This window comes from Ruegeria sp. HKCCD7628 (assembly GCF_057221005.1).
The window spans coordinates 57672-113157 of sequence record NZ_JBWVBA010000010.1; the positions used below are offsets into that span (position 1 = coordinate 57672).

The 55486-nt window shown below is 58.6% G+C and carries 61 protein-coding genes and 1 tRNA gene (2 of these 62 only partly in view); 15 read left to right on the forward strand and 47 right to left on the reverse strand.

Going from position 1 to position 55486, the window contains the following annotated elements; translation table 11 throughout:
* The 3 genes in view from terL to AC2TAD_RS18005 are tightly spaced (each overlapping or abutting the next) and all read right to left on the reverse strand, a layout consistent with a single transcriptional unit that may run on beyond the window.
* On the reverse strand, positions 1-1285 hold the 5' portion of the coding sequence (gene terL / locus AC2TAD_RS17995) for a phage terminase large subunit (RefSeq protein ID WP_480869264.1). 194 nt of this gene lie to the left of the window's left edge; 1285 of the gene's 1479 nt are visible here — the first part of the coding sequence; its start codon is at positions 1283-1285; its stop codon lies beyond the left edge, outside the window.
* Entirely contained in the window at positions 1272-1703 is a 432-nt protein-coding gene (locus AC2TAD_RS18000; RefSeq protein WP_170752099.1) for a DUF5681 domain-containing protein, read from the reverse strand. The genes terL and AC2TAD_RS18000 overlap by 14 nt, the downstream gene beginning before the upstream one ends.
* Positions 1696-3090, reverse strand: coding sequence for a site-specific DNA-methyltransferase (locus tag AC2TAD_RS18005; RefSeq protein WP_480869266.1), 1395 nt, complete (start codon positions 3088-3090; stop codon positions 1696-1698). Before AC2TAD_RS18005 ends, AC2TAD_RS18000 begins: the two co-directional genes overlap by 8 nt.
* Before the next feature lie 457 nt (positions 3091-3547).
* Between AC2TAD_RS18005 and AC2TAD_RS18010 the strand changes: the two genes are divergently transcribed.
* The 3 genes from AC2TAD_RS18010 to AC2TAD_RS18020 are packed head-to-tail and all read left to right on the forward strand — an operon-like array spanning position 3548 to position 5867.
* On the forward strand, positions 3548-3778 hold the full coding sequence (locus AC2TAD_RS18010; RefSeq protein WP_480869268.1) for a DUF3489 domain-containing protein: 231 nt from the start codon (positions 3548-3550) through the stop codon (positions 3776-3778).
* Complete coding sequence (locus AC2TAD_RS18015) at positions 3775-4191, forward strand: DUF2924 domain-containing protein (RefSeq protein ID WP_480869270.1); 417 nt, start codon at positions 3775-3777, stop codon at positions 4189-4191. The genes AC2TAD_RS18010 and AC2TAD_RS18015 overlap by 4 nt, the downstream gene beginning before the upstream one ends.
* Complete coding sequence (locus tag AC2TAD_RS18020; RefSeq protein WP_480869272.1) at positions 4188-5867, forward strand: recombinase family protein; 1680 nt, start codon at positions 4188-4190, stop codon at positions 5865-5867. Before AC2TAD_RS18015 ends, AC2TAD_RS18020 begins: the two co-directional genes overlap by 4 nt.
* 375 nt (positions 5868-6242) lie before the next feature.
* Here the strand turns inward: AC2TAD_RS18020 and AC2TAD_RS18025 are convergent.
* Positions 6243-6332: transfer RNA gene (locus AC2TAD_RS18025), tRNA-Ser, on the reverse strand.
* Positions 6333-6533: 201 nt separating this feature from the next.
* Here AC2TAD_RS18025 and AC2TAD_RS18030 point away from each other — a divergent pair.
* The 8 genes from AC2TAD_RS18030 to AC2TAD_RS18065 all read left to right on the forward strand — a co-directional run bounded on the left by AC2TAD_RS18030 (position 6534) and on the right by AC2TAD_RS18065 (position 13954).
* Positions 6534-7676: an SPOR domain-containing protein gene (locus AC2TAD_RS18030; protein ID WP_480869274.1), complete on the forward strand. Its 1143-nt coding sequence runs from the start codon at positions 6534-6536 to the stop codon at positions 7674-7676.
* A 49-nt stretch (positions 7677-7725) separates the two neighbouring features.
* Positions 7726-8859 (forward strand): D-alanyl-D-alanine carboxypeptidase family protein, encoded by a 1134-nt coding sequence (locus tag AC2TAD_RS18035; protein WP_480869363.1) that lies wholly within the window; start codon positions 7726-7728, stop codon positions 8857-8859.
* Between the two features lie 12 nt (positions 8860-8871).
* Complete coding sequence (gene tmk / locus AC2TAD_RS18040; protein WP_480869276.1) at positions 8872-9480, forward strand: dTMP kinase; 609 nt, start codon at positions 8872-8874, stop codon at positions 9478-9480.
* 10 nt (positions 9481-9490) lie between these two features.
* A complete protein-coding gene (locus AC2TAD_RS18045) occupies positions 9491-10612 on the forward strand; it encodes a DNA polymerase III subunit delta' (RefSeq protein WP_480869278.1) in 1122 nt (373 codons plus the stop codon).
* Complete coding sequence (locus AC2TAD_RS18050; protein WP_480869280.1) at positions 10609-11415, forward strand: TatD family hydrolase; 807 nt, start codon at positions 10609-10611, stop codon at positions 11413-11415. Before AC2TAD_RS18045 ends, AC2TAD_RS18050 begins: the two co-directional genes overlap by 4 nt.
* Positions 11412-12209, forward strand: a complete 798-nt coding sequence (locus AC2TAD_RS18055) for an MBL fold metallo-hydrolase (protein WP_480869282.1) — start codon at positions 11412-11414, stop codon at positions 12207-12209. Before AC2TAD_RS18050 ends, AC2TAD_RS18055 begins: the two co-directional genes overlap by 4 nt.
* 42 nt (positions 12210-12251) lie before the next feature.
* Positions 12252-13184, forward strand: a complete 933-nt coding sequence (locus AC2TAD_RS18060; RefSeq protein ID WP_480869284.1) for an AEC family transporter — start codon at positions 12252-12254, stop codon at positions 13182-13184.
* A gap of 71 nt (positions 13185-13255) precedes the next feature.
* Positions 13256-13954 carry a CbiX/SirB N-terminal domain-containing protein gene (locus AC2TAD_RS18065; RefSeq protein WP_480869286.1) on the forward strand — a complete coding sequence of 233 codons (699 nt, stop codon included), beginning with the start codon at positions 13256-13258 and terminating at the stop codon, positions 13952-13954.
* Between the two features lie 11 nt (positions 13955-13965).
* On the opposite strand, the gene AC2TAD_RS18070 is transcribed toward AC2TAD_RS18065, so the two are convergent.
* The 5 genes from AC2TAD_RS18070 to AC2TAD_RS18090 form a co-directional block, all read right to left on the reverse strand.
* Positions 13966-14988: a GGDEF domain-containing protein gene (locus AC2TAD_RS18070; protein ID WP_480869288.1), complete on the reverse strand. Its 1023-nt coding sequence runs from the start codon at positions 14986-14988 to the stop codon at positions 13966-13968.
* Positions 14985-15572: a heme NO-binding domain-containing protein gene (locus tag AC2TAD_RS18075; RefSeq protein WP_170724230.1), complete on the reverse strand. Its 588-nt coding sequence runs from the start codon at positions 15570-15572 to the stop codon at positions 14985-14987. Before AC2TAD_RS18075 ends, AC2TAD_RS18070 begins: the two co-directional genes overlap by 4 nt.
* A gap of 121 nt (positions 15573-15693) precedes the next feature.
* A complete protein-coding gene (locus AC2TAD_RS18080; RefSeq protein WP_170352636.1) occupies positions 15694-17253 on the reverse strand; it encodes a trimethylamine methyltransferase family protein in 1560 nt (519 codons plus the stop codon).
* A 121-nt stretch (positions 17254-17374) separates the two neighbouring features.
* Positions 17375-18067 (reverse strand): HAD family hydrolase, encoded by a 693-nt coding sequence (locus AC2TAD_RS18085; RefSeq protein ID WP_480869365.1) that lies wholly within the window; start codon positions 18065-18067, stop codon positions 17375-17377.
* A gap of 23 nt (positions 18068-18090) precedes the next feature.
* Positions 18091-18375 carry a DUF3572 domain-containing protein gene (locus AC2TAD_RS18090; RefSeq protein WP_480869291.1) on the reverse strand — a complete coding sequence of 95 codons (285 nt, stop codon included), beginning with the start codon at positions 18373-18375 and terminating at the stop codon, positions 18091-18093.
* An 87-nt stretch (positions 18376-18462) separates the two neighbouring features.
* On the opposite strand from AC2TAD_RS18090, the gene AC2TAD_RS18095 reads away from it, so the two are divergent.
* Entirely contained in the window at positions 18463-19851 is a 1389-nt protein-coding gene (locus AC2TAD_RS18095) for a diguanylate cyclase (RefSeq protein ID WP_480869293.1), read from the forward strand.
* A gap of 4 nt (positions 19852-19855) precedes the next feature.
* Here the strand turns inward: AC2TAD_RS18095 and AC2TAD_RS18100 are convergent, their stop codons facing one another.
* Genes AC2TAD_RS18100 through AC2TAD_RS18115 form a run of 4 tightly spaced genes read right to left on the reverse strand, consistent with a single transcriptional unit; the run spans position 19856 to position 21754 of the window.
* Positions 19856-20329, reverse strand: coding sequence for a periplasmic heavy metal sensor (locus tag AC2TAD_RS18100; RefSeq protein WP_170352634.1), 474 nt, complete (start codon positions 20327-20329; stop codon positions 19856-19858).
* Complete coding sequence (locus AC2TAD_RS18105) at positions 20326-20679, reverse strand: hypothetical protein (protein ID WP_234899558.1); 354 nt, start codon at positions 20677-20679, stop codon at positions 20326-20328. Before AC2TAD_RS18105 ends, AC2TAD_RS18100 begins: the two co-directional genes overlap by 4 nt.
* Positions 20660-21280, reverse strand: coding sequence for an RNA polymerase sigma factor (locus AC2TAD_RS18110; RefSeq protein ID WP_480869296.1), 621 nt, complete (start codon positions 21278-21280; stop codon positions 20660-20662). Before AC2TAD_RS18110 ends, AC2TAD_RS18105 begins: the two co-directional genes overlap by 20 nt.
* A gap of 6 nt (positions 21281-21286) precedes the next feature.
* Positions 21287-21754, reverse strand: a complete 468-nt coding sequence (locus tag AC2TAD_RS18115; RefSeq protein ID WP_480869297.1) for an EF-hand domain-containing protein — start codon at positions 21752-21754, stop codon at positions 21287-21289.
* A 189-nt stretch (positions 21755-21943) separates the two neighbouring features.
* On the opposite strand from AC2TAD_RS18115, the gene AC2TAD_RS18120 reads away from it, so the two are divergent.
* A complete protein-coding gene (locus AC2TAD_RS18120; protein ID WP_170352630.1) occupies positions 21944-22339 on the forward strand; it encodes a DUF983 domain-containing protein in 396 nt (131 codons plus the stop codon).
* A gap of 28 nt (positions 22340-22367) precedes the next feature.
* Positions 22368-23069, forward strand: a complete 702-nt coding sequence (locus tag AC2TAD_RS18125) for an NUDIX hydrolase (RefSeq protein ID WP_480869299.1) — start codon at positions 22368-22370, stop codon at positions 23067-23069.
* 8 nt (positions 23070-23077) lie between these two features.
* Here AC2TAD_RS18125 and AC2TAD_RS18130 read toward each other — a convergent pair whose 3' ends face one another.
* The 31 genes from AC2TAD_RS18130 to AC2TAD_RS18280 form a co-directional block, all read right to left on the reverse strand.
* Entirely contained in the window at positions 23078-24745 is a 1668-nt protein-coding gene (locus AC2TAD_RS18130; RefSeq protein ID WP_480869301.1) for a ribonuclease J, read from the reverse strand.
* A complete protein-coding gene (locus AC2TAD_RS18135; RefSeq protein ID WP_170352627.1) occupies positions 24742-25521 on the reverse strand; it encodes a type III pantothenate kinase in 780 nt (259 codons plus the stop codon). Before AC2TAD_RS18135 ends, AC2TAD_RS18130 begins: the two co-directional genes overlap by 4 nt.
* Before the next feature lie 11 nt (positions 25522-25532).
* On the reverse strand, positions 25533-26282 hold the full coding sequence (locus AC2TAD_RS18140) for a biotin--[acetyl-CoA-carboxylase] ligase (RefSeq protein WP_480869303.1): 750 nt from the start codon (positions 26280-26282) through the stop codon (positions 25533-25535).
* A gap of 54 nt (positions 26283-26336) precedes the next feature.
* Positions 26337-27779: an NADH-quinone oxidoreductase subunit NuoN gene (gene nuoN / locus AC2TAD_RS18145; RefSeq protein ID WP_480869305.1), complete on the reverse strand. Its 1443-nt coding sequence runs from the start codon at positions 27777-27779 to the stop codon at positions 26337-26339.
* A 13-nt stretch (positions 27780-27792) separates the two neighbouring features.
* On the reverse strand, positions 27793-29337 hold the full coding sequence (locus AC2TAD_RS18150) for an NADH-quinone oxidoreductase subunit M (RefSeq protein WP_170352624.1): 1545 nt from the start codon (positions 29335-29337) through the stop codon (positions 27793-27795).
* Positions 29337-31478: an NADH-quinone oxidoreductase subunit L gene (gene nuoL, locus AC2TAD_RS18155; RefSeq protein WP_480869307.1), complete on the reverse strand. Its 2142-nt coding sequence runs from the start codon at positions 31476-31478 to the stop codon at positions 29337-29339. The genes AC2TAD_RS18150 and nuoL overlap by 1 nt, the downstream gene beginning before the upstream one ends.
* A 7-nt stretch (positions 31479-31485) precedes the next feature.
* The gene (gene nuoK, locus AC2TAD_RS18160) at positions 31486-31791 is read right to left on the reverse strand and encodes an NADH-quinone oxidoreductase subunit NuoK (protein ID WP_005984024.1); all 306 of its coding nucleotides are present in this window, start codon (positions 31789-31791) and stop codon (positions 31486-31488) included.
* A 123-nt stretch (positions 31792-31914) separates the two neighbouring features.
* Positions 31915-32517 (reverse strand): NADH-quinone oxidoreductase subunit J, encoded by a 603-nt coding sequence (locus AC2TAD_RS18165; protein WP_170752153.1) that lies wholly within the window; start codon positions 32515-32517, stop codon positions 31915-31917.
* The gene (locus AC2TAD_RS18170; RefSeq protein WP_170752155.1) at positions 32514-32924 is read right to left on the reverse strand and encodes a carboxymuconolactone decarboxylase family protein; all 411 of its coding nucleotides are present in this window, start codon (positions 32922-32924) and stop codon (positions 32514-32516) included. The genes AC2TAD_RS18165 and AC2TAD_RS18170 overlap by 4 nt, the downstream gene beginning before the upstream one ends.
* Complete coding sequence (gene nuoI / locus AC2TAD_RS18175; RefSeq protein ID WP_039524264.1) at positions 32921-33415, reverse strand: NADH-quinone oxidoreductase subunit NuoI; 495 nt, start codon at positions 33413-33415, stop codon at positions 32921-32923. The genes AC2TAD_RS18170 and nuoI overlap by 4 nt, the downstream gene beginning before the upstream one ends.
* Before the next feature lies 1 nt (position 33416).
* Positions 33417-34454 (reverse strand): NADH-quinone oxidoreductase subunit NuoH, encoded by a 1038-nt coding sequence (gene nuoH / locus AC2TAD_RS18180; RefSeq protein WP_170352620.1) that lies wholly within the window; start codon positions 34452-34454, stop codon positions 33417-33419.
* 204 nt (positions 34455-34658) lie between these two features.
* On the reverse strand, positions 34659-36680 hold the full coding sequence (gene nuoG, locus AC2TAD_RS18185) for an NADH-quinone oxidoreductase subunit NuoG (RefSeq protein WP_170352619.1): 2022 nt from the start codon (positions 36678-36680) through the stop codon (positions 34659-34661).
* Positions 36681-36685: 5 nt separating this feature from the next.
* Positions 36686-37192: a DUF5333 domain-containing protein gene (locus tag AC2TAD_RS18190; RefSeq protein WP_480869310.1), complete on the reverse strand. Its 507-nt coding sequence runs from the start codon at positions 37190-37192 to the stop codon at positions 36686-36688.
* Positions 37189-37560, reverse strand: coding sequence for a hypothetical protein (locus AC2TAD_RS18195; RefSeq protein WP_480869312.1), 372 nt, complete (start codon positions 37558-37560; stop codon positions 37189-37191). The genes AC2TAD_RS18190 and AC2TAD_RS18195 overlap by 4 nt, the downstream gene beginning before the upstream one ends.
* 14 nt (positions 37561-37574) lie before the next feature.
* Entirely contained in the window at positions 37575-37991 is a 417-nt protein-coding gene (locus AC2TAD_RS18200; protein WP_480869314.1) for an MAPEG family protein, read from the reverse strand.
* A gap of 6 nt (positions 37992-37997) precedes the next feature.
* A complete protein-coding gene (nuoF, locus tag AC2TAD_RS18205) occupies positions 37998-39296 on the reverse strand; it encodes an NADH-quinone oxidoreductase subunit NuoF (protein ID WP_480869316.1) in 1299 nt (432 codons plus the stop codon).
* A gap of 12 nt (positions 39297-39308) precedes the next feature.
* Positions 39309-39530 (reverse strand): DUF5337 domain-containing protein, encoded by a 222-nt coding sequence (locus tag AC2TAD_RS18210; RefSeq protein WP_170752163.1) that lies wholly within the window; start codon positions 39528-39530, stop codon positions 39309-39311.
* Positions 39531-39561: 31 nt separating this feature from the next.
* Positions 39562-40674, reverse strand: a complete 1113-nt coding sequence (gene nuoE, locus AC2TAD_RS18215; RefSeq protein ID WP_480869318.1) for an NADH-quinone oxidoreductase subunit NuoE — start codon at positions 40672-40674, stop codon at positions 39562-39564.
* Positions 40674-41897, reverse strand: coding sequence for an NADH-quinone oxidoreductase subunit D (locus AC2TAD_RS18220; protein WP_480869320.1), 1224 nt, complete (start codon positions 41895-41897; stop codon positions 40674-40676). Before AC2TAD_RS18220 ends, nuoE begins: the two co-directional genes overlap by 1 nt.
* Positions 41897-42019, reverse strand: a complete 123-nt coding sequence (locus AC2TAD_RS18225) for a hypothetical protein (protein WP_257599041.1) — start codon at positions 42017-42019, stop codon at positions 41897-41899. The genes AC2TAD_RS18220 and AC2TAD_RS18225 overlap by 1 nt, the downstream gene beginning before the upstream one ends.
* A 1-nt stretch (position 42020) precedes the next feature.
* Positions 42021-42197 carry a hypothetical protein gene (locus AC2TAD_RS18230; protein ID WP_480869323.1) on the reverse strand — a complete coding sequence of 59 codons (177 nt, stop codon included), beginning with the start codon at positions 42195-42197 and terminating at the stop codon, positions 42021-42023.
* A 5-nt stretch (positions 42198-42202) separates the two neighbouring features.
* The gene (locus tag AC2TAD_RS18235) at positions 42203-42802 is read right to left on the reverse strand and encodes an NADH-quinone oxidoreductase subunit C (protein ID WP_353393407.1); all 600 of its coding nucleotides are present in this window, start codon (positions 42800-42802) and stop codon (positions 42203-42205) included.
* A gap of 12 nt (positions 42803-42814) precedes the next feature.
* The gene (locus AC2TAD_RS18240) at positions 42815-43348 is read right to left on the reverse strand and encodes a NuoB/complex I 20 kDa subunit family protein (protein ID WP_037307875.1); all 534 of its coding nucleotides are present in this window, start codon (positions 43346-43348) and stop codon (positions 42815-42817) included.
* Positions 43339-43704 carry an NADH-quinone oxidoreductase subunit A gene (locus AC2TAD_RS18245; RefSeq protein WP_050602775.1) on the reverse strand — a complete coding sequence of 122 codons (366 nt, stop codon included), beginning with the start codon at positions 43702-43704 and terminating at the stop codon, positions 43339-43341. Before AC2TAD_RS18245 ends, AC2TAD_RS18240 begins: the two co-directional genes overlap by 10 nt.
* A gap of 188 nt (positions 43705-43892) precedes the next feature.
* The gene (locus AC2TAD_RS18250) at positions 43893-44681 is read right to left on the reverse strand and encodes a crotonase/enoyl-CoA hydratase family protein (protein WP_480869325.1); all 789 of its coding nucleotides are present in this window, start codon (positions 44679-44681) and stop codon (positions 43893-43895) included.
* Between the two features lie 3 nt (positions 44682-44684).
* Positions 44685-45539 (reverse strand): hydroxymethylglutaryl-CoA lyase, encoded by an 855-nt coding sequence (locus AC2TAD_RS18255; RefSeq protein ID WP_480869327.1) that lies wholly within the window; start codon positions 45537-45539, stop codon positions 44685-44687.
* 59 nt (positions 45540-45598) lie between these two features.
* Positions 45599-47527, reverse strand: a complete 1929-nt coding sequence (locus AC2TAD_RS18260; protein WP_480869329.1) for an acetyl/propionyl/methylcrotonyl-CoA carboxylase subunit alpha — start codon at positions 47525-47527, stop codon at positions 45599-45601.
* 3 nt (positions 47528-47530) lie between these two features.
* On the reverse strand, positions 47531-47953 hold the full coding sequence (locus tag AC2TAD_RS18265) for an ASCH domain-containing protein (RefSeq protein ID WP_480869331.1): 423 nt from the start codon (positions 47951-47953) through the stop codon (positions 47531-47533).
* 1 nt (position 47954) lies between these two features.
* Positions 47955-49559, reverse strand: a complete 1605-nt coding sequence (locus tag AC2TAD_RS18270; protein ID WP_480869333.1) for a carboxyl transferase domain-containing protein — start codon at positions 49557-49559, stop codon at positions 47955-47957.
* A gap of 106 nt (positions 49560-49665) precedes the next feature.
* Positions 49666-50091, reverse strand: a complete 426-nt coding sequence (locus AC2TAD_RS18275; RefSeq protein WP_480869336.1) for a hypothetical protein — start codon at positions 50089-50091, stop codon at positions 49666-49668.
* Positions 50081-51613: an AMP-binding protein gene (locus AC2TAD_RS18280; RefSeq protein WP_480869338.1), complete on the reverse strand. Its 1533-nt coding sequence runs from the start codon at positions 51611-51613 to the stop codon at positions 50081-50083. The genes AC2TAD_RS18275 and AC2TAD_RS18280 overlap by 11 nt, the downstream gene beginning before the upstream one ends.
* A 136-nt stretch (positions 51614-51749) precedes the next feature.
* Between AC2TAD_RS18280 and AC2TAD_RS18285 the strand changes: the two genes are divergently transcribed.
* Positions 51750-52358 (forward strand): OmpW/AlkL family protein, encoded by a 609-nt coding sequence (locus AC2TAD_RS18285; RefSeq protein ID WP_353393421.1) that lies wholly within the window; start codon positions 51750-51752, stop codon positions 52356-52358.
* A gap of 51 nt (positions 52359-52409) precedes the next feature.
* Here AC2TAD_RS18285 and AC2TAD_RS18290 read toward each other — a convergent pair whose 3' ends face one another.
* The 3 genes from AC2TAD_RS18290 to AC2TAD_RS18300 form a co-directional block, all read right to left on the reverse strand.
* Positions 52410-53573 (reverse strand): isovaleryl-CoA dehydrogenase, encoded by a 1164-nt coding sequence (locus tag AC2TAD_RS18290; protein WP_480869340.1) that lies wholly within the window; start codon positions 53571-53573, stop codon positions 52410-52412.
* Between the two features lie 156 nt (positions 53574-53729).
* Entirely contained in the window at positions 53730-54920 is a 1191-nt protein-coding gene (locus AC2TAD_RS18295) for a DegT/DnrJ/EryC1/StrS family aminotransferase (RefSeq protein ID WP_480869342.1), read from the reverse strand.
* Between the two features lie 39 nt (positions 54921-54959).
* A protein-coding gene (locus AC2TAD_RS18300; protein ID WP_170352600.1) for an HAD-IA family hydrolase crosses the window boundary here: on the reverse strand, positions 54960-55486 show its 3' portion. 145 nt of this gene lie beyond the right edge of the window; the window shows 527 of its 672 coding nt (coding positions 146-672); its start codon lies beyond the right edge, outside the window — the gene reads right to left on this strand; the stop codon is at positions 54960-54962.

Genomic DNA, 55486 nt, shown 5'->3' on the forward strand with positions numbered 1-55486 from the left:
CTGCAGGCAGATACACCTTGCCCTCTTCGACAGGACCGCAAGCGGACTGGAACCGGGTTTCCTTGTCCTTGTCGGGTTTAATGCGTTCGTAGCGCCGACGGTCATCACGAAACAGCTCGTCCAAAAGAGGTTTGCCTGAGGCAGCATCTTCGATCAGAACGCGATCCGGTTCCCAACGGTGAACAAGCTGCAGTGCCTTGGCTTTTAGGTCTGGGTAGTCTACCTGCCCGCGCCAGGCGTCGATAAGATACCACGCATTTTCGCGGAACCCCCAGGTTGTACAGGCCGAGAAGTCGGATCGGGGATCCGCTGACATGCCCGTATCCCAGCTCTGAACGACCAGCTGGAACCAACGACGATCTTCGATGGTCTCGTAGGTGCCAAACCACTCCCAGCGCAAGGGTGATCCGTCTGGCGCAATGGGGTTCTGCTGATACTGGCAATTGAACACGGCTGCGCCCATTTCACGACGCTTGGTATCCAGCGTGTTCTGATCCAGGCGCGACGGGCACAGAAGATCACCCGGCTTGCGGCGCATGACCCTTCCACGCCCAAGAGGAACCGTTTCATGGTCTTCGGCGATGGCAGGCAGATCCAGATGCCGATAGGTGCCGCGTTCGAGCAGATAACCCGGCGGATCCATCTCGTGCAGCTGCTGTGCAACCATAACCACACGCCCTTCGGCCGGGTTGTCGAAGCGCGACAGCAAGGTCCCCTCAATGAACTCCTGTGCCTTGACCAGCTCGGCCTCGGAACCCGCATCACCAGCTTTCAGCAGGTCATCGATGATGATGTAATCGGCGCCATGGCCAGTAACAGAACTGCCGATGGAGACAGCCTTGCGACTGCCTCCCTTTGTGGTGCGGATTTCTTCTGAGGTGTTGCCCTTTTTAGCCAAGACAGTTTCAGGGAACATTTCCCGGTACCAGCGCGCAGACATGATCCGACGACAATCTTCGGAATGCTTGCGCGCCAGATCCAGCCCGTAGCTGGCAACAATAATCTTGGCGCTCGGTGAGTGCCCAAGAAGATAAGCGACATATGCAACGGCCACGGTGACCGATTTCAGGCAACGCGGCGGAATGTTGATGATCAACCGCTTGTTCTCGCCGACGCGAACGTTGTCCAACTCATGGCACATGGCCCGCACATGCCAGGCCGGATCAAAGCTGCGGTCACTCCCCTGGTGCAGCGTGTCAAACACACGCCACACGAAGGGAAAGAAATTGTCCCGGCAAACCTCGCGCGCGGCTTGCTGGACCATTCTGGGATCAGGAGCCGTCATCTTCCGCCTCCTCATCTTCAGGACCGCCGTCACTGCCCAGTTGGCCGGAAAAGAAATCCCGGAGGATATCAAAGTCAACACTGTCCGGCTCAACCGCACAGGCGCTTTCTTGCGGCTCCATGTCACTCGTGTTGAACAGATCTGTGTCCAGCTTCAGCAGCGCCATCAGCATTTTCGTGTCACCCTTCAATGCGCTGGCCGTGACCCGCTTGGCAATTGCCTCCGCCTTGGAAATCCGGACTTCCCGGTTGCCTTCGCGGACGGTGATCTTGGCTTCCAATTCGCGTTTCAGGCTGGCATTAACCCCTTTAGCACCTTTCGGGCGCCCTTTTGGATTGCCGGAGCGGCCTTTCTTGAACTGGGTTGCTTTGGGCGGTTTGCCGTAACCCACCTCATAGTCCTTCGTATCGTCAGACATGATCCGCCTCCAGCTCTGAGGTGGCATTGGTTGCCGCAGAACGCGCATCGAACGTCTCGCCTGTCACCGCGTGCACGGCGTTCTCACCGGTCATCTTCTGCCAACGGCGGATCGCGACATCGACATAAGCCGGATCGAGCTCAATCAATCGCGCCCAGCGTCCGGTCTTCTCAGCCGCCAGCAAGGTTGCACCGGACCCTCCAAAGGCGTCCAGCACGAGATCGCCACGATGGCTCACATCCATGATGGCATCTGCAACCAGTGCCGTTGGCTTTACTGTGGGATGATCTGAAAGATCGGCCTCGCGCTCTGCCCCAAAGCTGTTCACTCCGGCATAATCCCATATATTGGTGCGGTTGCGCCCGTGTTTGCCCAATTCGACATTGTTGATATGCGCAGCACCGGGCTTCTTAAAGATTGCGACCAGCTCGTGCTTGGAGCGGTAAAGGCTGCCCATGCCTCCGTTTGTCTTGTTCCAGACGCAGAGGTTGATGAGGTCCAATCCACCTGCCTTGCCCGCCGCAATCAACTCTTCAATGTGACGCCAGTCCATGCAGATCATCGCAATGCCCCCGTCTGGCAGACGGCCAAACAAATGGGTAATCATGCCTGAAAGAAAGCCGCGGAACTCGCTATCCGACATTTCTCCCGACGCCATGGCAAATTCGCGATGAGCGCCATCGGTGCCACAGCGGACATGCCCATTGACCGGTACGTTGTAAGGCGGATCAGTGAAGATCATCTGTGGTGTCTCGCCTTCCAGCAAGGTGTCGTAGCTCTGGGCGTGCAAGGCATCTCCGCAGAAGATGCGGTGATCTCCGAGAAGCCAGAGGTCGCCCGGCTGCGTGATGACAGGTGCCGCAGGGTCCGGGGTGTCTACAGTTTCAGCTTCGGTCTCCGCAGCCTCGCTCGCAGCGTCGATGATGATGTCGATCTCCGGCGTTTCGAACCCGGTGATATCCAGATCAAAATCGAGCTCGCCATCAAGGCTGAGATCCATCAGCTCGGCAAACTCGATCTGCAGAGCAGCTTCGTTCCAATCCGACAGTTCCGCCAGCTTGTTATCCGCGATCCGCAGGGCGCGCACTTCCGCTTTTGACAAGTGATCCGCGACAACAGTCGGCACGGACATCAACCCCAGGGCCTTAGCGGCCTCATAGCGGCCATGACCCGCAATGATTGTGCCCGAACCATCCAAAAGGATCGGAGTGACAAATCCAAACTGAGCCACCGACGCCTTCAGCTTGTCAATACTCTTGGCCGCGTGCACGCGGTTGTTGTTGGCGTATGGCTTGATCTGGCTGATCTGAGATTGGACGACTTTGTCCGCCATCCAGATCGGTGTGTTGGACGCCTTGGCGTCGCTCTGTGTTTTTTTGGCAGACATAGCCGCCTCCTTTCGTTTGACGCTCGTTAGCGTCGACAAGAAAGGATCGTGTTGGGAATTCGGAGAGAGCACGATTAACAACTCTCCGGACCAATCGATCCGGTTCGTTGCCCCTTCGAATGCTCTCTGCGGAAACCTGTGTTTCCAATGAGTGCTGCCTGCGGGAGCAGTTTCCCGCCCTGATAGTCCGGGCGATTGAGCCAAATGTAGGTGTCATCAATACGAGACGCAACCCCCAAACCAAAAGTAACTAAATCGTAACCAATTAAGATTGTTGACGAAAAATCGGGGGTACAACAGCAGCGCCCTGCAAAACACACCCCTTCTGAGGCTGCTCCAGAAAGGGCTGGACTGTTGCTATAAACCACGCACCAATGGTTCTACGCCCGAGCCAATCGGGCGCTCCTCGGTACCGGGGTTCGGCATCTCGCTGACCCAAGATCAGAGGAGACAGTTCATGGCCAAGCGGAAGCAAACCAAAATTGACAAGGTAAAAGCCTTGTTGCGCCGCCCGAGTGGCGCCAGCCTTGAGGCGCTCTGCAAAACAATAAGGTGGCAGCCTCATTCGGTCCGAGCGGCATTAAGTGGGTTACGGAAGAAAGGTGTCACAATTGAACGGCGCGCATCCGACAAGCCACATGGTTTTTCCACATATCACCTCACAGCAAACAAGGGCGGCGAGTCATGACCAAGACGAGCGATGTCGCCGATCTCGCCGCCATGGGTCGATCGGATCTGGTCACGCTTTGGCAGCAACTGTTTGATCAACCCGCCCCCACCATGCTCAGCCAACCCTTCCTGCGCCGTTTTATCGCCTTTGAGATGCAGTCCCGCCGTCATGGCGGGCTACCCCGGCAGGTCAAAGCCACGCTGGAAAAGGGCTCTAAGAAGAAGCCCCGGCCTATATGCCCTGCTCTTAAGCCCGGCGGGCGCCTGCTGCGCGAGTGGAATGGCGTAACCCATATGGTCGATGTGACAGGGGATGGTTTTACCTGGAACGGTCGGTCCTATCGCTCGCTCTCCGCCATCGCCCGAGAGATTACCGGCGCGCATTGGTCAGGGCCGCGTTTCTTCGGACTCACCGGAAAGATCGCCAAATGAGCCCGCGCCGTAAAATCCGATGCGCCATCTATACGCGCAAGTCCTCAGAAGATGGTCTGGACCAGGACTTCAATTCCCTGGACGCGCAATATGAGGCCTGCGCGGCTTATGTCGCCAGTCAACGACACGAAGGTTGGACCACTTTGCCAGACCGCTACGATGATGGCGGGCTGTCCGGCGGCACACTCGAACGCCCCGCCCTTCGACGGCTGCTTGAAGAGATCGATGCAGGGCGTATAGACATGGTGGTGGTTTACAAGATCGACCGGCTGACCCGGTCGCTTGCCGACTTCTCGAAGCTGGTCGAACGGCTGGAACAGGCAAACTGTTCCTTTGTTTCGGTTACACAGGCGTTCAATACCTCATCTTCCATGGGCCGGTTGACCCTGAACGTACTGTTGTCCTTCGCTCAGTTTGAGCGGGAAGTCACCGCCGAACGTATTCGCGACAAAATAGCGGCGTCGAAGAAAAAGGGGCTCTGGATGGGTGGCAACCTGCCCCTGGGCTATGATCGCCACCCCGATCCGAAGGCAAGAACGCTGGTGGTGAATGAGGAGGAGGCCAGAACGGTCCGGCATCTCTTTCGGGTTTATGGCGAACTGGGTTGCCTGCGCCAAGTAGAAGAACGGGCAACGGCAGCAGACCTGCGGTCAAAACGCGTTGTTCGGACGGATGGAAGCGTGAAGGGGAATTGCCCACTTTCACGCGGCCAAATCTATTACCTACTGCGCAACCCGGTCTATCTCGGAAAAATCCGCCACAAGGATAAGATCTGGAACGGACAACACCCGGCGATCATCGACCAGGGCGTTTGGGACCGGGTGCAGGAGAAAATGCGCCAAGCGTCGCGGCGATCCCGTGCAGTCCCTACACCCAATGAGCGCCAACACTCCACTGACCCCGGGGCTTGGCTCACCGGTCTGCTGCAGGACGAAACTGGTGATCGGTTGACGCCAACCCACACCACGCGCACAGGCCGACGGTTGCGCTACTACATCTCCAATCGGCTGATCTCGGGCGGCAAGGATACCTCCGGCTGGCGACTGCCCGGCCCGGCGCTGGAACACGCAGTCATTGATGTCATCGCCAGACATCTGCAAGACGCCGCCGCCGCGCATCAGGTACTGGCGCAGCCGGAGGCCGGGTCAGCGGAGGCGGTACAGACTTCAGTTGCGGATTTAGTAACCCGGCTTCAACGCCAAGCCGGTCAGGTCGGCGCTGCTCTTCTGACCAAAGGCAAGATTGCACGAGGACACATTGATCTCGAACTAAACCCCAAAACTCTGGCAAGCGCAATTTGCATTGCTGCCGACCATCTGCACCCAGATCTCACCCACATCACAGCATCCTTCGATCTGCGCCGCCGCGGCGTCGAGACCAAGGTCATCGCTGGAGACATGGCACCCCAACCTGATCCCCACCTCCGGTCCATGCTGATCCGAGCCCATGGCTGGGCGCGCGATCTGAAAGCCGGAGTTCAACTGATGGAGATTGCACGCCGCGAACGCGTCCCCGGCGCCTTCATCCGCACCCGTGCTCAGCTCGCGTTTCTTTCACCGAAGATTCAAGCCGCGATTCTCGACGGCACACAGCCGCCCGAACTCACACTCAAGCGCCTGGTCAGCGTGGCTCACCCACTTGACTGGGCCGAGCAAGAGCGCCTGTTCGGCTTCTAACACCTCCAGATCCGGCGTCCCTGATACGGGGTTCGCTCTCCCTGATCCGTCGGCACAATTCTCTGTTCCCGCAAGAAAATTCCCTGTTTAACGTTTTAGGGAATTTGCAGCATAAACCTCTGTAAAATATGCAGTTCTGACCCGAGAAATGACGGAACTCAGAGCCTTTTCGCGAAATTCCCCTGTAAATTGCCGGGTATCAGGGAAATTCGCCCCAAAGCGACCCCGCCAAAATGCACCACTGAGACCAGGGCCGGAATTGCGCCCTGAGTGTACGGTCTGCTCTGTCTCTGATTGAAAGCACATGCGCCAACGCACGGGAATTGCGGCACAATTCCGGGTCAGAAAACACAGCTGAAGTGAACCAGGTATGAGTGGCGGGGAGACAGGGATTCGAACCCTGGGAACGCTCTCACGTTCAACGGTTTTCAAGACCGCCGCATTCGACCACTCTGCCACCTCCCCGCGTGATGCTGGGTCTAAGGCGAACGCAAACCGGTGGCAAGACCAAATAGGGAATTCTTGCCGAAGCTATGGCAGCGGTCTTTCCTTGATACCTTGCTCACGCTATGATCGGGCCACAAACCGTATCAGACCGGCGTTGCAGAACCGGCGAAACGCGGTGGGGTTCAGGAAACCGACCCCTTACAGGCAAGGGATAAAACGATGGATCGAGCGACCGAAACACGCGCAAAGCCGCTGGCGTTGGCGGTTCTGGCCGTGATGTCTTTGGTTCTGGCCGGATGCGAAGAAGCACTTGAAACCGGCAACGAAGCGACCGAGGCGTCTTCGGACAGCACCCAGAACTCAGCAAAACGAGAGATTTTCCCCGAAGCGACCGGAAACCCCCGTGACGATGTCGAGGCACCCGAGGTGTTTGCATTGACCGAGGCCGGGTTGTGGGATGGCCGTCCGTCTCTTGGTGGAATCTGGATCGCACATCCTGACGTCACCCAGCCAGAGCGCGTTCGCATCAAGAACACCGCAAACAACAAGACAGTCACAGGCGCTTTGTTCCGGCGGGAACGCAACTTACCGGGCCCTGCATTGCAGCTGTCGTCTGACGCAGCAGTAAAGCTTGGCATTCTCGCCGGTTCTCCAACACGGGTCGAGGTCGTCGCCCTGCGGCGTAAACCCGTCGAGCCTGCGCCAAAAGCAGAACCCGAAACCTCTCCGGAACCCGAGGTCGCAGAACCGGTTACAGGCGACGCTCCGACCGAAGATCAAACCGCCGAGGCCGAAGATAAACCCAAGCGGAAGTGGTGGCAGAAAAAGGAAACCGCTGCTGCTGCGGGCACTGCCGCTGTGGCAGCGGATGCCGCCGCCGAGACCACGACCGAAGTTGCCGAGACTGCCGTGGAAGCTGCGCCTGAGGTGGCGACTTCCACTCTGTCTGATCCCGAAGTCACCCCGCCTGCGGACGCGTCCACCAAGAAGAAATGGTGGCAAAAGAAATCTTCTGACGAAATCACCCAGACATCGCTCGACCCGATTGAAGGGGCTGCGGCGGCGATCGAGGCGTCTGAACCAACCCCGCCCACCGCTGCGGCATCGGCAGAATCCGATACTGCTTCGGTATCCAAACCATATGTTCAGGTTGGCACATTCAGCGTCGAAGAAAATGCTGAAAGCGCTGCTCGGAAAATTCGCCGCAATGGCCTGACAACCGAAGTACGCGAGTTAAAAACCGGCGAGAAATCAGTCTGGAGAGTTCTTGTCGGCCCTGCCAAAACCCGGGGCGAACGCACCGCTTTGCAGCGCGACGTCAAGGATCTGGGCTTTACCGACGCTTTCGTCGTCAAGAACTGAAAAGCAGGAGGTTACTGTGCTGTCCACTTTGCGATCATCCGTTCTGGCAATGGGGTTGGCGCTGACCGCTCTGCCCGCCTTCGCCTTTGATACATCCGCCCGCGCAGCCTATGTGATGGACCAGACAACAGGCACTGTGCTTTTGTCGAAAGACGCCGAACAACCCTTGCCCCCGGCCTCAATGTCGAAGCTCATGACCCTATATGTCGCGTTCGAGGCGTTGCGGGATGGACGTCTTACTCTGAACGAAACCCTACCCGTGTCTGAACACGCCATGAGCTATGGCGGCTCGACGATGTTCCTGAACACACAAGACCGCGTGTCAGTCGAGGACTTGCTGCGCGGCATCATCGTTCTGTCCGGCAATGACGCCTGTGTTGTCATCGCCGAGGCGCTCAGCCCCGACGGAACCGAGGCGGGTTTCGCTCGGTATATGACACAGCGCGCGGAACAGTTGGGCATGGACAATTCCACTTTTGCCAACTCGAACGGCTGGCCTGCAGCCGGGCACATGATGTCGGTTCACGATCTTGCCATACTGGCCGATCGGTTGATCACAGATTTCCCAGAATATTATCCCCTGTTCGCCGAGGAAGAGTTTGAATTCGATGGCCGCGCGCCTTCGAACAAGCGCAACCGCAACCCGTTGTTGAAGCTGGGGATCGGTGCGGATGGTTTGAAAACCGGCCACACGCAAGAGGCCGGCTATGGACTTGTGGGCTCGGCCAAGCAGGGTGATCGCAGGGTGATCTTTGTGCTCACCGGCCTGGACAGTACCGGCGCCCGGGCAGAGGAGGCCGAGGCCGTGGTTAACTGGTCGTTTCGAAATTTTGTCGAGAGGACAATTGCCAACAAAGACGCGCCGATAGCCGAAGCCGAGGTTTGGATGGGGGCGCAAAAGACGGTTGGCCTTGTACCCGAAGACGATCTGAACATCCTGCTGCCGGTTCTGGGCGACGAAAACGTAGCTGCCGAGGTCGTCTATGACGGCCCGATCAACGCTCCGATTGCCAAGGGTCAGAAACTGGCCGAACTGGTCATCAAGCCTGAAGGTCTGCCCGAAATTCGGCGCCCTCTGGTCGCGGTACAGGATGTGGCCGCGGGTGGTTTTCTGGTTCGGATGATGACCGTTGGAGGGATCGTTCTGACCGATGTGATCGGCAACCCTCTGGACGCTTTTTGACAAGGGCACCGCGTGTTTCTGACTTTTGAAGGCATTGATGGGTCGGGCAAGTCCTCGCAGGCGCGTATGCTGGCCGATCACTTGCGCGGATTGGGTCGCGACGTTGTTCTGACCCGCGAACCCGGCGGTTCAGCCGGGGCCGAGGAAATCCGCCGGCTGGTACTGGAAGGTGATCCGGACCGTTGGTCAGCCGAGACCGAGCTGCTGCTGTTCACCGCCGCCCGCCGCGACCATATGGAACGCACTATTGAACCAGCGCTGGCGGCTGGAAAGGTCGTAATTTGCGACCGCTTCGCCGACAGCACCCGCATGTATCAGGGCATGTCGCGCGGCAATCTGCGCCCTCTGGTCGATCAGTTGCACAAGCTGATGATCGGGCGCGAACCCGACCTGACCGTCCTGATCGACATGGACCCGGAAATCGGCCTGTCCCGCGCCAAAGGGCGGCAAGGCACAGAAGAACGGTTCGAGGATTTCGGACTGGAATTACAACAGAAAATGCGCTCCGGGTTTCTGGCGCTGGCCGATGAGTTCTCGGACCGCTTTCGCGTGATTGATGGCAACCGAGACATGGACAGTGTAGCCCGCGATGTGACAGATATCGTCCTGCAATCCTTGTGACGGACGACCCATGAGCGACGACACCCCCACCCCGGATCAGGCCCCCGGTGCCCCGCACCCGCGCGAAACTGCGACCTTGTTCGGGCAGTCCGAGGCTGAACAGGCGTTTCTGAACGCTTATAACTCGGACCGCTTGCATCATGGTTGGCTGCTGACCGGACCCCGCGGGGTGGGTAAAGCGACCCTGGCTTGGCAGATCGCAAGGTTCCTGCTGGCGACCCCTCCGGCCGAGGATGACGGGCTGTTCGGTGCCCCCCCGCCCCCTGAGACGCTCGCGATCGACCCCGACCACCCCGTCGCCCACCGCATTCAGGCCGGGGCCGAGCCCGGCCTTGCCGCTATCACCCGGTCATTGAACGATCAGGGACGGTTGCGGACCGAAATCGTAGTGGATGACATCCGCAAGCTGGGCAAATTCTTCGGCCTGTCTTCGGCCGATGGCGGGCGGCGCGTGGTGATCGTGGATTCAGCCGATGAGATGAATGTTAGTGCAGCCAACGCCCTTTTGAAAATGCTGGAAGAACCGCCCGCGCGCACGACTCTGCTGTTGATCTCGCACCAGCCCTCACGCCTTCTACCAACAATCCGGTCGCGCTGCCGAACCCTGCGCCTATCCCCGTTAAGGGCCGAAGACATGCAGTCCGCACTGGCGCAGACCGGGGCCGAATTGCCCGCGCAGCCGGATCATCTGGCCGCCCTCGCCGCTGGCTCTGTCGGGGACGCGGTGCGCCTGATCAACCTCGGCGGGCTCGAAATCTACGCCGAATTCATCGCCATCCTCGGCACCCTGCCCCGCATGGACCGTCAACGCGCCCTGAAACTGGCCGAGGTCGCCGCCCAGCGCGGCGCAGCTGAGCGGTTCGAGTTGCTGCTGACCCTGATCGACGTGGCCTTGTCCCGTCTTGCCCTGACCGGCGCGACTGGAGCAGCACCCCTGCCCGAAGCCGCTCCACATGAGGCCGAAATCCTGTCGCGCCTGTCCCAATCCCCCCATCAGGCCCGCAAATGGGCTGAGGTGGCTGCAACAATCACCGCCCGCGCACGACATGGTCAGGCGGTGAACCTTGACCCTGCCGCTCTGGTCCTAGATACGGTGTTCAAGATACAGGAAACCGCCGGTCAGAGCAGATGAGCGACACCCCTCAGATCACCGACAGCCATTGCCATCTGGACTTCCCCGATTTCGAAGGCCAGTTGGACCAGATAGTTGCCAATGCGATTGGCGCGGGCGTAACCCGTATGGTCACAATCTGCACCAAACTGCGCAACGAACCCAGCGTCCGCGCGATAGCCGACACCCACGCTCCCGTCTTCTACGCCGCGGGCACCCACCCCATGAGCGCTGCGGATGAGCCGATGGCCACCGTAGGCGAACTGGTCGCTCTGGCGCAGCATCCAAAATTCGTTGGTATTGGTGAAACCGGGCTGGATTACCACTACACCGCCGACAGCGCCGAAGTGCAAAAACAATCTCTGCGTGTCCATATCGAGGCGGCCCAGCGCACCGGCCTACCCCTGATTATCCACGCCCGTGCAGCGGACGAGGACATGGCCCGCATTCTGGCCGAGGAACATCGCAACGCGCCTTATTCCTGTGTGATGCACTGCTTTTCGTCGTCGGCGGAACTGGCCAAAGCCGCGCTGGATCTGGGTTTTTACCTGTCCATGTCCGGCATCGCGGCCTTCCCCAAAAGCCAGGAGCTGCGCGATATCTTCGCCACCGCCCCGGTCGACCGCGTTCTGGTTGAAACCGATGCGCCCTATCTGGCCCCGCCCCCGTTTCGCGGCAAACGCAACGAGCCCGCCTATACCGCCCACACCGCCCGAAAGGGGGCCGAGGTGTTCGGCATGGACTATGCCGATTTCGCCGCGCAGACCCAGTTGAACTTCGAGCGGCTGTTTACCAAAGCCGCGACCTACAAGGCGGCTGCATGACCCAGCTGCGCTGCACCATTTTGGGCTGCGGATCTTCCGGCGGCGTGCCTCGGCTGGGCGGGCACTGGGGCGAGTGTGATCCCGAGAACCCAAAGAACATCCGCCGTCGCTGCTCGATGCTGGTGGAACGGGACGGGCCCAAGGGCACAACCTCAGTCCTGATCGACACTACACCGGATATGCGCAGTCAGTTACTGGATACGGGTACTGGGCGGCTGGACGGGGTGGTCTACACCCACAGCCATGCCGACCACGTCCACGGCATCGACGACCTGCGTATGATCGTGTTCAACATGCGCACCCGTGTGCCCGTCTGGGCCGATGGCGACACTCAGAACGACCTGCTCGGGCGGTTCGGATATGCGTTCATCCAGCCTGACAGCTCGCCCTACCCGCCGATCCTTGATCTGAAAACCATCAGTGGCCCGTTCGAGATCGACGGCCCCGGCGGCCCGATCCCGTTGCAGCCGTTCAAGGTTAATCACGGCTCGATCGACGCGTTGGGCTTTCGGATTGGCGGACTGGTCTATCTGCCTGACGTGGCCGAGATCTATGACGACGCATGGCCTGCACTGCAAGGGCTGGACTGTTTGGTCATCGACGCGCTGCGCCGCACGCCGCATCCAACTCACGCGCATCTGGAAAAGACGCTCGGTTGGATCGAACAGCTCCAGCCCAAGCGCGCGGTGTTGACCAATATGCACATCGATTTGGACTACGCCACGGTCGAGGCTGAAACCGCCGACCACATCACCCCTGCCTATGATGGCATGGTGATCCATCAGGCCCTTTAAATAGCCCATGGTGCCTGCCGTAATACTCCACAGGATGGCACCATGCTGCAAAGCCTGATCGACGTTATCCTGCCAGTATTTCTGGTGATCGGTGCCGGGTACACAGCCACCGCGTTAGGCTATTTCAAAGAGGCCCATATCGACGGGCTAATGAAGTTCACTCAGGGGTTCGCCATCCCGTGCCTGCTGTTTCTGGCTATCGCCAATCTGGACCTCAGCGCCAGTTTCGACCCACGCCTACTGTTCAGTTTCTACACCGCTGCGGGTCTATGTTTCTGCGCAGGTCTGTTCGGTGCGCGCCTGATTTTCCGGCGCGAGTGGGAAGATTGCGTCGCCATCGGCTTCTGCTGCCTGTTCTCGAACTCGGTCCTGCTGGGGCTGCCAATTACCGAACGCGCTTATGGTCCGGAAAACCTGGCCGGGAACTACGCGATCATCGCCTTCCATGCGCCATTTTGCTATGGCATCGGCATCACAGTGATGGAGGTCATTCGTAGTCGCGGCCACGGTGGCACGCGGATGGTGCGCTCGGTCTTGTCTGCTATGTTCCGCAATGCACTGATCCTGGGGATAGCGTTGGGGTTTATCGTAAACCTATCCGGGATCGGTGTGCCCGGAGTGGTCAATGACGCTCTTGGCTTGATCACCCGTGCGGCCCTGCCCGGCGCATTGTTTGCCTTGGGCGGCGTACTGGTCAAATATCGACCCGAGGGTGATTTACGCACCATTGCCTATGTCTGCGGCGTTTCGCTTATGCTGCACCCCAGCCTTGTCTGGTTGTTCGGCTCGACTGTTGGATTGCCGCAAGACTTGTTCCGCTCAGGGGTGCTGAACGCTGCCATGGCACCCGGCTTTAACGCCTACATATTCGCGAACATGTATGGCCGCGCCAAACGGGTCGCGGCCTCCTCCGTTTTAGTCGGCACCGGCGCCTCGATCCTGACGGTCTGGCTGTGGCTTACGTTGTTGGGTTGATACGTTCGCAAGGCGCATTGACTTCGCCAAAACACACGCCACCTTTGGCAGAACCAAACAGGATCGCACCTATGCCAAACGCTGTAATTGTCGCCCACGGTCAACCGTCTGACCCCGAGCCAGCCGAAGCGGCCCTGGCGGCTTATGCGGCCGAGGTGAATGAAATGTGCAGTGGGGTGAATGTCACTTCTGCAACGCTCGCTGCACCAAGCAGGCTAGAACATTGCCTGGACGACTTACCTGATGACACGGTAATTTACCCATTGTTCATGGCCAAAGGTTGGTTTGTCACTAGCGCTTTGCCAAAACGGCTGGGGGGAAGAGAATTGCGCATCCTCGATCCTCTTGGCGTTGATAAAGCCCTTCCAGCCATCGCTGCCGAGGCGATTGGATCGACCATTCAATCAAACACATGGTCAACAGACCAGTGCAACTTGATCCTCGCTGCACATGGATCGGGTCGCAGCCGCAATCCTTCGGCTGTCGCCAATCAGTTCGCGGAACTCGTGAGTGAGAGGATCAAGCTGAAGTCCATCCGGGTAGGATTCGTTGAAGAGGCCCCTTCGATTTCTGAGGCGGCGGCAAACTCTGGGCAAATCGCGCTTTGCCTGCCTTTCTTCGCGTGCCGCGGCGGTCATGTGTTGGAAGACGTACCTCAGGCATTGGAACAAGCTGGATTTCAAGGGAAGGTCATGCCTGTAATAGGCGAACTCGCCGGAGTAAAACGCCACATCTCGGCTGTTCTGGCACAGGCTTTCGAAAAAGTTTAAGTCGTGAAAGCTTAGTGCGGCGAGGCTTGCGACTGCGCAGTTTGTACGCGCTGACCCAAAAATGACGAATACAGGCAATGCCTTGATCGCCCCATTCGCTTGGCCTCATAGAGGGCCTGATCTGCCGCATTCAAAATCTCGGCTGCTTTCGGCGCCTGAAACTGCGTCGACAACGCAGTGCCAATACTAGCTGATATCTGACACACGGCCCCCTCAAAGATCATGGGTTGTCGCAACCTGTCAATCAGGCGGGACGCAATTGCGGACAGAACAGATTCGTCGATCAGGTGTTTGAAGATGATGACAAATTCATCGCCACCAACCCTTGCGACAGTATCGTCGTTTCGGGTTTCTTCGATCATAATACAAGCCGCCTGTTGCAGGACATAGTCGCCCGCCGCGTGACCGTATCTGTCGTTCACTGACTTAAAAAAATCCAGGTCCAGATGCATCAAGGCAAATGGCGTGTCACCAGAAGCCAAATGCCCAAGCAACACATCCATGGCCCTGCGGTTTTTCAACCCGGTCAGCATATCCGTGTATGCCTGTTCCTCGGCCGCCAGCATCGCGCCCTGCAGGCGCAGGTTCAAAGATCGCGACGCCTCCATCGCGGCAGACTTAGCCTCGACCAGATAAAGTAGCTCGATCGCGAGATCCGTTCCTGAGAAATCCGCACTGGTCAGCGCATAGTCACGAACCGCATCCAAAATAGAAATTCCGAAGGACAGGTTTATCACCGCCCCCTGCCCGTTTGGCAAAGGAGCGATCAACCCCTTGAGCGCTGTGTGTGGCTCACCCTTTATTCTCAGGTGCAACTTCGCTCCGGCCAAGGACGAGAGCGCTGCGAGCGTCGTCACTTTGCGAGGTCTGACAAGCTCGAATACTTCCAAAAAGTCTTTTCCAGGCATTGGCTGATCTGGACGCAACTTCTGCAGGGTCGGACCGACCTGCGCGATTCTACCCCCACCATCCACAAGAACAAACATCGGACACAAAGTCCCAAGCATACCTGCAAGATCATCGATTTCGATCATGGCTTCCTGGCCCCCAGATCGAAATTCCGCCCGGCGGAAAATGCGCTTTCAACGAGTGCAATCGTGATGACCTCGACCTCGCCTTGCTGTCCTTCATGGGTTAGGAAGGCAAGCGCCCCGTAGTCGTCGGCCACAGCGCGCAATACCCCAACCATGACACTGGCATACCCTGGCAAACCCGAATAGCAGTGCAAGTGATACTCTGACGAAGAGACCTCTCGCAGCTCCAGAAGAGGCAACCGCAAATCGGACACCGCCAATCTAACCCGATCCGAAAGATCATCCAAAGAATGCAGGAACTCTACATACGTATCGCCGCCAAATCGGAGTAGACGACGCAAATCCTCCATATTGGGGTGCGAAACCAAATAGGTTCCCAGATCTTCCAGAATCTCTGCTCGTGGGCGCTTTAGTTCGGCGCAAAGCGCATCCAGAACCCGCGTGGTCATCGCGTCATCGTAAACCAGCATTGCCTCGAACTCGGTAAAACCAAGATCTGCGGCATCAGTCACCCGCATCCAGCAAGATTGCCCGTATGTCGCGCTCACAAAGGACTGTACTGCCCGGTTTATCAGACCATGCATGGGAAGCCTCGGTTTGGTTTCCGATGCACTGTGACTCAGAAATCCTTAACAAAACGCGAAAATGCAAGTTCCGAGATGCAAAACACGCACAAGTCTCAAAGTGGAAGCCATTGGCTTTGCACTAAAAATCAGTCGGAGCACCTCCTTCGGCTTTACGGCGCTCGACAAAGTCTGCAAGTTCTTCGCGAATGCCCTCATCTATTGCCGGGGGCTCAAAACTGGTAATGATTTCCTTGAACATGTGATGGGCCCGTTCAGCGGTCCAGATTCCGCCCGCAACGTCCCAGCCTTCATAATTCTTCCAGTCACTCAGAAACGGTTGGTAGAACGCTGTGGTATAGCGATCCTGAGTGTGCTGAATGCCAAAGAAATGACCGTCATTCCCGACCGCACGGATCGCGTCCAAAGCAATCTCATCCGGTCCCGTCGCCGTGATCTCGGGCTGCATATAGCGTTGGATTTGCTGTAAAATTTCGCAATCCATGATAAACTTTTCGGGGCTGGCGATCAGCCCCCCTTCCAGCCACCCGGCCGCGTGATAAACCATATTCGTCCCCGATTGCACAGCCGCCCAAAGCGAGTTCGAGGTTTCCCAAACCGACTGACCGTCGGGTACGTTGGCCGCGCAGACCCCAGATGACCGCATGGGTAGGCCATAAAACCGCGCCATTTGCCCGGTCATCTGCGTCGAACGCATGTACTCGGGCGTTCCAAACGCGGGCGCACCGGATTTCATGTCTACATTCGATGTGAACGTCCCGATCACGCAGGGTATGCCCGGCCGGACGTACTGGAACAGAGCAATCGCACACAGAGCCTCGGCCAGCGATTGCGCCACCGCACCCGCCATTGTTACCGGGGCCATAGCTCCGGCCAGCGTGAAGGGAGTTACAACAATCGCTTGCCCACGTCGCGCCAGCCTCAAACACCCGTCGATCATCGGGTGGTCATGTTTTAGCGGCGAGGTCGAGTTGATGTTGGTGTACATCCGGGGTTCTGCCTCGAATTCTTCGTGGCTGTGCCCACCAGCGATCCGCACCATTTCCATGACGTCTTCGACACGTTCCTTACCCAGCGAATACGCGTGCATCGCTTTGTCAGTGAGGGTCAACTTGTCATAGAGTACATCTAGATGCCGGACACTTGCGTGGATATCAACGGGCTCGACCGGGTATCCGCCTGCGAAATGAATACAGTTGAAATACTGAGTCAGTTTCAGCAGATTACGGCACATTTCACGGTTCCCCGGAACCTTGGTACCGATCTCCATATCCCAATAATTCGGAGGCGATGACACATTACCAAACAACAGGTTGCGACCACCGATTTCGATCCGGCGATCCGGATTGCGCGGCGTGATCGTGAAAGATGATGGTGCCTTGCCCACCATCTCCATAACAAAATCCCGCCCCATACGGACGTTATCCCCTTCGATGGTGCAACCGGCCTTACGCAGGATATCGATAGCTTCTTCATTGTAAAATTCGACACCAATCTCTTCGAGAATGCGCATTGCGCCCTCGTGGATCGCTTGAATTCCCGCCTCGTCCAGAGGCTCGGTCGGCTTGTCGATATTGATCGGTGGGCTCCACGGCATCTGGTCAATAACCGCGCTGCCCCTGCGTTCGGCTGCTCCTGCCCGCCCGCCACTGCGACGTTTGCGTGTTTTCGCCTCTGCCATTGAATCCTCCGCGAGCTTGTCTTTTGTCAAGCAAGCCTCGAAGCAAGGCATGTGGCCGCTCTGTCTGCGACACCTCTTGTCGGTTTTGAGGTCCGATGCGCCGATTCTGGAGCTTAGGCGATCAGTTTCGTGTCAACCATTCCGGTATGTGGCCGATATTTGGTAAGACGACATCCGCCATTGGCTGCAGAACTTCAGCCGGAGCCAAGCCCGTCAGCACACCGATCGTCGTCATACCCGCTGCCCGGCCCGCCTGAAGATCATGGAGGCTGTCACCAACCATAGCGACGCGTTCAGGCGGAAGATTCACATGCGCGGCAAAGGCCAGCAACTGGCCCGGACCCGGCTTGAACCCATGGCCGCTGTCATAACCAGCAACAAAATCGAAATGATCCCGAATACCGGCTGATGCCAAATGCTCCAGCGCTGGCGCTTCGCCGTCATTTGTTGCAACACCCAGCTTAAGTCCCGCCTCCCGCAACCCGTCGAGAAATGGGGTCAACGGCACAGCTTGCGCCTGTGGGGCCGAGGCGGATTCTGCGTTCAACAGGTCGATCAGGGCGTCTCGTGGCATCTCCGCCAAGTGTGGTGCCAACGTCTCGGCCACTTCTTCGACTGTTCCCGCAATCACGATGCTGTCTTCCGAGTATGTGACTCGATCCAGATCGAAGCCAATCACACGACCCAGCACCCTTGCCCTGTCATGATCCCCATCGGTCAGGCGCAGCAACATATTGCGCCCGAAAGCACCCCAGGTATCGGCAAAGTCGAACAGAGTTCCGTCCTTGTCGAACAGAAGCGCGTCTATCGGCATCTCAAGCTCCAGAAGTGTTTTCATCAAGTCCAATGCATGTCTGCCGCCCCGGACAAAACCGCACGCGCCTGTCCGGGAAGATCATAAGGCACAGAATTGGCGTCACAGAATTCCACAACCCACGAATCGTCAAGCATGAGGAATTCAAGAATCGAGCCAAGGAACTCCGGCTCTGCAGCTCTATCACGCAGATCCTGCGCTGAAGCGCCAGTTGACCCAAGAAAAACAGGCAACAATTCCTCATTTCCCGCAAGCCAAGCCAGAACATTCAGCGCCAGCGTTTCGGCAGATTGAGCAGAGATTGGCATAAAGAGACCCCGGAATTGATCTTGGAAAGGGTTTGTTAACCAGACTCATAAACACTTTGACAACGCATGCAATCAACGGTGACAGATATGTCCGTGCAGGGAACTATCCTTGTCCTCGACAGGACCTCGACCAATCGCATCATGCTGAAGGTTCAGTTGACCGCAGCATGGTACCACGTCGTTCAAGGTGAAAAACTGGAAGGGCTGGCTGGGCTTTTACGGCGAACACGGCCTGATCTGGTTCTCACGGCCCAGACTCTGCCGGATGGAACAGCAACTGATGTCAAACAGCTTCTCGCGGCTGATCCGGACTTAGCCGATGTCCCTGTTGTTGCGATAGCGGCGCAAAACGACAAAGCCGCCCGGCTGAAAGCCCTTTCGGAGGGGCTGGACGACGTGCTGGTGCATCCCTTTAAGGATTCGCTTCTGCTGGCACAGGTCCGCAGCCTGTTGCGCGCTCGTGCTGAAACACAGGATCTGAAGCTAACTACAAACGTTCAACCATTGGGTTTCGCCGAGCCCGCAGTAAATCTGATCGCGCCACCCAAACCGTCGCGCGTGGCCGTTTTGGCCAGAACCGCGCGATCGGGTGCCGCGTGGCGAAATTTGCTTGCGGATCAGACAGGACATAACGTCTCCGCGCACACTTCTTCGAACCTGCAGGGCGTTTTATCAGGGCCGGTCCCGGACGCAATTGTAATAGAAGTCGGCACAACACTGGCGGGGCTCAATGTTCTGGCGGATCTGAAGTCCCGAGCGGCCACACGTCGCACAGTATTGATCGCGGTACTTGACCGCAATAACGCGACGCTCGCCGCCGAAGCACTCGACCGGGGGGCTGACGCGGTTTGCATGGGAGGCTTCTGTGTCGAGGAGGTTAGGCAGCGACTGACCAACAGGCTTGCCCGCAAAACCCAGATGGATCAGATGCGCGCATCGCTTCACAGGGGAATTGCGGAATCTTGGATTGATCCTCTGACCGGTCTGCACAACCGCCGATACGCCATGCGGGCTATGGATCAGATCGCGCGCAAGTCGTTACAGCTGGGTCAGGGTTTTGCCGTTATGCTGGCTGATCTAGACCATTTCAAATCCATTAATGACCAGTATGGCCACGCTGGCGGGGATATCGTTCTGACCGAGGCGGGAACCCGGATGGAACGTGCAATCGGATCCGATGGTTTTGTCGCGCGGATTGGTGGCGAAGAATTCATGATCGGGCTACCTCATGCCACTGAAACGAGGGCGGTCAATGTTGCGCGATCACTGTGTAATTGCATCAGACAAAAACCGTTCTCGCTACCGGACAATACAGAACCCGTTCCAGTCACTATCAGTATCGGTCTAATCACAACCCAGCCCACCCCATTTCAAACTGAGCCACTAGATGAGCTGATCAAGTCCGCCGATACGGCGCTTTATGCTGCCAAAAAGGCAGGGCGCAACCAAGTCAGGGTCAGACAATGCGCGGCCTGAGGCACTAATTCTTCCTCTTCTTGCCATGAGGACCATGACGCACAACCTCGTCAAGGCGGTCGGCGTAAAGCGCGCGTTCCGCGTCAGTCATGTCGGTGACCTGCTCTAGCCATTGACCTTGCAAGTTTGACTGCAATTCCGCCAAAGACTGTGACTGCTGCAACAAGATATCTTGCACCGTCTTGGGGTCAAAAGGGACTTCCCTCAAAGCAGCACTGAGGATCTCGAAATTCCGGACCCGATCCTTCGAACCGGCTTTATGGCGCGCTGAGAGTTGCCCACGCAGTGCCTTTCGATCCTCTTTCGGCAAGGCCCGGTACAGCGCCGATCCAAATCCCGGAGGCGCCTTGGCGTGATCTCCGCCCTTGACCCGCAGCACAGTTCCTACGGCGACACCAACCACAAGAAGGTTGAACCCCAAAGATACGGCCAACAAAACCTTCACCCATCTGCGTTTTGGTTTAGGATTGTCGCTCATTCCGCGCCCTCCAGAAATGAAGTGTCCAAATCGGCCAGAGCAAGCCCGGCTTCTTGCTGGTAGATATAGGTCGCAGGGTCCGGCAAAAAGTCGGGCGCAGCAAAGCCGATCCAAACGCCGGCCGCGCTGGCCGCCACCAAACCACCAAAGCTGTGCCAGCCGCCGATACCATCTAACACCCTAGCCCAATAAGAACGTCGGGGCCTGTCAGCAGCTTTGATCTGATTTAGGCGTACCTGCTCTGCATCTGTCAGGATACGAACCGTCAGATCATCAGAAAGCAAAGGCCGGTTCTCACGGGCCGTCGCAAACATCTCGTCCAGATTTTTTTCATCTTCGGTCATCGTCATACCCCAATTCCTCGCGACGCCCTGCCAGAATCCCGGCCAAGGCCCGCTTGCCACGTGCGGTCAGGCTTTCAACCGCTTCTACCGAAATCCCCATGACACCGGCGATCTCGGGGTTTGGCAGCTCTTCTATGTGCCGCAAAATAACTGCCTGACGTTGCCGTTCGGGCAGCTGCTCCAGTGCCAGCTGAAGCGCATCCTTGCGGGCTTCGTCCTGCATACGGTCCGCTACACTCGGACTGCCATCTTCTGGCTCGGGCACGTCAGCAAGCCGGTCAGGTTTGTTCTTGCGCATGTGATCAACGCACAGGTTCATCGTCACGCGATACAACCACGTCGACACTTTCGCCTGCCCCGATACCCAATCCGGCGCAACTTTCCACAGCCGCATCATTGCATCTTGGGTAACATCTTCGGCCTCGGCCCGATTGCCCAGCATGCGCATGGCGACCGACAAACACCGCGGCCCCAAACGGTCCGTCAAAATACGAGCAGCTGCGGCATCACCCTGTGCGAAAAGGCCCAGCAACGTATCGTCGCTGGGCATATCCGCAGCACGCGACTGGCTGCGGATGGAAGTGGATGAGGACGTCAGAGCCTCCATCCTGCATCAGCTGTCGTCAGTGTCCGACTTTGCCCGCTTTTTGTGATGGCGGCCCATCTTGTCCTTCGCATCGGCAAATTCCTGTTCCGAGATCGCCCCGTCGCTATCCGCGTCTATTCGATCAAACATCTTGTCAGCGCGGCGTGGTTTCGGCAACTCGTCCTGACTCAGAGACCCGTCCTGATTGGCGTCATGCTTCTCGAACATCTTGGTCACACGGTCATTGACCCTTTTCTGGCCAGCGGCCTGCATCTCTTCAATGGTCAACTGCCCATCTCCGTTCGTATCCGCATCAGTAAAGCGTTTGCTGCGATGGGCCAGCATTTCTTCCTTCGTCACCTGGCCATCGCTGTTGGCATCCAGTTCCTGGAAAGTCACAGGTTCGCGATCACGCGGCCCTGCGGCCAGTACAGAGGTGCCGGTGACGGCCACAGCCGCGATCAGGACTACCGGGATGAATTTGGCGCTTTTCATATCGTTTTCCTTTGTTTTCGCGGCCCTTTTGCCGCTGCTTACATGGGTTCAAACGATGCGGCGCCCGGGTTCCGTCGCGAAACTTTTAAAATTCCCAGAAAAAAACAGCGATGCAAAGCGACGCACCCCCCTTTTAAGTTGCACAAAAGATGCGCAATATCCGCTTTATTCAAACCCGCGAGTATCGAAATGACAGATCAAACGATAAACACTCTGCCCGAAGCGGAACGTGCCACCAAGCCAGCGTTGCTCAAAGGTTTTCGCGGTCGTTGCCCAAAATGCGGCGAAGGCAAACTGTTGAAAGGGTATCTGACGGTAAACGACAGCTGCTCGAATTGCGGGCAAGAACTGTTTCATCATCGCGCCGATGACGGGCCAGCATACCTGACAATCCTACTTGTGGGTCACCTTCTGGCCCCCGCCCTGCACGTAACGTATGTCGAATTCCGCCCAGAACCGCTGACCATGTTTCTGATCTTCGCAATCGGGTGCACCGCGTTGTCCTTGTTCCTTTTACCTCGCTTAAAAGGGGCCGTTGTGGCCTATCAGTGGGCACGTCGGATGCACGGGTTCGAGAACGCGTAATGCTTGTTTCCAACGAATTGACCCGCATATGATTCAGGACAAGACCGCAATCCGCAACGCGGCCACGGTTATTGTTCTGCGCGACCGCAAGACCGCCCCGTCGATCCTGATGGGTCAACGGGGGGCCAAGGCCGCTTTTATGCCCAACAAATTTGTCTTTCCCGGCGGAGCTGTTGACCCCGAGGATGCCGACATACCGCTGGCAAGCGAGTTGCCACCTGTGTGTTTTGATCGGCTAGGTGAACGCTCGGAACTTGGGTTGCAAGGTGCCCTTGCGGCGGCGGCAATTCGCGAACTTTGGGAAGAAACAGGTCTGGTCTTGGGCCAGCCGGGTAATTGGCCTGAACCCGCGCCATCGGATTGGCGCGGATTTGCCGAGCTGGGGTTTCGACCTTCGGCTGAGGCTTTGCAGTTCGTCTTTCGCGCGGTGACCCCACCCGGTCGCCCGCGCAGGTTTGATGCCCGTTTCTTTCTTGTTGATGCGTCGGCGATATGCGGGGACTTGGACGATTTCAGCCGCGCCTCGGATGAGTTGTCGCATCTGCAATGGATCCCACTCGACCGCGCGCGCGAGTTCGACCTTCCCTTTATCACCGAAGTCGTCCTGGCTGAAATCGCGGCACGGGTTTTGGATCCGGCGCCGCCCAGCTCGGTCCCCTTCCTGTTGAATCAGGAAGAGGAAAGTCTGTTCTTGAAACTCAAAGGCTATCCGATGCCTCTGACCGACTGAGGTCGGGCTTATTTCATCCGGCTGATAACAGTCGTGACTTCGGGTTTTTTACCAATCTCAGCTTTTGCGGTCTGACGCACGATGCGGCGCATGGCTTCTTCCAGCTTGTCATCATCACGCAGAGTCTTGGTATCCGCGCGCATCAGGAATTGGTTCAGATCTTCTTCCAGAACTTCAACCAACCCGGCACGAGACGATCCCATTTCGGGCAAGCCCATCGTGTCGCACCACGGCTCGCCCAGCGGCTCGTCTTCTTCGTCCAGAATAACCGTTACCGTCACGTGGCCATTCAGCGCCATGCGGATACGGTCACGAACAACACCGTCCAGCGCGCCGACCTTGACAGTGCCGTCCAGATAAGTCCGACCCGTCTCGACATAGTCCACCACTTTCGGTGCGTTGCCGGTCAGATCCAACATCGTGCCATTAACAGCCAGAATTCCGGTGCGCCCTCCAGCCTCGGCCAGCTTAGCATGCTCGCGCAGGTGGCGATGCTCACCATGCATTGGGATCACGATCTGCGGGTTGATCAGTGCATGTACCCTCTCAAGATCGGGACGGTTGGCATGACCCGACACGTGATACAGACCCGAGCTGTCATCGACAACATCCACACCTTTTTCGCTAAGCTGGTTGATGATGAAGATCACGCCCCGCTCGTTGCCCGGAATGGTTTTCGACGAAAACAGGAACAGATCGCCCTCTTTCAGTTCCAGACCGCGATACTTGCCACGTGCAAGCTGCGCGCTGGCGGCACGGCGTTCGCCTTGGCTGCCAGTCACGATCAACATCAGGTTTTGGCGTGGAACGTCCACCGCCTCTTCTGCACTGATGACTTTGGGGAAGTCCGACAGGATACCCGTTTCGGTCGCAGCCTCAATCATGCGGCGCATCGCGCGACCCAGCAACACGACCGAGCGTCCGGCCCGCTGCCCCGCCTCGGCCAAGGTTTTCACCCGCGCAACGTTGGACGCGAAGGTGGTTGCAACAACCATCCCCTCGGCGCTTTCAACCAGCTTGGTGATCTCGGGGCCAACCTCGGATTCCGATCGTCCGTCATGGGGCGAGAATACATTGGTGCTGTCACAAACCAGCGCCTTGACGCCCGGTTTGGCAATCTCGGCCCACAAATCGGCGTCGAAAGGCTCGCCCACCACCGGGTTGGTGTCCAGCTTGAAGTCACCCGAATGTACAATCCGTCCCGCTGGCGTATCTATTACCAACGCCGCACTTTCCGGGATCGAATGCGAGACCGGCAGGAAACCTACCGAGAACGGCCCCACCTGAACCTGCTCGGGCCAGGGCGAAACCGTTTGAACCGCATCCTCGGGATGGCCATGCTCTTCCATTTTCCGGCGTGCGATATTGGCAGTGAAAGCACGCGCATAAACCGGGGCGCCCAAAGCCTCGTAGCAATGGGCCACAGCACCGACGTGATCCTCGTGCGCGTGGGTCACAAAAACCGCTTCCAGCCGGTCGGCCCGCTCTTGCAGCCAAGAGATATCGGCATGGATCAGATCGACACCCGGCGTCGTATCCATATCCGGAAAGGTCACGCCAAGATCGACTAGGATCAACCTTTCCTGCCCGGGCTTTCCATAGCCGTAGACATAGGCGTTCATGCCGATTTCACCTGCACCGCCCAGCGGCAGATAGATCAGTCGTTCACTGCTCATGTTGAGCCATTTTCCTTGTTATAGCGATGGATCACGGTCAGTCCGTGCATCGTCAGATCATCTTCGATCGCGTCAAACCCTACATCCGCCTGATCAAACAGCGGGGCAAGCCCCCCGGTTCCGACAACCTTCATCGGATGGCCGTACTCGGCCTTGATCCGCGCAATCAGTCCTTCGATCAAGCCGGAATACCCCCAGTACACGCCGGATTGAATGCAGCCAACTGTATTCGTACCAATGACTTTGTCGGGGCGCGTGATATCAATATGCGGTAGAGCCGCAGCACCTTGGTGAAGCGCCTCAAGGCTGAGGTTCACACCCGGCGCAATAATACCCCCAACGTAGGCACCATCCGAGGCCACAACATCGAAATTGGTGGCAGTCCCGAAGTCGACCACCACAACGTCTCCGCCATGCCTGTCGAAGGCCCCAACCGCATTGGCCAGCCTGTCCGGTCCAGGAATAGTGCCCTCATCAATGCGCGGGGCCACCGGCAAAAGGCATTCAGGTTTGCCAACGACCAACGGGCGGCAACCAAAGAACCGGTCCGCGAAAATACGAAGGTTGAACACCACGCGCGGCACGGTCGAGGCGATCACCACATCGGTGATGTCCGCCTCGATCCCGTAGTGTTTCACTAATGTCGAATACCATGTGAAATAGGCATCTGCCGTGCGGGAATGATGGGTCGAGGTTCGCAACGTGCACAGAAACTGCTTACCATCCCAGATCGAAAAAACAGTGTTTGTGTTGCCGCAATCAATAGCCAAAAGCATTTGCGTTCCTCTCAGAAATACACGTCGGCGGCTGGGATCGCGACCCGGCCTTTGGCGGTGTTTAGGACAAGGTTACCGCTGGCGTCCACCGTTTCAAAAGTGCCCATCGTTTCGGACGTCGCTGTTTTGGCTGTAATCACTTCGCCCAAACGCGCGGCCCGATCCAACCATGCCGTACGGATCGGCTCGAACCCATAGGTCACGAGCTGCGTCTCATAGCGAGCAAACGCGGCGGCCAACTCTGTTAGGAAATCCTCGGGCATGACGTCTGCGCCGGTCTCGGACAAAAGCGAAACGGGTCGGACCGCACCCTCCTCCAGCGCGTCGGTTGGTGGGGACTGAGACAGATTGACCCCGATCCCAATCGCCAAGTGAGACAGGTCGCGCCCTTGGCCCGTACTCTCCAGCAATATCCCCGCAAGTTTTCCGCCGTTCAGCAGCACATCATTTGGCCATTTCAAAGACAGCCCATCGGACCGCCCCGAGACAGCAACACAGGCATCAAACAGAGCGAGGGCTGCAACAAAGCTCCGCAACGCTGCTTGTTCGGGATTACCACTTGGTCGCATCAATAAAGTGGCAGCCAGGTTTCCAACCGGATTGGCCCATGCACGTCCCCGACGTCCACGCGCCGCAGTTTGGTTATAGGCCATGATCCACACTGGCCCCGCCGCCGTTGGTGCGATGCGCGAAGCTTCGTTCAACGTACTGTCAACCGTTTGCAACACATGCAAACCGTAACCTTGTGGCCAATCCGTCATGGTAAAAAGGCCCGGTCCAACGACCGAGCCCCTCTGATTTGTGTGATTTCAGGGTTAATTGACAAGCGTCGCCGCCGCAGCAGCTGCCGCGCCTTCAACACCAAATTGATAGAAGATTCCCACCAGCATCAAAGCAGCCGACCCCATCAGGGCGACCCACAGAACAGGCGTCGACCGCGTTTCAATCGGGTCTTCGTTTTCTTCGCCGAAATACATGTAGAACACGATCCGCAGGTAATAGAACGCACCGATGACCGATGCGATGGCCGACACGATCACCAGACCCGTCAGGCCCGCGCTCACACCGGCCTGCCAAACGCCAAACTTGGCGAAGAAACCCAGCATCGGCGGTACGCCCGCAAGGCTGAACATCAGGATCAGAACCGCAAGCGCCTTGCCCGGGTCACGTTTGGAATACTGCCGCAGCGCGTCAATATCCGTGACGGGCTTGCCGTCCCGCTCCATCATCAGGATGAACGCAAAGGTGCCGATATTCATGGTCACATAGATCGCCAGATACATCAGCATCGCCTTGACGCCCATTTCCGTACCCGCCGCCAGACCGATCAGCGCATAGCCCATATGCGCAATCGACGAAAATGCCATCAGTCGCTTGATGTCACGCTGCCCGATCGCAGCCACTGCACCCAACAGCATCGACAAGACCGAGAGCAGAACGATCACCTGCTGCCAGTCCTTGATCACGCCGCCGAACGCGTCATGCAGCAGCCGCGCAAATAGCGCCATCGCCGCCACTTTCGGCGCGGTAGCGAAGAAAGCTGTGATTGGTGTCGGTGAGCCTTCGTATACGTCCGGCGTCCACATGTGGAACGGCACGGCTGACACTTTGAAGGCCAGCCCCGAGATCAGGAAGATCAGGCCAAACAGCAGTCCGACCGAGACGTCTCCGTGATGGACCGTCTGGATGATGCCCGAGAACAGCGTGGTGCCCGTGAAGCCATATACAAGCGACGCACCGTACAGCAACAAGCCCGAGCTTAGCGCGCCCAGAACGAAATACTTCAGACCAGCCTCGGTGGATTTTGCACTGTCGCGGCGCAGAGCGGCCACGACGTACAGCGCCAGCGATTGCAGCTCCAACCCCATATACAGGGACATCAGATCACCGGCGCTGACCATCATCATCATACCCACGGCGGCAAGTGCCACCAGCAAGGGGTATTCGAACCGCAACAGCCCGCGACGCGACATGTAATCCTGGCTCATCAACAGAACGGCTGCCGCAGATAGCAGGATCGCTACCTTGGCAAAGCGCGAGAACCCGTCATCGACGAACATGCCATTGAAGGCCACGTTGGTGCCGTCGCCATTGGTGGCGATCCAAATCGCCAGCAGCGCCATCAGGCCCGAGGTCGCCCAGACCAGAACCGGGGCCAGCCCGTCTTTTGTGGTGTAGACAGCCCCGATCAGCGCCGCCATCGCATATACGGCCAGAACGATCTCTGGCAGGATGATTGTCAGATCAGCTTGGATCATCTCCGAAGCTCCCTTAATGCGAAGCGGCTGTCTGGATCACGGCCTCAGCCGCGGCCAGAGCCGTGTCATAGTTCGAAATCAGTGCGGCGGTCGAGTCGCCGATCACATCGGTTACCAGCGACGGATAGACACCCAGCAGGATGGTCATCACGATCAGCGGTGCAAAGATCAGCCGCTCGCGCGAGCTCATGTCCGTCATCGCCTTGAGGCTTTCCTTGATCAGATCGCCAAAGACCACTCGACGGTATAGCCACAGCGCATACCCGGCCGAGAAGATCACCCCGGTCGCAGCCACCGCCGTTACCCATGTGTTGACCTGGAAGGCTCCCATCAAGGTCAGGAATTCGCCGATAAAGCCCGAGGTGCCAGGCAGACCGACATTCGCCATGGTGAACAGCATGAAGACCAGCGCATAAGCGGGCATCCGGATCACCAAGCCGCCATATGCGTCAATGTCACGGGTGTGCATCCGGTCATAGATCACGCCGACACACAGGAACAACGCCGCCGAGATGAACCCGTGGCTGATCATCTGGAAGATCGCGCCATCAATCCCCTGCTGGTTCGCCGCAAAAATCCCCATGGTCACAAAACCCATATGCGCGACCGAAGAATAGGCGATCAGCTTTTTCATATCCTCCTGCACCAGCGCCACCAGCGAGGTGTAGACAACCGCAATCGCCGACATCCACAGCACCAGATCGGTCATCACCGCCGAGCCCACTGGGAACATCGGCAAGCTGAACCGTAGGAAGCCATAGCCGCCCATCTTCAGCAGAATCGCCGCCAGAACGACCGAGCCCGCCGTCGGGGCCTGCACGTGCGCGTCTGGCAACCAGGTATGCACCGGCCACATTGGCATTTTCACCGCGAAAGATGCAAAGAACGCCAGGAACATCAGCGTCTGCATTCCGCCGACAATATAGACACCCATCACGCTGAAGCTTTCAGACGAGAACTGATGGCTCATCAGTGCTTCGATATCCGTGGTGCCTGCATCCGCGTACATGGCAACCATCGCCACCAGCATCAGCACCGAGCCGAGGAAGGTATAGAGGAAGAATTTGAAGCTGGCATAGATGCGGTTCGCCCCGCCCCAGATGCCGATGATCAGGAACATCGGGATCAGACCGGCCTCGAAGAACAGGTAGAACAGCACCAGATCCAGTGCCATGAACACGCCCAGCATCAGCGTTTCCAGCAGCAGGAAGGCGATCATGTATTCCTTGACCCGGTCGGTCACATTCCAGCTGGCCAGAATGGTCAGCGGCATGATGAAAGTGGTCAGCAGCACGAACAACACGCTGATGCCGTCCACGCCCATCTTGTATTTCAGGCCCAGCAGCCACTCACCCTCTTCCACCATCTGAAAGCCGGTGTTCGAGGGGTCAAAGCCTGTATAGATGCCAATCGAGACAAGGAACGTCACCGTGGTCGCCACCAGCGCGACCCATTTCGCGTTGCGCTGCGCGGCGTCGTCATCTCCGTGCAGGAACAGGGCCAGAATGGCCGCTGCCACAGCGGGGATGAAAGTAACGATCGAGAGGATATTATCCATTAGTGTGCGCCTCCGCCGATCGACATCCAGGTGACAAGGGCTGCAATCCCCAAGACCATCCAGAAGGCATAAGTAAAGATGTAGCCCGTCTGCGCCTTGCCTGCGAGGCGGGTGAAGAAGGGAACAACGCCCATGGCGATCCCGTTCAGGAAGCCGTCAATGGTGTTGCCATCTCCGCGTTTCCACAGGAACCGTCCAAGCGCCACGGTGGGTTTGACGAAGATCACATTGTAGATTTCGTCAAAGTACCACTTGTTCAGCAGGAACAGGTACAGCGGCCGCTGGTTCGCTGCCAGACGTCCTGGCAGAGACGGGTTCACGATGTAGAACCAATAGGCCATCGCAAAGCCCAGCAGCATCGCAACAAAGGGTGAAAACTTGACCCACTTAGGCGCCGCATGCGCATCGTCCAGCACGTGGTTGTCCGGCGCCATATACAGCGCGCCCTCGCCCGGCTCACCTGCGAAAACATAGTGATGATCGCCATGAGCATCCTTTTCACCATGACCGTCATCCGCGTGGTCATCGCCGTGGCTATCATCTGCGTGGCTATCATCGCCATGCGCGTCGGCTTTGCCGTGATCACCGGCCTCGGCATGTTCCGACGCCTCAGCCACCGGGATGCCATAGAACTTGCCGACCTTGTCCGCGTGACCGAAGAAATTGCCGTACCAAATCATGCCCGCAAAGACCGCGCCCAGCGAGAGAACGCCCAGCGGCACCAGCATGACCATCGGGCTTTCATGCGCATGGTCATGCGTATGTTTGTCGCCGCGCGGCGTGCCGTAGAAGGTCAGGAAGATCAGACGCCAGCTGTAGAAGGACGTAAACGCCGCCGCTACGACCAGCAGCCAGAAGCCATAGGAAGACCCACCGGCATAGGCGCTCTCGATGATCGCATCCTTCGACAGGAAACCAGCGAAACCGAAGGTCGTCAGCGGAATGCCCACACCGGTGATGGCCAGTGTGCCAATCATCATCGCCCAGAACGTATAGGGGATCTTTTTGCGCAATCCACCATACTCGGTCATCTCTTGTTCGTGATGCATAGCGTGGATCACCGACCCTGCCCCAAGGAACAACAGCGCCTTGAAGAAGGCGTGTGTGAACAGGTGGAACATCGCCGCCGAATACATGCCGACACCTGCGGCCACAAACATGTAGCCCAGCTGCGAACAGGTCGAATAGGCAATGACGCGCTTGATGTCGGTCTGAACCAGACCCACAGTCGCCGCAAAAAACGCGGTCGAAGCTCCCAGCACGGTGATGAATCCGGTCGCACCCGGCGCGAACTCCATAAGCGGCGACATACGGCATACAAGGAACACACCCGCCGTCACCATGGTCGCGGCGTGGATCAGGGCCGACACAGGCGTCGGGCCTTCCATCGCGTCGGGCAACCATGTGTGCAGGATCAACTGCGCCGATTTCCCCATCGCGCCGATAAACAACAGCACGCAGATGACCTCAACAGCGGTCCATTCGCCCCACAGGAAGTGCAGCTTCTCTTCGGCCAAGGCGGGCGCCGAGGCGAAAATGTCCGAGAAGTTGATGCTGTCGGTCAGCAAGAACAGCGCGAAAATCCCCAGCGCAAAGCCAAAGTCGCCGACACGGTTCACGATAAACGCTTTCATCGCCGCCTCATTGGCCGATGGCTTGCGATAATAAAACCCGATCAGCAAGTAGGATGCGACGCCCACGCCTTCCCAGCCAAAGAACATCTGCACCAGATTGTCCGCCGTCACCAGCATCAGCATCGCGAAGGTAAAGAAGGACAGATAGGCGAAGAAACGCGGCTTATAGCTCTCGCCCTCGCGCCATTGCGGGTCGTGATCCATGTAGCCGAAGGAATAGAGGTGCACGAGCGCCGAAACCGTCGTCACCACGATCAGCATGATCGCGGTCAGACGGTCCAGACGGATGGCCCAGCTTGTCGACAACGATCCGCTCTCGATCCAGCGCATAATCTCGATCTGTTGCGTCACCCCGTCGAAGGCAAAGAACACGATCCACGACAGCAGACAGGCCAGAAACAGCAGGCCCGTTGCGGTCCACATGGCGGCTTTCTCACCAATGAACCGCCAGCCGAAACCGCAGATCAACGCGCCCACCAGCGGGGCAAAGAGGATGGTGGTTTCCATAGTTCTCTTAGCCCTTCATCATATTGACGTCTTCAACCGCGATGGTGCCACGGTTGCGGAAGAAGCAGACCAGAATGGCCAGACCAATCGCCGCCTCGGCGGCCGCAACTGTCAGGACAAACAGCGTAAACACCTGTCCGACCAGATCGCCCAGGAAACTGGAAAACGCCACGAGGTTGATATTCACCGCCAAAAGCATCAACTCGATGCTCATCAGCAGGATGATGACGTTCTTGCGGTTCAGGAAGAGACCGAAGATGCCGATGACGAACAGCGTCGCCGCCACAGTCAGGTAATGTTCAAGTCCGATCATTTTCTTTCGGTCCCATTCGTTTCCTGTTTTTCGCGGCCCTATACCCGATCCAACCAAGTACAACAGGCACCGCAATTAGTATTTTTAGCAGCCGGTACTCCATTGGAAGTACCAGCGGCAATGTCACAACCCCTGCCCCGGTTTCACGTCCTTCAGCTCCATCGCCTTGGCCGGGTCGCGCATCATTTGGCCGATGATGTCCTGACGTTTGATGTCCTGACGGTGGCGAAGGGTCAGTACGATGGCGCCAATCATAGCCACCAGCAGGATCAGACCCGCCAGTTGAAACAGAAGGAAGTATTGGTCGTAAAGGATGACACCCAGCGCCTCGGTGTTGTGGCGGTCGGTCGGAACCGGTTGGGCCAGATTGGCCTCAACGCCTTGCGCGCTGTCCCATGCACCGAACGCCATGACGAACTGCATCAGGATGACCAGACCGATCAGCAATGCCAGCGGCATATAACGCGCCATCTCGGCCTTAAGCTCGGCAAAGTCGACGTCCAGCATCATCACCACGAACAGGAACAACACCGCGACCGCGCCCACATAGACGATGATCAGCAGCATCGCCACGAACTCGGCCCCCAGCAGCACGAACAGCCCCGCCGAGGACAGGAAGGACAGTATCAGCCAAAGCACTGAGTGCACCGGCTGGCGGCTGATCACCGTGAACAGGCCGCCGGTGATGGCGCTGATGGCAAACAAATAGAAGGCAAAGACGGTCATTGATCCTCATCCTTGTTGTCGTCCATGACCTCTTGCGCCAGATCCAGCGCACGGGTCATGGCCGGGATGCCAGCAAACACCGACATCTGACCGATCGTTTCCACGATCTCTTGTTTTCTGGCCCCGGCTTCCAGAGCGTGACGCACGGTTTGACGCACCGCGGTATCGGCCTGCGCGCCCTGACAGGTCAGCCCGGCCAGCGTCAGCAACAGGCGGGTTTTGGCGTCCAGTCCGTCCTTGTTGACGGTGTTGCCGAACATCATCTCCATGATCTCTTTTGGCATGGTCGGCCAAAGCGCCTCGAACCCTTTGGGCGAGAAGTTCTCCATCGCCGGGTTCATCGCCTTGGCCATGTCCTGAGCCTGACGCATCATCAGCTCGAACGGATTTGTCGGCGTGTCATTCATCGGTACGGCGCATCCATTTCCAGATTGCGGGCGATCTCGGCTTCCCAGCGTTCGCCGTTGTCGAGCAGTTTTTCCTTGTCGTAGAACAGCTCTTCGCGGGTTTCCGTGGCGAATTCGAAATTCGGACCTTCGACGATGGCATCGACCGGGCAGGCCTCCTGGCAGAAGCCGCAATAGATACACTTGGTCATGTCGATATCATACCGCGTGGTGCGGCGGCTGCCGTCTTCGCGCGGTTCGGCGTCGATGGTGATGGCCTGGGCCGGGCAGATCGCCTCGCACAGTTTACAGGCGATGCAGCGTTCCTCGCCGTTTGGATAACGGCGCAGGGCGTGTTCGCCACGAAAACGAGGGGACAGCGGTCCCTTTTCATGCGGGTAATTCACGGTGGCCTTCGGGGCAAAGAAGTACTTCAGACCCAGTTTCATCCCGACCCAGAAGTCCTGCAGCAGAAAGTACTTAGCGGCGCGGGTATAGTCGATTTGGGTCATATCAGCCTCCTACGCTCCAACGGGCGAACGCGCCCCAGAACCAGTCGAATTTCGCCGCAAAGGCCACGAAAACCACCCATACCAGCGAGAATGGCAGGAACACCTTCCACCCCAGACGCATCAGCTGGTCGTAACGGTAGCGGGGCGTGATCGCCTTGACCATCGCGAAGAGGAAGAAGAAGAACGCCATCTTGGCGACCATCCACAAAACGCCATCCGGCAGGCCGGGGATTGGCGACAGCCAGCCACCAAAGAACAGCAGAGAGATCAACGCGCACATCAGGAAGATGGCGATGTATTCCCCTGCCATGAACAGCAGGAAGGGCGTGGCCGAGTACTCGACCTGATAGCCTGCGACCAGTTCCGATTCCGCCTCGGGCAGGTCAAAGGGTGGTCGGTTGGTTTCGGCCAACGCCGAGATGAAGAACAGGAACACCATCGGGAAATGCGGCAGCCAGTACCAGCTAAAGAAGCCAAACCGACCGTCCTGTGCCTCGACGATGTTTCCAAAATTCATCGACCCGGTCGAGATGATCACGCCGATGATGATCAGGCCCAACGAGACCTCGTACGAAATCATCTGCGCGGCAGACCGCAGTGACCCAAGGAATGGGTACTTTGAGTTCGACGCCCAACCGCCCATAATCACGCCATAAACTTCCAACGACGATACAGCAAAGACATAAAGGATCGCCACGTTCAGGTCGGACAGAACCCAGCCATCGTTGAACGGGATCACCGCCCAGGCGATCATCGCAAGCACGAAGGATGTCAGCGGCGCCAGCATAAAGACCGTGCGGTCGGCACCTGCCGGAATGACAACCTCTTTCACCACGTATTTCAGCGCATCCGCCACCGATTGCAGCAAGCCATAGACACCCACCACGTTGGGCCCCCGGCGCATCTGGACCGCCGCCCAAATCTTGCGGTCGCCATAGACGAGGAACAACAGAGAGATCATCACAAAGGCAACGACTGCAAGCACTTGCGCCAGAATGATGATGGCTATTCCGCCTGGGGTGTTAAAGAATTCAGCCATTGGTCCTCACACCGTGGGTATTCCGTTTTACGCGCGCGATACGAAGGCCAGATGCCTGCGCATTTAGCGGCTGGGTCGGCGCGTTGGTGTAAACAGCATCTGTCGCCATTGCGCCACCCTTAATCTTGAGTTTCACACACAAATCAGGCGCGGCGTACTGCCACCCGGCAGTCGCCTTACCTTGCGATATGAAACAGTTCTGGTTCATTCCGCTGCAATCTTCTCGGATTTAAGAGCCAGCGCCTGCGCCGAGAGCTCGGCCATCAACTGCGACGCCCGGGCAATCGGGTTGGTCAGATAGAAATCCTTGACGGCATAGCGGAAGGTTGCCTTGCCTAGTGGACCTGCATCCAACACCTGAGCTTCGTTCTCGATCACCTCATCAACGCGAGCCAGATGTGGAACCGCCTCGATCAGAGTGGTGCGCAATTGCGCCAGCGAGTCGAAAGGCAATGTGGCACCCAGCTCGGCCGAGAGCGCACGCAGGATCGCCCAGTTTTCCTTGGCCTCACCGGGCGCAAAGCCAGCACGCATGGCCAGTTGCGGGCGACCTTCGGTGTTGACGAACAGGCCGTTTTCCTCGGTGTAGGCCGCGCCAGGCAGGATCACGTCGGCACGGTGTGCACCCCGATCTCCGTGGCTGCCCTGATAGATGACAAAGGCACCCTCACCAATCTCGACCTCATCCGCGCCCAGATTGTAGATCACGTCTGCAGCGCTGACTGCGTCCATGCCGCTGTCGTTCGTCGCGTCCACGTCCATTGCGCCGACACGCGATGCTGCGGTGTGCAGAACGATCAGGCCGCTTTCGGTGTTGGCGGCAATGGCTTGCGCTGCGGCCAGAACGGCGGCCCCGTCAGCCTCTTGCAGCGCACCCTGACCAACGATCACCAGTGACGGCTTGCCCTTGATCTCATCATCACCGCCCATATCCACGGCAGCCTGCAGGGCGGCGCGGTCGTCACCCATATGATGGTAGGGATACGTCAGTTCCGCAGCGGGCCCGACCAGGGCCACTTCGGCCCCATGCGCCCACGCTTTGCGAATACGCGCGTTCAGAACCGGCGCTTCGTCGCGCGGGTTGGTGCCGATCAGCAAAATGCGTTCCGCCGAGTCGATATCTTCGATCGCGGCGGTGCCGGCATAAGCCCCACGATTGCCCGCAGGCAACTTAGCACCGTCGGTACGGCATTCGACAACACCGCCCTGCCCCTCGATCATCTGTTTCAGGGCAAACGCAGCCTCAACCGGGGCCAGATCTCCCACGATACCGGCGGGTTTCTCGGCTCCTTTCAGCGCTTCGGCAGCTTTGGTCAAAGCCTCGGGCCAGGTCGCCGGGCGCAATTTGCCATTCTCGCGCACGTAAGGCTTGTCAAGACGCTGGCGACGCAGCCCATCCCAGACAAACCGCGTCTTGTCGCTGATCCATTCCTCGTTCACGCCATCATGGTTGCGCGGAAGGAACCGCATCACTTCGCGTCCCTTGGTGTCTACGCGAATGTTCGAGCCCAGAGCATCCATGACATCGACGCTTTCGGTCTTGGTCAATTCCCACGGACGGGCGGTAAAGGCGTAAGGCTTCGAGGTCAGCGCCCCAACCGGGCACAAATCGATGATGTTCCCCTGCAGATTCGATTGCAGAGTCTCGTTTAGATACGAGGTGATCTCGGCATCTTCACCGCGCCCGGTCTGGCCCATCTGGGTGATCCCGGCGACCTCGGTAGTGAAGCGCACACAGCGCGTGCAGCTGATGCAGCGCGTCATCGCGGTGCCGACCAATGGCCCCAAATCCAGATCATCAACCGCGCGTTTGGCTTCCTTGAAGCGAGAGCCCGAAACACCGTAGGCCATCGCCTGATCCTGCAGATCACATTCGCCACCCTGATCGCAGATGGGGCAATCCAGCGGGTGATTGATCAGCAGGAACTCCATCACCCCTTCGCGGGCCTTCTTAACCATGGGCGAGTTCGTCTTGACCACCGGCGCCTGACCTTCCGGCCCAGGACGCAGGTCGCGCACCTGCATCGCGCAGGACGCCGCCGGTTTCGGCGGTCCCCCGACGACTTCGACCAGACACATCCGGCAGTTTCCGGCAATAGAAAGACGCTCGTGGTAGCAGAAACGCGGGACCTCGACCCCGGCCTCTTCACAAGCTTGGATCAGGGTCATCGAGCCATCAACTTCGATTTCCTGCCCATCGATATTCACTTTGCGGAGGTCAGACATGGCTTTCAGTTCGCCCTCAAATACACGCCAATGGCGCTGTTTCTATCGATTTCCTTCTTGCCCAACGAGCAAAAGGAAGTGGGGTTGTCGTACGATACGCCATTGGCGGCCAGATACGCTTCGCCTTTGGCGCGCATACGGTCCTTTTCGGCGTCCGAGTCCACATAGGCCCGGATTTCCGTGTCCGAATACCCCAGTTTGTTCGCTTTGGACCTAAGGTCCCACATCACACTAATCGCCTTCAGACGGCGCCCGCTGATCGACGGGCAGAGTTCCGAAATCTCGTTTGCGATCGCGATGTAATAGAGTTCGTCGTCAATCTCTTTGACTTCGCGCAAAGGCGGTTTCGCCTCAGCCAGGGCAGGAATGCCCAATACTGCGAAAACCGTCAGAGCTTTTAGGACTTGCATGACATATCCTTTCGTCTTGGTTCCACCAAGACGACCTGCGGGCTGGACGTTATGCAATAACGCCTGCAACAACCCAGCATGATATGTCTGCATCTGCATCATGGACGGCGACACCGCCCTGCAAAGGTCAATTTATCGTCTACCACGCGCAACTTTTCAGGCTCGGTGTCCGGACCAACAGCCCAGTCGATACGAGATGACCCAAAACTGGTGATACAGAACTTTGTTCCTTCAAAGCGCCCTGCCTCGCGGGCCCCGTCCAAGGAAGCAGAGACGCCGTTGACCACCACTGTGAATTCTGTAGGTGACCTTTTCTTGTCGACCGGCTTCACCTTGGTGCGGAAATACTGGCCATCAAACCTAACCTGATCCGAAGATGGGGTTATCAGTCCACAGGCCGAGACCGCAAATAACGCCCCAAGGGCGACCGACCGGACTATGCCTGCCCCAAAGGTCTTGTTCCGAAGCATCCGACTTGCCACCATCAGAATGCCGCCACCAGTGCAATGATGCCCATTACGACCATGCAAGCCCAGCCAATCACGTAGAGAACGGACCTTAAGCCACTGTTTGGGCGACCAAGTCCACGAATATGGACAAACAGCATTACCAGCCGCGCAACCAAGGCAAGCGAAGCCAGCAGGTTTACCCAGAATGGATTGGCACCCATCAGAATAACGGCAAACGTTACGGCGACATAGGCTGGCAGTGTTTCGGTCCCATTCAGATAGGCACGGTTCAGACGATACGCCTTATCCGAGTAGTCCTGTTCAGGCGTTGCACCGGGCGCAAGTCCTTTGCCCTGCTTTGCCAGGGCTGTGAACGGAGCCATAAACAGCACGACCAGGGTGAAAATCACCACCGATGCAACAGCATGACCGTATTCTGCAAAGGTCTCCATCAAAAGTTACTCCGCCGCCATCGCGCCGGTGCGACCGGATTTCTGCGCCTTGATACGGTCCTCAATCTCTTCGCGGAAGTTGCGGATAAGGCCCTGGATAGGCCAAGCAGCCGCGTCGCCCAAGGCGCAGATTGTGTGACCTTCGACCTGTTTGGTCACATCGAACAGCATGTCGATCTCTTCCAGATCGGCCTCGCCGCGCACCAGACGGTCCATGACGCGCATCATCCAGCCAGTACCTTCGCGGCAAGGCGTACACTGGCCACAGCTTTCGTGCTTGTAGAACTTCGACAGCCGCCAAATCGCCTTGATGATATCAGTGGACTTGTCCATCACGATCACCGCAGCCGTCCCAAGCCCCGAGCCCAGATCGTTGCGCAGGTAATCAAAATCCATGATTGCGTCGCGCATATTATCGCCGCGCACACACGGAACTGACGAGCCGCCCGGAATCACCGCCAGCAAATTGTCCCAGCCGCCGCGAATACCGCCGCAATGGGTCTCGATCAGCTCTTCGAACGAGATCGACATCGCCTCTTCGACGACGCAGGGGTTGTTCACATGGCCCGAGATCGCAAACAGCTTGGTGCCTGCATTGTTCTGGCGACCAAAGCCCGCAAACCAATCTGCGCCCCGGCGCAGGATCGTCGGCACAACGGCGATCGATTCCACATTGTTCACGGTCGTCGGGCAGCCATAGAGGCCAGCGCCCGCCGGGAACGGAGGCTTCATCCGGGGCATGCCCTTCTTGCCCTCAAGGCTCTCGATCAGGGCGGTTTCCTCGCCGCAGATATAGGCCCCGGCACCGTGATGCAGGAACAGGTCGAAATCCCAGCCCGAGCCTGCCGCGTTCTTGCCCAACAGGCCCGCATCATATGCTTCGTCAATCGCTGCCTGCAGGGCCTCACGCTCACGAATGTATTCGCCGCGCAGGTAGATGTAGCAAGTATGCGCATTCATCGCGAAAGACGCGATCAGGCAACCCTCGATCAGCGTGTGCGGATCATGGCGCATGATCTCTCGGTCTTTGCAAGTACCGGGTTCGGATTCGTCGGCGTTCACAACCAGATAAGCCGGGCGACCGTCGCTTTCCTTGGGCATGAACGACCATTTCAAACCGGTCGGAAAGCCCGCCCCGCCGCGACCTCGCAGGCCCGAGTCCTTCATCGTCTGGGTGATCCAGTCGCGGCCCTTTTCGATCAGGCCAGCCGTGCCGTCCCAATGCCCGCGCGCCTGTGCGCCCCGCAATGTGCGCTCATGCATCCCGTAGATGTTGGTAAAGATCCGGTCCTGATCCTTCAGCATCGCGTGTTACCTTCAGCTGTCCTGACGCATACGCCAGAGTTGAAATATGTTGACGCCCGCATAGATGAAACCCGCCAGAGCGGCGAAATCAAACAGCAGCGCATACCGAGCGGTCAAACCCAGCGCGGGACCGATGAACAGGTTCATGGCAAGCCAAATCACCATCGTCACCGCAATGACAATGCCGATATGTCGGCCCTTTCGGGCTATGGCCAGTTCCTTGTCCTTATCCATCTTACCCTGATGCCCGACTGGGCACCGTCATCTAGTCTTCGTATGTGCCATCTTCCTTGGCACGTTTGGCAAATTCTGTCTCTTGGCCCGAGGCCAAACTTTTCGCCTGTTCAATCCAGCCGTCGCGTTCGATCCGGCCTTTGAACTTCAGCCGCGCATCGACCCAGGCCACATGTTCGGGTGTCCAGCCTGCGATCTGGTCGTAGTGATAGAAGCCCAGCCCGTTCAGCGTTTCTTCTAACTTCGGTCCGACCCCTTTGAGCAGCTTGAGGTCATCTGCCTTGCCACCGCGCGGGTCGGTCAATGTCTCGGGTTGTTCCTCGCCAACTGTCTCTGCCTTGGCCTTCGCCTCTTCAGCCTGCTTCGCGGCAGGTTTCGGCGTCGCACGCTCCTTCGGAGGTTTCGGGGCCGTTTTGGTTGCCGCCGCCTTGCCATCCTTACCCAGCCAAGGGGTCAGGATGGGCACTTCGGTTCCGTCGATGCGTTTGACAGTGTCCCCCAGATCAGAAGCCAGTTCGACACTCGCATTGTATTTAGGCTTGCCCGCCTCATACTCGGTCAAGCTGCTTAAACCGCTCAACGGTTCCGCCGCATAACGCCCGTTCTGCGGGCCCGGAGTCGGAACCTTGCCCGCCACCAGATCATCGATAATCTTGCCAAAGTTCTCGGCGGTCAGGTCTTCATAATAGTCCTTGCCGATCTGCGCCATCGGCGCGTTGGTGCAAGAGCCGAGGCATTCCACCTCTTCCCAACTCAGCTTACCATCTGCGGACAAAACGTGCGGCTTGGCGGCGATCTTGTCCTTGCAGACAGCGATCAAGTCCTCGGCCCCGCAGATCATGCAAGAGGTTGTGCCGCATACCTGAATATGTGCCACCGATCCAACAGGTTGCAGCTGGAACATGAAGTAGAACGAGGCGACCTCAAGAACGCGAATATAAGCCATGCCCAGCATGTCGGCGACGGATTCGATCGCCGGACGGGACAGCCACCCCTCCTGCTCTTGCGCGCGCCAAAGTAACGGGATAACCGCGCTGGCCTGACGACCTTCGGGGTATTTGGTGATCTGTGCTTCCGCCCATTGCTGGTTGGCAGCCGTGAAGGCGAAAGCATCGGGTTGTTCGGGGTGAAGACGGCGGAGCATTAGCGGTCAATCTCTCCAAATACGACATCCATGGTGCCGATGATGGCGGCGACGTCGGCCAGTTGGTGTCCTCCGGCGACGTGATCCATGGCTTGCAGGTGCAGGAAGCCCGGCGCGCGCAGTTTGGCGCGGTAGGGTTTGTTGGTGCCGTCGGCGACCAGATAGACGCCGAACTCACCCTTGGGGGCTTCGACGGCGGCGTAAACCTCGCCCGCAGGGACGTGGAAGCCTTCGGTATACAGTTTGAAGTGATGGATCAGGCTTTCCATCGAGGTCTTCATGTCCGAGCGTTTCGGCGGGGTGATCTTGCCGCGCGCCAGCACGTCACCCGGGCATTCGCGGATTTTGGCGATGGCTTGGCGGATGATCAGCAGTGACTGACGCATCTCTTCCATTCGCACCAGATAGCGGTCATAGCAGTCGCCGTTCTTGCCGACGGGGATCTGAAAATCGAACTCGTCATAGCATTCATAGGGCTGCGCGCGGCGCAAATCCCAGGCCAGACCCGATCCGCGCACCATCACGCCGGAGAAGCCGTATTTCTGAATGTCATCCTCAGTCACAACGCCAATATCGGCGTTGCGCTGTTTAAAGATGCGGTTTTCGGTCAACAGGCCGTCGATGTCGTCCAGAACGGCGGGGAATTCGTGACTCCACGCCTCCATATCATCCAGCAGTTCGGGCGGCAGGTCCTGATGGACACCTCCGGGGCGGAAATAGGCCGAGTGCAGGCGGGCTCCGCAAGCACGCTCATAAAACACCATCAGCTTTTCGCGTTCCTCAAAACCCCAGAGCGGCGGCGTCAGTGCGCCCACGTCCATCGCCTGCGTGGTCACGTTCAGCAAGTGGTTCAGGATGCGCCCGATCTCGGAATACAGAACCCGGATCAGCGAGCCACGGCGCGGCACCTCAACCCCGGTCAGTTTTTCAATGGCCAGACACCAGGCATGTTCCTGGTTCATAGGTGCCACGTAATCCAGACGGTCGAAATACGGCAGGTTCTGCAGATACGTCCGGCTTTCCATCAGCTTCTCAGTACCACGGTGCAGCAGACCGATATGCGGGTCGCAACGCTCGACAATCTCGCCGTCAAGCTCAAGAACCAGACGCAAAACTCCGTGCGCCGCAGGGTGTTGCGGGCCGAAGTTAATGTTAAAGTTGCGGATCTTCTGTTCTCCGCTCAGCGCGTCTGTGCTGCCGTCATCGTATCTTGAGCCGTCCATCAACGCCCTCGTTTCTTCTTTGCTTCGGCCCGAACCCGGACCTTTTCGGCCTCAGCCGCCTTGGCTGCGGCCCCTGCAAGCAAGACGCCCAAAGCGCCCAAAATGATCAATTCGCCCATCATGTCAGCGTCGCTCCATCTCTTGCAGCTTCATGGCCATCATCCACAACAGGACAATCACAGCCGGAGAGATAATGCAGGCAAACGCCCAGTTCTTGTTGATCCCGAAATGCGGCAGCAGCTTGATCATCGGTACGACCGTTGCGACCACCAGAATTATCCAGATCAGGAACTCGAGCATGACGGTTACTCCTGTTTTTCATCCCCCGGCAGAATGTAATTCGCACCTTCCCATGGGGACATGAAATCGAACTGCCGGTATTCCTGTACCAAGCTCACCGGCTCATAAACGACGCGCTTTTCGGCCTCGTCATAACGAACCTCGGTATAGCCCGTTGTCGGGAAATCCTTGCGCAGCGGATAGCCGCGGAAACCGTAGTCGGTCAGGATGCGCCGCAGATCGGGGTGACCCGAGAATAAGATGCCGAACATGTCGAACACCTCACGTTCGAACCAGTTGGCCGAGGGGTGAACATCGACGATCGAAGGCACCATGTCTTCCTCGCGGATCGACACCCGCAGGCGGATCCGCTGATTCTGGTACATGGACAGGAAGTGGTAAACCACATCGAACCGCTTGGCGCGCTCCGGGTAATCGACGCCGGTGATATCGACCAGAGACGAGAACTTGCAATTCGGGTCGGACTTCAGGAATTCGACGAATTCAACCAGGTTCGACGGGGCCACATCCACGTTCAGTTCGCCATGAGTCACGTCCCAGGACAAAACGCAATCAGTGCGCTTGAGTTCCAGCTGTGCGCCGAGTTCTTTGAGTGCTTCGCTCATTCACCCTCTCCTTCAGCGCACAATCGTGCCGGTGCGGCGGATTTTGCGTTGCAACTGCATCAGGCCATAAAGCAACGCCTCAGCGGTCGGAGGACAGCCAGGCACGTAGATATCCACCGGAACGATGCGGTCGCAACCGCGCACGACAGAATAGGAATAGTGGTAGTACCCGCCCCCATTGGCGCAGGACCCCATCGAGATCACATAACGCGGCTCGGGCATCTGATCGTAAACTTTGCGCAGCGCCGGGGCCATCTTGTTGGTCAGCGTCCCGGCCACGATCATCACGTCCGACTGACGTGGGGACGCACGCGGCGCGATGCCGAACCGTTCCGCATCGTAGCGCGGCATCGAGGTGTGCATCATCTCAACAGCACAACAGGCCAGACCGAATGTCATCCAGTGCAACGATCCGGTGCGCGCCCAGTTGATAATGTCCTCGGTCGAGGTCAGCAGGAAACCTTTGTCCTGCAACTCGGCATTCAGGGCCTGGGTGGCGACTTCTTTATCGACGCCGGCGGTGTTTGCACCCGTCATCACTCCCATTCCAAGGCCCCTTTCTTCCATTCATAGGCAAAGCCAATGGTCAGAACGCCCAGGAACACCATCATGGACCAGAAGCCCACATCGCTGATGTCTTTAAAGCCCACGGCCCATGGGAAAAGGAACGCGATTTCCAGATCGAAGATGATGAAAAGAATCGAGACCAGATAGAACCGGACATCAAACTTCATCCGCGCATCGTCAAAGGCGTTGAAGCCACATTCATATGCGCTGACCTTTTCGGGGTCGGGATTGCGGACAGCCAGAACCACAGCGGCCAGAATCAGGACGATTCCAAGGCCCACGGCAACGGCCAGAAACACCAGAATCGGGAGGTACTCCCGCAGCAGGTCTTCCACGTAAAGCTCCTTTCCTGCGCATGCCCCCAAAGGGTGCGCCGTCAATTGGCGTGTTGACTGGACATTCTCTATCCCTGCCGGGTCAGAGGGTCAACCGAACACAAACGCGCAGGGCGTGAAATATCTGCTTGCCATCAAAGGTTATTCCGGAAGAGTGATTCCTATCACCATGGCACGACGGCTATTGTCTAATCCTTACTAATCCAGGTTGGTTTTCGTTTCTCGAAAAAGGCGGCGATTCCCTCTTTGGCCTCGTGGGTTTCCCAACGGCCAACCAAAGCGCGGATCGTCTGGTCGATTACCGTGTCATCTATTCTTGGCCCCAAATCACGTACCAATCCCTTGGCCGAAGCGACAGCACCCGGCGCGCAGGCCAAATAGGGGGTCACTTCGGCTTCGACCGCCTCGGGCAAATCGACGGCTGCAACCACTTTCGCCAACAAACCAAGCTCAACCGCCTCACTGGCATCGAAAAGGCGTGCAGACATAAAAACCCGCCGCGACCGTGCCTCGCCCATGCGCGCGATGACATACGGACCAATCGTGGCCGGGATCAGCCCAAGCCGCGTTTCGGTCAGCCCCATGGTCAATGTGTCGACCCCGATGGCCACATCACAGACCGCGGCCAGCCCAACACCGCCCCCGAACGCATTGCCCTGCAGCGCCCCGATCAGAGGTTTCGGCAGTGTATTCAGCGCCTGCAGCATCTCGGCCAGCTTGCGCGCCTCGGTGAACCGCGTTTCGGGGGCGGCTGCCATCTGATCCTGCATCCAGCCCAGATCACCACCGGCACAAAAGCTCTTGCCCGCGCCAGTCAGGACCACAACCCGCACCGAGTCGTCCGCCCCCAACTGCCCTGCCGCTTGCGTCAGTTCGGAGATCATCTGCGCCGACATGGCATTATGCTTGCCGGGGCGGTTCAGCGTCAGAGTGGCAACACCGCGCGTATCATTCGTAACCGAAATCGTTTCGAACATCGTTTATTCCGCTCGCATGGCGCGCGCCATCTGGGCGGCCTCTTCCACGATCGCGACATCAATGCCCGTCTGATATCCTAGCCGATCAAGATGGGCGACTACAGATTCAGTGGCGACATTCCCTGCCGCCCCCGGCGCATAAGGGCACCCTCCCAGACCGCCGACCGCCGAATCGAATGTCCGCACACCAAGCGCCAGAGCTGCGTCGATATTGTCGATGGCACGTCCCGTGGTGTCATGAAAATGCCCCGACAAACGCGTCACAGGCACCCGTTCGCGCACGGCCAAAAGCATATGAGCGATTGTGTCAGGCGTCCCCTGCCCGATCGTGTCGCCCAGCGAGATCTCATAGCAGCCCAGCGCGAACAATGTGTCGGCCACCTCGGCCACCTTTTCGGGCGAGGTCGGACCGTCATAGGGGCAGTCGGTCACGCAGGACACATAGCCCCGCACCGGCAGGTCGATACGGCGCGCGGCCTCCAGTATGGGTGTGAAGCGTTCAATGGATTCCGCAATCGTCGCGTTGATATTGGCCTTCGAGAACCCCTCGGACGCCGAGGCAAACACTGCAATCTCATCGGCTTTGGCGGCCAGCGCGTCCTCGTACCCGCGCATATTCGGTGTCAGCGCAGCATAGCGGATACCATCGGCCCGGCTGATCCCGGCCAGCACCTCGGCACTGCCTGCCATCTGCGGCACCCATTTGGGCGAGACAAAGCTGGCCACCTCGATCCGGTTGAACCCGGCTCGGCTCAGGCAATCGACCAGAGCGACTTTTTCCGCAACTGGGATTTGCCGCTGCTCGTTCTGCAGCCCGTCGCGCGGCCCCACTTCGAATATCTCGACCCGATCGCCCATCTTACTCCTCCGCTAAGCTGTTGATCCAACTGTGCCACGGCTGAGGCGGCAGGAACAGATCATTCCTCCTCCAGCCGGACCAGTGCGGCCCCGGCCTCGACCTGAGCGCCCGCCTCGACCAGCACTTCGGCCACGACGCCATCGCGGGCTGCCAGCAACGAATGCTCCATCTTCATAGCCTCAAGGATGGCCAACCGGTCGCCCTCGGCCACAGCCTGCCCAGACTGCGCAAAGACCGCCTTGACCAGACCGGGCATCGGGGCCTCGATCAGATTGGTATTGCCAATGGCGCTGGTATCGCGGTCCAGCGGGTCGATCATCTCGAACACCTGGCCATAACCCTCGAATACCGTGATCTTGGAAACAGCGACCGAAACGCGCGGCATAGCTGCACCGCCGATAGTCCAGTCGCCCGCGCTACGTTCGGCCAGAATCGTCTCGTTGCCGATGTGCCAGACCTGCCGGTTCGGACCTTCGACCTGCACATCCAAATCAATCACATCAGCCGCCATAAGCGGAACGGCACGGTGCAGAGGCGCCCAAAGCGAGAACCCAGCCTCCTCAGATGTGTCCACCAAACCCGCAGCGGTCATGGCCGCCGCAACTGCAGCACGCGTTGAGGTTGCCGAGGTCTGAACCAACCCATCCAGATCACGCCCGATCAGCCCGGTATCCACATCACCCGACGCGAACCCTTGATGGCGCGTCAGCGCGCCAAGAAAGGCAAGGTTGGTTACAGTGCCCGCGACCTCGGTCTGACGCAACGCACGGTGTAACTGTTCCAGCGCAATGTCGCGCGTAGGGCCGTGGACGATGACCTTGGCAATCATAGGGTCATACCAAGGACTGATCGTATCCCCTGCCCTCACACCGCTGTCGGCCCGGCAGAGCGCCGGGAAGTGCAGATGCGTCAACGTCCCTGTCGCAGGCAGAAAGCCTTTGGGCACGTCCTCGGCATACAGCCGCGCCTCGAATGCGTGACCCGATATAGAAAGGTCACCCTGCTGTTTCGGCAGCGTCTCGCCCGCCGCCACGCGCAACTGCCATTCCACCAGATCAACCCCGGTAATCGCCTCGGTCACAGGATGTTCCACCTGCAGGCGCGTGTTCATCTCCATGAACCAGAACCGATCCGGCCGCAGCCCGTCCGAGGCATCAACGATGAATTCAACCGTACCCGCGCCCTTATAGCCAATCGCCTCGGCGGCGCGTACACCGGCCTGCCCCATCGCTTCGCGCATTTCAGCCGTCATACCGGGTGCCGGAGCCTCTTCGATCACCTTCTGGTGCCGCCGCTGCAACGAGCAATCGCGTTCGAACAGATGAACCGCATGGGTGCCGTCGCCGAAAACCTGCACCTCGATATGGCGCGGTTTGGAGACGAATTTCTCGACCAGAACGGCGTCGTTGCCAAAAGCGGTGCGCGCCTCGCCACGCGCGCTGTCCAGCGCTTCTGAAAAATCTTCGGCACGTTCAACCAGCCGCATGCCCTTGCCGCCGCCGCCCGCGACCGCCTTGATCAGCACCGGATAGCTGACGGTTTCTGCGGCGGCTGCCAAATGCTCGGCATCCTGATTGTCGCCATGATAGCCCGGCACGACGGGCACGCCCGCCTGTTCCATCAAGACTTTGGCAGCATCCTTGAGGCCCATCTTGTGGATCGCATCCGCCGATGGCCCGATGAAGGTCAGCCCAGCCGCCTCAACCGCATCGACGAAATCGGGGTTCTCGGACAGAAACCCGTATCCCGGATGGATCGCCTGCGCTCCAGTGTCGAGCGCCGCCTGAATGATCGTGTCGCCCTTCAGATAACTCTCCGCCGGAGCCGCGCCACCGATATGCACAGCCTCATCCGCCATCTGCACATGCTTGGCCGAGGCGTCCACATCAGAATAAACCGCAACGCAGGCCACACCCATCTTCTGAGCTGTCGCGATCACCCGGCAAGCAATCTCACCTCGGTTGGCAATCAGGATTTTGTTGAACATGACTTACCCCTCAACCGTCAGATCTTCGACCAACCGGAATCGCTCACAGAGCAACTCCATTTCCGGCTCGAACCCGCCATTTCGTTCAAAGTACCGGCGGTGATCTGCGCGCCACCCCTCAAGCGTCTCATTCTCGCCTTCGGCCAAAGCAAATTCCTCGGTCACATCGCAATAGCGGCAGATCGAAACTTCGACCGTTTCGATCACCAGCGCCGGTCGGTCGTCCCATTCCAAAGCGATGTCCCTGCGCCCTACAACCGGCGTGTCCGCACTGTCCTCGGGGTAATCCCGCAACGCGCCGCAGGTCGCGGTTTTCTTTCCTGCGCGCACCAACGCCAACAACTCGGCGCTCAGCGTTGCGTTGTCTCCAAACTTGAAGGTCTGCGCACCGGGGTAGCGGGATTTCAGTTTTTCCAGATCGACCATTTTACATCCTGAACACGCCAAAGCGTGTCTCCTCGATCGGAGCGTTCAACGCCGCACTCAGCGACAAGGCCAACACATCGCGCGATTTGCGCGGGTCGATGATGCCGTCATCCCAAAGCCGCGCCGAGGCATAAAGCGGATGCGATTGCTCTTCGAACATGTCCAAGGTCGGGCGTTTGAATTCGGCCTCTTCCTCGGTCGACCATGTGCCGCCCTGCCGCTCGATCCCATCGCGCTTGACGGCGGCCAGAACGCCCGCAGCCTGCTCCCCGCCCATCACGGAAATCCGGGAATTCGGCCAGGTCCACAGAAAACGCGGCTGATACGCCCGCCCTGCCATGCCGTAGTTCCCCGCGCCGAACGAGCCTCCCACCAACATTGTGACCTTCGGCACCGAGGTCGTCGCCACCGCCGTCACCATCTTGGCCCCGTGCCGCGCGATGCCCTCGTTCTCGTATTTGCGGCCGACCATAAACCCGGTAATGTTCTGCAGGAACACCAGCGGGATGCGACGCTGAGAACACAGCTCGACAAAATGCGCGCCCTTCTGCGCCGCCTCGGAAAACAGCACGCCGTTATTGGAGATGATCCCAACCGGGCAGCCTTTAACATGAGCAAAGCCGGTTACCAGCGTTTCCCCGAAGCGCGGCTTGAACTCATCGAAGCGCGAGCCATCGACCAGCCGCGCAATCACCTCGCGGATATCATAGGGCGTGCGCAGATCGGCAGGCACAACCCCGAGGATTTCCTCTGGGTCATAGGCCGGGTCCTCAGGGTTGGCCCAATCCACCGTCTGCGGTTTGCGCAGGTTCAGCGACCCTACGGCTCGGCGCGCCAAAGCCAGTGCATGCGCATCATCCTCGGCCAGATAGTCCGCCACGCCGGACAGACGCGTATGTACGTCACCACCGCCCAGATCCTCGGCGCTGACCACCTCGCCCGTTGCGGCCTTGACCAGAGGCGGACCGGCCAGAAAGATCGTGCCCTGTTCCTTGACGATGATCGTCACATCCGACATCGCGGGCACATAAGCCCCGCCTGCCGTGCACGACCCCATCACCACCGCGATCTGAGCAATCCCCTTGGCGCTCATCCGCGCCTGATTATAGAAGATGCGGCCAAAGTGGTCGCGGTCCGGGAAAACCTCATCCTGATTGGGCAGGTTCGCACCGCCACTATCGACCAGATAGATGCAGGGCAGATGGTTTTCCTCGGCAATCTCCTGTGCCCGCAGGTGTTTCTTGACGCTCATTGGATAGTAGGTGCCGCCCTTCACGGTGGCGTCGTTGCACACCACCATGACCTCGCGCCCCTGCACCCGGCCAATACCCGCGATCACCCCGGCACAGGGCGCGGCATCGCCATACATCCCATGCGCAGCCGTCGCGCCGATTTCCAGAAACGGAGACCCCGCGTCCAGCAGGTTCGCCACCCTGCGCCGGGGGAGCATCTTGCCCCGGGATTCATGCCGCGCGCGGGATTTCTCACCGCCGCCCATGCGGGCGGCCTCGGCAGCTGTTGAGATTTGCGCGAGGGCGTCGAGGTGGGCCGCGCGGTTTGCCTTGAAGCCCTCAGAGGCGGGCATGGCTTTGGACGTGAGTTTCATTGATCCTCCTGAGGTGCAGCGGGCACAAAGGTCCTAGATATCAGGCTACTTCTAAGTTTCTCGCCGAAGGACAAGAGATGAACGGCGACCTGATCAGCGAAAGCTCTCATTCGATGGCCTCTACTTTAAGCAATTTGCACGTCATCGCGGCTGCTGCGTAAGCGAACAGGATAATCAACAATAAGAAGCCGAGGAAATTCGGTTCAACGCCTCCTCTCGCTTCGTGAAAATAGCTGGTTGCGCCAAACTGTGAGAAAAAAACCGCGCCAACACCACCACCGAACACAAACATGAAAACGCTTAGAATTAGAACAAAGTTGTAACGGCGCCCTCTCTCAAACTGCAAAATAGTGTTACATGATGGGCATGCCGCCCCTTCCTTTTTGCCCAAGCGTTTGCTTCGGCGGAGAGCTTTGAACAACATATTCTGTGAAATTTTGGCAGCGCATACGGGACACTTAGTCATGTAAGGATGCCGAATAGCTTGCCAGATCAGCCAATTCAGACGGTTTGGAAAAGTATCAGCAGCCACTTTCAACCTCCCTCGCCGCCCGCACCTTCAATTCCTTCCGGATTACCTTCCCCGTCACCGTCATCGGCAACTCCTCCAAAAACGCCACCTCGCGTGGGTAGGAATATTGCGCCAGCCGCTCCTTGACCCACGCCTGCAACTCTGCGCCCGACGCTTCGACCCCCGGTTTCAACACCACATAGGCCTTCACGATCTCGGTCCGTAGCTTGTCGGGTTTGCCGACCACACCCACTGTCGCCACCGCCGGATGGGTCAGCAGGCAGTCCTCGATCTCAGCGGGGCCGATCCGGTATCCGGCTGAAGTGATCACGTCGTCATCGCGCCCCACGAAGCGTAGGTACTCGCCCTCCCACACGCCACGGTCGCCGGTGATCAGCCAGTCGCCGCGGAATTTCTGCGCGGTCTCCTCGGGTCGTTTCCAATATTCCAACAGCATCGAAGCCGAGCCACGCCGGATGGCCACGTCGCCCTCGTCATCGGTCGGATGGCCATCCTCGTCGATCACCGCTACCTCATGCCCCGACACCGGTTTACCAATACAACCGGGGCGCACCGGGAAATCCTCGGCGCAAGAAGACACGACCATGTTGCATTCGGTCTGGCCGTAGAATTCGTTGATCGTCAAACCGAACGCCTGCTGCCCCCAGGCCAACATTTCGGCCCCCAGAGGCTCACCGCCCGAGGCGACCGAGCGCAGGCCGGGGATGGCCTGATCCGCCGCTTTCAGCATCCGCAGCGCGGTGGGCGGAAAGAACACGTTGCGCACGCCGCCACGCGCGACCACATCGGCGCAGGCCTCGGGCGTGAACTTCTCAAGCCGCGCGGCGACCACGGGGATGCCTAGCGCCAGACCGGGCATCAGCACATCAAACAATCCCCCGATCCAAGCCCAGTCAGCGGGGGTCCACAGGCAGTCACCGTCGCGCAGGTGGTTGTGACTGATCGAGACGCCCGGTAGATGCCCCGTCAGTACCCGATGCCCGTGCAGCGCGCCCTTGGGGCTGCCAGTGGTGCCCGAGGTATAGATCAGCACGGCAGGGTCTTCGGGGCCGGTATCAGCAAAGGGCAGTGGCTCGTTTGATGGCGCAATCTGATCCACCAGAACGGGCCGCGCCAGATTGGCCAGCAGCGCCGCACCCTCCTCATCCGTCAGCACGATCTGCACGCCCGAGTCGCCAATGCGCGAGGCCAACGCGTCCTGCTGGAACAGTTTGAACAAAGGCACGGATATCGCGCCCAGCTTCCAAATCGCTAGATGTGCCGCTGCGCACCAAGGGGATTGGCTTAGCAGAACCCCTATGCGATCGCCGGGCTGTACCTGCTGCGCAAGAACCCGGGCCAAACCATCCGTCATTTGTCGCAGCACCCCAAAACTGACACCCTGGCCTTCTGCGGCGGTGAGGTCGATGATTGCTGTTTGGTCGTCGGGTTGCGACAAGCATTGCAACGCCATGTTGAGGCGCTGAGGCACGTCCCACCCCCCTTCTGTCAGCAACCCAGGTATGCGCTCAGCGGGACGCATATTCATCATCCTTTGTTTTCAACGAAGTTACCCGGCGTCGCGAATTTTCGCGGGTCACAGAAATTTGACACAGATCAGAGTTTGCGCCCCGAAAGGCGGGCAAGAACGCCTCATCAACAAATTCAAAGGCTGTAAAATGACCAAAAAACTCGCCGCTTTGACCCTCTCCACTGCGCTTGTCGCGCTGGCCGCCCCCGCATTTGCCCAGAACCAGGGTGACTGGACCGTTGGTATCGGTGCCGGGTATCTGAACCCGAAATCCGACAACGGCACACTGGCCGGGCTGGATGCCGACATCGATTCCGACGTCAGCGCCATCTTCACTGTCGAGTACTTCATCCGTGACAATCTGGGCATCGAATTGCTCGCCGCAACGCCGTTCAACCACAACATCGCGCTTGGCGGCACCGATCTGGCCAGCACCAAACACCTGCCGCCCACCCTGTCGCTGAACTACCACTTCGACACCGGCAGTGCGTGGAAACCCTATGTTGGTGCGGGTCTGAACTATACCATCTTCTTTGACGAGAAGACGCCGCTGGGCAATGGCGACCTCGACATCGACAACTCGTTCGGCGTCTCGCTGCAGGCCGGTATCGACTATCAGATCACCGAGAAAGGCGCCGTGCGCCTGAACGTGCGCTGGTTCGACATCGACTCGGACGTCAAACTGGATGGCGTCGACATTGGCGAAGCCGAAATCGATCCCTGGCTGGTTGGCGTATCCTACGTCCATCGCTTCTGATCCTTCAATTCCAACGCCCTGCAATCACCCGGATTGCGGGGCGTTTTTCTATCAGAGCATTTCGTTCATCATTTCCCGCCCGATCAGCATCCGACGGATTTCGCTGGTTCCCGCACCAATCTCCATCAGCTTCGCGTCACGGAATATCCGGCTGACCGCTGAATCCGACAGGAACCCGGCCCCGCCCATCGCCTGAACAGCCTGATGCGCCTGCGTCATCGCCTGCTCTGACGCGTAAAGACAGCACGCCGCAGCATCCTGACGAGTCACGTCACCCCGGTCACAGGCCTTGGCAACCTCGTACACATAGGCCCGCGCAGAGTTCATCGCGGTGTACATGTCGGCGATTTTGCCCTGCATCAACTGAAAGCTGCCGATGGGTTTGCCGAACTGTTTGCGCTCGGCCAGGTACGGCATGATTTCATCCAGACAGGCCGCGATGATCCCGGTTCCGATCCCGGCTAGAACCACGCGTTCATAATCCAGACCGGACATCAAAACGGCAACACCCTTGCCCTCTTCGCCCAACACGTTTTCGAAAGGCACCTCGACATTTTCGAAGATCAACTCAGCCGTGTTCGATCCGCGCATCCCCAGCTTGTCGAAATGGGGAGACGTCGAGAACCCCGTCATTTCCTTCTCGATCAGAAAGGCGGTAATCCCCTTCGATCCGGCTTCGGGGTCCGTCTTTGCATAGACGACCAAAGTATCTGCATCCGGCCCGTTGGTGATCCAGTATTTGCTGCCATTCAGCCGGTAGTGATCGTTGCGCTTTTCCGCGCGCAGCTTCATCGACACCACATCCGATCCGGCACCCGCCTCGGACATGGCAAGCGCCCCCACATGCTGGCCGGAAACCAGACGTGGCAGGTATTTCGCCTTTTGTTCATCGGTTCCGTTCAGCTTGATCTGATTGACGCACAGATTCGAATGCGCCCCGTAGGACAACGAAACAGAGGCCGACGCCCGCGCTACCTCTTCAACGGCGACGGTATGCGCCAGATAGGACATCCCCACCCCGCCATATTCCTCAGGCACCGTAATTCCCAGCAGCCCCAGATCACCCATCTCTCGCCATAGCGCATTTGGGAAGGCATTCGTGGCGTCAATCTCGGCGGCCATCGGCTTGACCCGCTCCTGAGCCCAGCGATGCACCGATTCCCGAAGGGCGTTTACATCCTCGCCCAGGTCAAACTGCATGGTGGCCGTGAACATCTGCGATTTCCTCCCCTCGCATTAATGAACGGTTGTTCAAATAACTATCAGCGAATCCTTTCAGCGTCAACGACGGCCACACACAAACACAGCGCCGACCCGTCAGGGCGGCGCTGTGTTTACATAGAGCGTGCGCTGCAGGCGCACTCGATTGGATTAAGACTGATAGACCGCACCGACCTCGGCCCGGATGATCCGCGCGATCAGGCGGCAATCCTCCAGCGAGAACGTCAGCGGCACCCGCATATCCATGATCCCGGCCAAAACCCGGTCGCTGGCGGGCAATGGCGCGCTGTCCGCATAGCGCCAACTGTCATAGCGCGAGGTAAACCCGGTGGGCTCGGCTCCGCCGAACCACTTCAATTCGACCCCGCGCACGGCGCAGCGGCGGATCACCTCGGCAATACGCTCGGGCGACCAGTCCAGCAGCAGGAACTGAATGGACGAGCCGACATAGGTCTCACCTTCGGGCCGTTCGACAATCGTCAGGCCCGGTGTGTCGCGCAGTCCGGCCTCGATCTCGTCATAGCGTTCGTTCCAGCGCGAAACTTGCCGGTCCAGATCGCGTAGCTGAGGCCGCAGGATCGCCGCCCGCAGGTTATCCATCCGCCCGGAAACGTTGGGAGTGGTATATTTGATCCGCTCGAACACTTCCGGCCCCGGCGCGGCCAGATGACGTTCATAGAGCATATAGGATCCCGACAGCATCGTGGCCTTGGCCGCCAGTTCCTCATCATCGGTGACCAGCAAGCCGCCCTCACCCGAGTTCACATGCTTGTAGGTCTGGCAGGAATAGCATCCGATGGCCCCCTGCCGCCCAGACAATTGCCCGCGCCACGCTGCCCCCATCGTATGGGCGCAGTCCTCGATCACGATCACTCCAGCGGCGTCGCACATCTGCATTAGCCGGTCCATGTCACACAGATGCCCGCGCATATGGCTGAGCATCAGCACTCGCGCCTGATCCAGCTTGGCTTCAAGATCGTCCAGATCAATCACCAACCCTTCGGTCACGCCCACGAACACCGGACGCGCCCCGACCGAGGCGATTGACCCCGGCACCGGCGCCAGCGTGAAAGCATTGGTCAGCACCGGATCGCCCGGCTGCACGCCGACTGCGCGCAGGGCGGTGGCCAGCGCATATCCGCCCGAGGATACCGCCAGACAGTATTTCGCCCCCATCTGCGCCGCGAATTCCTGCTCCAGCAGCGCGGTTTCACCCAGTTCTCCGGGCACCACGTTATATCGGTGCAACCGCCCATGGCGCAGTACAGCGAGCGCGGCCTCGACCGCCTCTTCGGGGATGGATTCCTGCTGGGTGAAGCTGCCAGTGAATATCTCGGTCATGGCTCTGTTCTGGTCCTCACGCCCGCTTGGGTCAAGAGACTAAGCCGCCGCACCGATCAACCCCTCGACCACGCGGGGCAGATCATCGAAATGATGCAGCAACGCCTCGGGCTCCAGCGCGGCCATATCGTCACCAGAAGGGCCGAATGTAACCAGAACCGAAGGCACGCCCGCCGCCTTTGCCGTATTCCGGTCGGTATCGGAGTCGCCGATCAGAACACACAGGTCTGGATGGCCACCTGCCCGCCGCGCTGCCTCACGCAACGGTTCGGGGTCGGGTTTGCGCACAGGCAACGTATCCGCCCCGACCAGAGCGGCGAACTGATCCCGCACTCCCATCTGTGACAGCAACTGATGCGCCAGCGCCTCGGGCTTGTTGGTGCAGATGCCCACGCCGTAACCGGCCGCTTTCAGCGCCTCGACCGCGTCCAACGCGCCGGGATAGAAGGTGGTGTGGGTGTCGATGGCCTGCGCATAGGCCTCCAGCAACATCGGGTAATAGTCCGAAATGGTCTGCTCTTCGAATGCTCCAACGCGCTTCAACCCGTGGGTCAACATCATCCGGC

Bases quoted from the DNA above. Each gene is read 5' to 3' on its own strand.
- AC2TAD_RS18000 (WP_170752099.1), bottom strand. From the start codon at position 1,703: ATGTCTGACGATACGAAGGACTATGAGGTGGGTTACGGCAAACCGCCC.
- AC2TAD_RS18005 (WP_480869266.1), bottom strand. From the start codon at position 3,090: ATGTCTGCCAAAAAAACACAGAGCGACGCCAAGGCGTCCAACACACCG.
- AC2TAD_RS18010 (WP_480869268.1), top strand. From the start codon at position 3,548: ATGGCCAAGCGGAAGCAAACCAAAATTGACAAGGTAAAAGCCTTGTTG.
- AC2TAD_RS18015 (WP_480869270.1), top strand. From the start codon at position 3,775: ATGACCAAGACGAGCGATGTCGCCGATCTCGCCGCCATGGGTCGATCG.
- AC2TAD_RS18020 (WP_480869272.1), top strand. From the start codon at position 4,188: ATGAGCCCGCGCCGTAAAATCCGATGCGCCATCTATACGCGCAAGTCC.
- AC2TAD_RS18030 (WP_480869274.1), top strand. From the start codon at position 6,534: ATGGATCGAGCGACCGAAACACGCGCAAAGCCGCTGGCGTTGGCGGTT.
- AC2TAD_RS18035 (WP_480869363.1), top strand. From the start codon at position 7,726: ATGGGGTTGGCGCTGACCGCTCTGCCCGCCTTCGCCTTTGATACATCC.
- AC2TAD_RS18045 (WP_480869278.1), top strand. From the start codon at position 9,491: ATGAGCGACGACACCCCCACCCCGGATCAGGCCCCCGGTGCCCCGCAC.
- AC2TAD_RS18050 (WP_480869280.1), top strand. From the start codon at position 10,609: ATGAGCGACACCCCTCAGATCACCGACAGCCATTGCCATCTGGACTTC.
- AC2TAD_RS18055 (WP_480869282.1), top strand. From the start codon at position 11,412: ATGACCCAGCTGCGCTGCACCATTTTGGGCTGCGGATCTTCCGGCGGC.
- AC2TAD_RS18060 (WP_480869284.1), top strand. From the start codon at position 12,252: ATGCTGCAAAGCCTGATCGACGTTATCCTGCCAGTATTTCTGGTGATC.
- AC2TAD_RS18065 (WP_480869286.1), top strand. From the start codon at position 13,256: ATGCCAAACGCTGTAATTGTCGCCCACGGTCAACCGTCTGACCCCGAG.
- AC2TAD_RS18070 (WP_480869288.1), bottom strand. From the start codon at position 14,988: ATGATCGAAATCGATGATCTTGCAGGTATGCTTGGGACTTTGTGTCCG.
- AC2TAD_RS18075 (WP_170724230.1), bottom strand. From the start codon at position 15,572: ATGCATGGTCTGATAAACCGGGCAGTACAGTCCTTTGTGAGCGCGACA.
- AC2TAD_RS18080 (WP_170352636.1), bottom strand. From the start codon at position 17,253: ATGGCAGAGGCGAAAACACGCAAACGTCGCAGTGGCGGGCGGGCAGGA.
- AC2TAD_RS18085 (WP_480869365.1), bottom strand. From the start codon at position 18,067: ATGCCGATAGACGCGCTTCTGTTCGACAAGGACGGAACTCTGTTCGAC.
- AC2TAD_RS18090 (WP_480869291.1), bottom strand. From the start codon at position 18,375: ATGCCAATCTCTGCTCAATCTGCCGAAACGCTGGCGCTGAATGTTCTG.
- AC2TAD_RS18095 (WP_480869293.1), top strand. From the start codon at position 18,463: ATGTCCGTGCAGGGAACTATCCTTGTCCTCGACAGGACCTCGACCAAT.
- AC2TAD_RS18100 (WP_170352634.1), bottom strand. From the start codon at position 20,329: ATGAGCGACAATCCTAAACCAAAACGCAGATGGGTGAAGGTTTTGTTG.
- AC2TAD_RS18105 (WP_234899558.1), bottom strand. From the start codon at position 20,679: ATGACGATGACCGAAGATGAAAAAAATCTGGACGAGATGTTTGCGACG.
- AC2TAD_RS18110 (WP_480869296.1), bottom strand. From the start codon at position 21,280: ATGGAGGCTCTGACGTCCTCATCCACTTCCATCCGCAGCCAGTCGCGT.
- AC2TAD_RS18115 (WP_480869297.1), bottom strand. From the start codon at position 21,754: ATGAAAAGCGCCAAATTCATCCCGGTAGTCCTGATCGCGGCTGTGGCC.
- AC2TAD_RS18120 (WP_170352630.1), top strand. From the start codon at position 21,944: ATGACAGATCAAACGATAAACACTCTGCCCGAAGCGGAACGTGCCACC.
- AC2TAD_RS18125 (WP_480869299.1), top strand. From the start codon at position 22,368: ATGATTCAGGACAAGACCGCAATCCGCAACGCGGCCACGGTTATTGTT.
- AC2TAD_RS18130 (WP_480869301.1), bottom strand. From the start codon at position 24,745: ATGAGCAGTGAACGACTGATCTATCTGCCGCTGGGCGGTGCAGGTGAA.
- AC2TAD_RS18135 (WP_170352627.1), bottom strand. From the start codon at position 25,521: ATGCTTTTGGCTATTGATTGCGGCAACACAAACACTGTTTTTTCGATC.
- AC2TAD_RS18140 (WP_480869303.1), bottom strand. From the start codon at position 26,282: ATGACGGATTGGCCACAAGGTTACGGTTTGCATGTGTTGCAAACGGTT.
- nuoN (WP_480869305.1), bottom strand. From the start codon at position 27,779: ATGATCCAAGCTGATCTGACAATCATCCTGCCAGAGATCGTTCTGGCC.
- AC2TAD_RS18150 (WP_170352624.1), bottom strand. From the start codon at position 29,337: ATGGATAATATCCTCTCGATCGTTACTTTCATCCCCGCTGTGGCAGCG.
- nuoL (WP_480869307.1), bottom strand. From the start codon at position 31,478: ATGGAAACCACCATCCTCTTTGCCCCGCTGGTGGGCGCGTTGATCTGC.
- nuoK (WP_005984024.1), bottom strand. From the start codon at position 31,791: ATGATCGGACTTGAACATTACCTGACTGTGGCGGCGACGCTGTTCGTC.
- AC2TAD_RS18165 (WP_170752153.1), bottom strand. From the start codon at position 32,517: ATGACCGTCTTTGCCTTCTATTTGTTTGCCATCAGCGCCATCACCGGC.
- AC2TAD_RS18170 (WP_170752155.1), bottom strand. From the start codon at position 32,924: ATGAATGACACGCCGACAAATCCGTTCGAGCTGATGATGCGTCAGGCT.
- nuoI (WP_039524264.1), bottom strand. From the start codon at position 33,415: ATGACCCAAATCGACTATACCCGCGCCGCTAAGTACTTTCTGCTGCAG.
- nuoH (WP_170352620.1), bottom strand. From the start codon at position 34,454: ATGGCTGAATTCTTTAACACCCCAGGCGGAATAGCCATCATCATTCTG.
- nuoG (WP_170352619.1), bottom strand. From the start codon at position 36,680: ATGTCTGACCTCCGCAAAGTGAATATCGATGGGCAGGAAATCGAAGTT.
- AC2TAD_RS18190 (WP_480869310.1), bottom strand. From the start codon at position 37,192: ATGATGCAGATGCAGACATATCATGCTGGGTTGTTGCAGGCGTTATTG.
- AC2TAD_RS18195 (WP_480869312.1), bottom strand. From the start codon at position 37,560: ATGCTTCGGAACAAGACCTTTGGGGCAGGCATAGTCCGGTCGGTCGCC.
- AC2TAD_RS18200 (WP_480869314.1), bottom strand. From the start codon at position 37,991: ATGGAGACCTTTGCAGAATACGGTCATGCTGTTGCATCGGTGGTGATT.
- nuoF (WP_480869316.1), bottom strand. From the start codon at position 39,296: ATGCTGAAGGATCAGGACCGGATCTTTACCAACATCTACGGGATGCAT.
- AC2TAD_RS18210 (WP_170752163.1), bottom strand. From the start codon at position 39,530: ATGGATAAGGACAAGGAACTGGCCATAGCCCGAAAGGGCCGACATATC.
- nuoE (WP_480869318.1), bottom strand. From the start codon at position 40,674: ATGCTCCGCCGTCTTCACCCCGAACAACCCGATGCTTTCGCCTTCACG.
- AC2TAD_RS18220 (WP_480869320.1), bottom strand. From the start codon at position 41,897: ATGGACGGCTCAAGATACGATGACGGCAGCACAGACGCGCTGAGCGGA.
- AC2TAD_RS18225 (WP_257599041.1), bottom strand. From the start codon at position 42,019: ATGATGGGCGAATTGATCATTTTGGGCGCTTTGGGCGTCTTGCTTGCA.
- AC2TAD_RS18230 (WP_480869323.1), bottom strand. From the start codon at position 42,197: ATGCTCGAGTTCCTGATCTGGATAATTCTGGTGGTCGCAACGGTCGTA.
- AC2TAD_RS18235 (WP_353393407.1), bottom strand. From the start codon at position 42,802: ATGAGCGAAGCACTCAAAGAACTCGGCGCACAGCTGGAACTCAAGCGC.
- AC2TAD_RS18240 (WP_037307875.1), bottom strand. From the start codon at position 43,348: ATGGGAGTGATGACGGGTGCAAACACCGCCGGCGTCGATAAAGAAGTC.
- AC2TAD_RS18250 (WP_480869325.1), bottom strand. From the start codon at position 44,681: ATGTTCGAAACGATTTCGGTTACGAATGATACGCGCGGTGTTGCCACT.
- AC2TAD_RS18255 (WP_480869327.1), bottom strand. From the start codon at position 45,539: ATGGGCGATCGGGTCGAGATATTCGAAGTGGGGCCGCGCGACGGGCTG.
- AC2TAD_RS18260 (WP_480869329.1), bottom strand. From the start codon at position 47,527: ATGTTCAACAAAATCCTGATTGCCAACCGAGGTGAGATTGCTTGCCGG.
- AC2TAD_RS18265 (WP_480869331.1), bottom strand. From the start codon at position 47,953: ATGGTCGATCTGGAAAAACTGAAATCCCGCTACCCCGGTGCGCAGACC.
- AC2TAD_RS18270 (WP_480869333.1), bottom strand. From the start codon at position 49,559: ATGAAACTCACGTCCAAAGCCATGCCCGCCTCTGAGGGCTTCAAGGCA.
- AC2TAD_RS18280 (WP_480869338.1), bottom strand. From the start codon at position 51,613: ATGCGTCCCGCTGAGCGCATACCTGGGTTGCTGACAGAAGGGGGGTGG.
- AC2TAD_RS18285 (WP_353393421.1), top strand. From the start codon at position 51,750: ATGACCAAAAAACTCGCCGCTTTGACCCTCTCCACTGCGCTTGTCGCG.
- AC2TAD_RS18290 (WP_480869340.1), bottom strand. From the start codon at position 53,573: ATGTTCACGGCCACCATGCAGTTTGACCTGGGCGAGGATGTAAACGCC.
- AC2TAD_RS18295 (WP_480869342.1), bottom strand. From the start codon at position 54,920: ATGACCGAGATATTCACTGGCAGCTTCACCCAGCAGGAATCCATCCCC.